The sequence below is a fragment of the Kribbella sp. NBC_01484 genome, assembly GCF_036227145.1.
Taxonomy (GTDB): Bacteria; Actinomycetota; Actinomycetes; order Propionibacteriales; family Kribbellaceae; genus Kribbella.
This window is the reverse complement of sequence record NZ_CP109437.1, coordinates 6,111,959-6,169,629: the sequence shown is the minus strand read 5'-3', so window position 1 is coordinate 6,169,629 and position 57,671 is coordinate 6,111,959. Positions and strand designations below refer to the sequence as shown.

The window sequence follows — 57,671 nt, the reverse complement described above, 5'->3', positions numbered from 1 at the left end:
GAGCAGTACGGCGTAGGCGACGAACACCACCGCGATCACGATCGCCGCACGCTTCGCGCTCATCTCAGTGTCATTTCTTTCCCCGCCCCACCGCCCCGGTCAGGCTAGATCCATGAAGTGCTCGAGGCCGACCGTCAGCCCGGGCGTGCCGACGATCCGCCGGACCCCGAGCAGGACGCCGGCCATGAACGAGACCCGGGCCATCGAGTCGTGCCGGATCGTCAGCGTCTCGCCCTCGTCACCGAACAGGACCTCCTGGTGCGCGACCAGACCGCGCAGCCGGACCCCGTGCACCCGGATCCCGTCCACATCCGCCCCCCGCGCGCCGTCCAGCGCCGTCGTGGTCGCGTCGGGGATCGGCCCGGCCCCGGCGTCCCGGCGGGCGGCGGCGATCAGTTCCGCCGTACGGCGTGCCGTGCCCGACGGAGCGTCCACCTTGTCCGGGTGGTGCAACTCGACGATCTCGACGGACTCGTAGTACCGGGCCGCCTTGGCGGCGAACTGCATCATCAGGACCGCGCCGATCGAGAAGTTCGGCGCGATCAGTACGCCGGTGCCCGGGCTGGCGTCGAGCTGCGAGCGCAGCGTGGCCAGCCGCTCGTCGTCGAACCCGGTGGTCCCGACGACCGCGTGGATGCCGTGCTCGATGCACCAGGCCAGGTTGTCCATCACGACCTCGGGCCGGGTGAAGTCGACCACCACCTGCGCACCGGCCTTGGTCAGCTCCTCGAGCTCGTCGCCCTGGTCGAGCCGGGCGACCAGCTCACAGTCGTCGGCCTCCTCGACCGCGAGGCACGTCTGAGCGCCCATCCTGCCCTTGGCTCCCAGTACACCGACCTTGATCATGCGCACCCTTCCGGTTGGAATCGAGGGCAACAGGATCTCATCCGCTCCCCTCTGGTCCGGTCAGGGTGCCGTCGGTCAGGGTTTCTGCGCGGCTCGCTCGGCGCGCGGGACGTAGACCTGCAGCTTGATCGTGTCCTTCGCGGGCGCGAGCAACGTGTAGTCCGCCTGGAAGTCCAGCCCGCAGGCGCGCAGGGCGGTGACCTCGACGTCGGAGATGGGACGGTTGAGGATGATGATCGGCGGGCGACTCGCTCCCCAGGGCGGTCCGTTCCGGCAGACCTCCCCGATTCCGGCCGCGGTCCTGGACCGTTCCTTCGGCGCGACCCAGGCCTCGCCGACCGGCTTCCCCTGCAGCATCAGGACGATCCCGGCCATCTTGTCGAACGCCAGGATCGGCCGCCCGGTCGGCTGGAGATACGCCCGGAGCTCGGTCGCCAGCTTGGAGTAGTTCCGCTCGGCCAGCGGCTCGACGTAGAGACCCTTCAACGCCGGCAGGGACGCCGCCGCGGTCAGCTGTGTGTGCCCGACCGACCGATAGGGGTACTGGAACAGCCCGGTGTAGGCGATGGACGCGACCGCCACCAGCGACGCAACGGCCACGATCCCGACAGTCGCCCGGGCGACGATCGGCGTCGCCCAGATCCCGGTCACGACCGCGATCATCACCGCGGCCCAGGCGGCGAACGCGTTGAAGCCGATCGTGTAGAGCGGGTTGTTCGTGCCGAACGCCTGCACCATCGGCAGCACGACCAGCAGCCCGAGGACGACCCATCCCCGCGCGTTCTCGCGGCTCAGCACGGACCGGTCCGTCAGCCGGAGCCGGCCGGCGACCACAGCGGCGACGGCCGTCACCAGCGCGACGAGTACGGCGGCCAGGAGCGTCACCGTGTACCGCGACGTGTGCCCGGACCCACCCAAGGCGGCGCCATCGGCGACCACCCGGCGTACCGACAGAGCGAACGCGACGAGCACGAGCACCCCGGCGGCGATGCGCAGCCAACGCCATCGGGCGATCACCGCGACGGCGGCTGCGACCAGCAGGATCCCGTGGTCGCGGAGGGTCCGTCCGAGCAGGTTGAGACCGGTCGACCAGTAGACGTGCAACAGGGCGGCCGGCGAGTACGACGTGTCCGCGATGAACCTGTTCACGGTCATGATCCCCGGCACCGCGACGTTCAGCCGGACCACGAACAACTGCACCACGAGCGCCGCCGCCGCGAGCCCGGCCAGCGCGAGACCGACACCGCGGGCAACGGCCCGCAAGCCCTGGCCGGCCAGAACGATCAGGGCGGCGACCACGATCAGCCCGATCACCACCACCGAGGTCCACTTCGCCAGCACCATCGCACCGATGACAAGACCGGCCACGACCAGCACCCAGAACGGCACCGGGCGCCCTCGATCGACCGCCGTCGCCATCCACAACACGCACGAGACCAGCGTCAGCGCACCGAGCAGGACCACATCGTTGTAGCCGGGCGACTGCGGCAGCCAGCTGTAACACATGCCACCGGCGGCCAGAATGACCGCCATCCCGGCCAGCTCCCACAGCTTCGTCGGCGCCGCGCCCGGCCGCCGGCCTCGCAACCAGCGCATGAAGCTGTACCCGAAGATCAGATGCACGACGACCACGGTCAGCAGCCGGAACAGCCGCAACCGGACGATGTCGTACCCGAGCCACTCGAAGACCGGGCCGTACAGGTACTGCACTCCGGTCAGCGCCAGCGGATTGCTGTTCCACCATCGGTAGGACAACAGGTAGTAGCCCTCGTCGGTGATGTCGAAGCCTTCGTTGGCGGCCCGGCCCGCGGTCAGGATCCACCACCCCGCGAGCCCACCGGCAACCACGATGACCCCGGCCAGCAGCGCGAACTGCCTGCTCCTCGGGGTCATCGGTAGTGCACTCACGGCCGCCACCCTAGGCCATTACTCCACAGATACCCCTTGGGCCGGGGTGTAGGCGGCCTGGGCGTCTTCGGCGAAATGGCAGGAGACGGTCTGCCCGGAGGGGATCTCGCGGAGCTGCGGTTCCTCGCTGCTGCAGCGGGCTTCCGCGCGCAGACAGCGGGTGTGGAACCGGCAGCCGGACGGCGGCATCACCGGCGACGGTGGGTCACCGGCCAGCACGATCCGCTTCCTGCCCTGCCGGGCCAGTCCGGGCTCGGCGGACAGTAGCGCCTGCGTGTACGGATGCGCGGGGACGTCGTACACCTGCTGGTGCTCGCCCAGCTCGGCCACCTTGCCCAGGTACATCACCGCGACCCGGTCCGAGACGTGCCGGACCACGGAGAGGTCGTGCGCGACGAAGATGATGCTGAGACCAAGCTCACGCTGCAGGCGCATCAACAGGTTCACCACCTGCGCCTGCACGGACAGGTCCAGTGCGGACACCGGCTCGTCGCAGAGCAGTACGTCGGGGTTCAGTGCGATCGCCCGGGCGATCCCGATCCGCTGCCGCTGGCCGCCCGAGAACTGGTGCGGGAACTTGGTCTCGTCCTCGGCCCGCAACCCGACCAGTTCGAGCAGTTCACGCACCCGGGACCGGACGTCGACACGCTTCGCCACATCCGGGTGGACCTCCAGCGGCTCGGCCACGATCTCGCCGACGCGCATCCGTGGGTTCAGGCTCGAGTACGGGTCCTGGAACACCACCTGCACGTTGCGCCGCCAGCGCCGCAAATCGCGCGCCCTCAGCTTGCTGACGTCGACCCCGCCGTAGAAGAGCTGTCCGGACGTCGGCTTCTCCAGCGCGGCAAGCAGCCGGACCAGCGTGGACTTCCCGCAGCCCGACTCGCCGACGATGCCGAGCGACTCGCCCCTGCGGAGCGTCAGGTCGACGCCGTCGACCGCACGAACCAGTGTCTTGGTCCCGAAGCTCAACGCCGGACTGATGTCGTAGTGCTTCACCAGATCGGTTGCCACCAGCAACTCGTCGGCCATCACACCGCCTCTCGTTCCGCGATCGACGTACGGCGGATGCACGCGGCATCCCGGCCAGGGGCGACGGTGAGCAGCGGGGGCACCTCACGCGCGCAGTCGTCGATCGCGTGCGGGCACCGGGGCCGGAACGCGCAGCCGGACGGGATCGCCCGCAACGACGGCGGCGTACCGGGGATGGTCGGCAGCTCCTGGCCTTTCAGGTCCGCCGACGGCATCGAGCCCAGAAGCCCTTCCGTATAAGGATGAACGGGATACTCCAGGGCCTCCGCGGTGGACGCTCGCTCGACCACATGCCCGGCGTACATCACCACCACGTTGTCCGCGACGTCCGACACCACGCCGAGGTCGTGGGTGATCAGGACGACGCCCATCTCGCGTTCGGCCTGCAGTTCCGCGATGAGCTCCAGGATCTGTGCCTGGACGGTGACGTCGAGCGCCGTGGTCGGCTCGTCCGCGATCAGTACGTCGGGATCGAGCGCGAGCGCCATCGCGAGCATCACCCGCTGCCGCATGCCGCCGGAGAACTCGTGCGGGTAGTCGCCCACCCGCTTCGCCGCGGCCGGGATCCGGACCTGGTCGAGCATGTCCGCGGCCTGCCTGAGCGCGGCCTTCTTCGACATGCCGCGGTGCACGCGGTAGCACTCGGCGATCTGGGTGCCGACCGACTGCACCGGGTTCAGCGCCGACAGCGAGTCCTGGAACACCATGGTGATCCGGTCGCCGACGATCTTGCGCCGTTCCTTCACGGTCATCCCGATCAGGTCCACGCCGCGGTACTCCGCCGTACCGGAGACGATCCGGCCCGGCGGCATCTCGAGGATCCCGGTCAGCGCCTGGGTCGACACGCTCTTCCCCGACCCGGACTCGCCCAGGATCGCCAGCGTCTCGCCGGCCCGGACCTGCCAGGACACCCCGTCGACCGCACGCACCGGCCCGCGCGGGGTGTCGAACTCGACGCTGAGGTCGTCGACCTTCAGCAGTACTTCGCCATGTTTGGTCATCGGAGCAACTTCGGGTCGAGGGCGTCGCGGATCGAGTCGCCGATGATCATGAACGAGATCGTCATCGTCGAGATGAACAACGCCGGCCAGATGAACAGGTGCGGAGTGTCCCGGTACGACGCCGCGACGCCGAATTGCGAACCCCACGAGATCGACGGCGGTTGCAGCCCGACCCCGAGGAACGTCAGCGCGGCCTCGAGGCCGACCATGCCGCCGATGCCGAGCGTAGTCATCGCCAGCAGCGGCGCCATCGCGTTCGGGAACACGTGTTTGCGGAGGATCCGCACCGGGGGTACGCCGATCGACCGAGCCGCCAGCACGTACTCGCGGTTGCGGACCGAGAACACCGTGGCCCGCATCAGCCGCATCCCGCCCGGCCAGCCGATCAGCAGGATCACGCCGACGATGATCCAGATGCTGCGGTTCGGCACCGAGTTCAGGATCACGATCAGCACCACGATGCCCGGCACCGCGAACAGTACGTCGGCAGTCCGCGAGATCAGCGCGTCGACGAAGCCCGGGAAGTACCCGGCCAGCAACCCGAACGAGCCGGCCAGGATGAAGACCCCGAAACTCGCGCAGATGCTGACCAGGACCGACGGACGTGCGCCGTAGATCACGTTGGCGAAGTAGTCGCAGCCCTGGATGTCGAATCCGAACAAGTGTCCCGGGCTTCGGCCGTGCCGGCTCTTGGTCAGCTCGCAGAACCGCGGATCGATGGGCGTGAAGAGCTTCGGCACCGCGGCCATCAGGAAGAACAACAGCAGGAGCAGGCTGCAGACGACGAACTGCGGCTTGCGCAGCAGCGCGCGCAGCAGTTCCCGGTTCGACAGCGTGCGGCCGTCGCCGAGCTCCTGTGCCTCGGCGCCGACGACCGCCTGGATCTCAGACATTGCGCACCCTCGGGTCCAGGACGCCGTACAGCACGTCGACCAGCAGGTTGATCACGATGAACGAGATGAAGGCGAGGGTCGACAACAGCACCACGACGCCACCCTCCTTCAGCTTGATCGCCTGGAACATGAACTGACCGAGCCCGGGCAGGTTGAAGATGCTCTCCGTGATGATCGCGCCGCCGAACATGCCGGCCAGGTCGATCCCGATGAAGGTCACCACCGGGAGCAGCGCGTTCGGCAGGATGTGTGACCACAGCACCCGCTGCTCCCCCATCCCCTTCGCCCGCGCCGTCTTCACGAAGTCGGCGTTCACCGTCTCCACGATCGACGTCCGCATCAGCCGGGCGAGACCTGCGAATCCGAGCACGCCGATCACCAGCGCGGGCAACAGGTACGAGCGCGGGAACCCTTCCAGCACACCCGAGACCGGGAACCACTTCAGCTCGACGCCGAACAGGTACTGCGCGGCGAAGTACGCCACCAGTCCGGGCACCGCGAGCAGCAACAACGTTGCCAGCAGCAACGACTTGTCGATCAGCCCGTTGCGCTTGAAGCCGGCGTAGACGCCGAAGAACAGCCCCAGTGTCCACTGGAACGCGTTCGCCAGCAGGGTCAGCTTCAGCGTGACCGGGATCCGCAGCCGGAGCTGATCGGCGATGTCCGCGCCCGCGAACGTCGTACCGAAGTGGCCGGTGAGGATGTCCTTCATGCTCAGCAGGTACTGGATGATGAAGGGATCGTCGAGGTGGAACTGGGCCCGCTTGGCCGCCAGCACGGCCGCCGGGATCGGCTTGTCGCCGGCCAGTTCCCGCAGGGGGTCTCCGGGCATCGCGAAGACGAGCGCGAAGACCCCCAGCGTGACGATCAGCCCGATCGGGACGGCCGCCAGCGCGCGGCGCAGGACGAACCGGATCACTTGAACGTCGCGTAGAGCGCCGACACCCCGACGTACTTCGACACCCGGGGCTCGATCTTGTCCGAGTGCAGGTAGGCGTTCGACTTGGTGTACAGCGGGATCAGCGGCATGTCCTCGAGCGCGATGTCCTCGGCCTGCTGGTAGAGCTTGATCGCCTTGTCCTGGTCCGGCTCGGCGTCGCCCTTGGCCAGCACGGCGTCCAGCGCCGGGTTGTTGTAGCCGGCGAAGTTCGCGTCACCGTTGGACTTGAACATCGGGGTCAGGTAGTCCTCGATCGACGGGTAGTCGTGTCCCCAGCCGCCGAACCGCAGGCCGTCCAGCTTGCGGGAGTCGGCCAGCTCGGTGATCTCCGAACCCTGCTTGCCGGTGTACTTCACCTGCAGGCCGAGGTTCTGCCGGAGCATGTTGCCGATCGCCTCGGCGAAGATCTGCCCGGTCGCGGACGTGGTGCTGTAGCTGATGTTGACCGTGCCGGAGAAGCCGCCCGCCTCCTGCAGCAGCTGCTTGGCCTTGGTGGCGTCGAAGTCGCAGTACTTGCAGGCGTTGTCGCGGTAGCCGGCGATGTCCGGCGCGATCAGGCCCTTGGCCGGGTCGGACAGGCCGACCAGGTCGGCGAACGCCTTGCGGTCGATCGCCTCCGAGAACGCGTGCCGCAGCTTCGGGTTCTTGTAGCGCGCGTCCCAGGCCGGGAAGACCAGGTAGTTCGCGCCGGAGCTGACGCTGGTCACCCACTTGTCCGGCGCATCGGTCTTGAAGCTCTGCACCTTGGTCGACGGCACGTCGGTGAAGTCCACGTTGCCGGCCAGGAACTCGTTGTACGCCGTGTCCGCGTTCGGGATGAACCGGTAGGTGATCGAGTCCGCCTCGGGCGCGTTCGGGCCCTTGTAGCCGTCCCACTTGGCCAGCTTGATGTCGTCACCGGCGTTCCAGTCGGCGGCCAGCTTGTACGGGCCGTTGCCGATCGGCTTGCGCTTGTAGGCGTCCGGGTTCTTCCGCACCTCCTCCGGCAGCGGGGCCAGGCCGAGGTACTGCAGGGTCAGGCCGAACTGCGAGAACGGCACCTTGAGCTTGACCGTGAAGGTCAGGTCGTCGACCTGCTTGAGGCCGCTCAGCGTCTTCACCGCGGTCGGCTTCGGAGTGGCGCCGTCCGGGGTCGGCGGGTTCAGCGCCTCGTACCCCTCGACCTTGGAGAAGAAGCCGTTGTTCTTCCAGGCGTTCGAACCCTCGGCGGTCATGTTCCAGCTGTCCACGTAGTCCTTCGCGGTCAGCGGCTGGCCGTTCTGGAAGGTGTTGCCGGGCTTCAGCTTGACCGTCCAGGTCTGGCTGGTCTTGTCCGGTGTGACCGAGTCGGCCATCACGTTCTCGAGCTTGCCCGAGTTCGGATCGGTGGTCACCAGCGGGGCGAACATCGCCATCGCGACCTGGATACCCGGACTGCCGTTCTCGTTCAGCGGGTTGATGTACTCCAGCGGGTCGGCAGCGATCGCGATGATCTCACTCTTCGCACCACTGGCGGAGCCACCACTGGACTTCCCATCTCCACAAGAGGCGAGCACCAGTGCGAGACCGAGTGCCACCCCCACAACCCCAGTCAGACGTCGCACAGTCAAACCAACTTCCTCGGCGGGAGGGCCGTTAAGCGGGCGGATCAAGCGTCATGGTGGCTGGTCGAAACTGCGCATGTCAACGTTGTCAGGCACAAAACGGCGGCGCGTAACTCAGGCGTTACTTTCCCAAGACCTCAGACGACCAGCCAGCCATCACGGAGGACCGCCCCACCTTAATCACATAACCTCCCTGAGTCATCAGACGTCAGGTCAGATCTCACCCAATAGTCTTTGTGCACACAAATGCGCACTCAGGCCGTTGTCCTCATCACATCGTCGACTGCGGTGAGTGTCCGGTCCCCTGCAGGCTGTGCCGGGACGACCCGCCTGCCGATTCGTGGTGTGTCGCGAACAGCCGTGCGAACCGCCCGTCCGGCTGTGCCATCAGCTCCGGGTACGTCCCGCACTGCACCACCGAACCGTCGTCGATGACGTAGATCCGGTCCATCGCGCGCAACGTCCAGGCCCGGTGCGACACGACGATCGTGATCCGGGTGTCCTTGGTACGGCGTAAGTCGGCGAAGATCTCGCGCTCCGCCTCGGCGTCGATGGCCGAGGTCTCACGTGGTGACGCGACACAACTCCTGGCAGATTACCGCGTCAGCTGGGCGGGATGTTCTGGTTCAGGTGGAACAGGTTGCCCGGGTCGTACTTCCGCTTCAGCTCCGTCAACCGCTCGTATGTCGAGGCGCCGTACGCGGTGCGGATGCGGTCGGTGCCCTCGTCGGTGAGGAAGTTGACGTACACCCCGGACTGGTGCGGCTCGATCGCCCGCCACGAGTCCCGCACCCACTCCCGTTGCTCCTCGAACCCGTCCGGACCGAGCGTCGCCCCGACGAAGTTGAACGTGTGCCCGCTCGATCGCCCGCCGAACGCCGTACTGTCCTCAGGCACTCGGGAGATCGCGCCGCCGAGGTGGAAGATCGGGTACGCCGTGTACGGCGAATCGATCGCCAAACCGCGCTCGGCCGCGATGTCGATCACGTCGTCGGTCAACTCGCCGACGTCGCACGCGCGCATGTAGTACCACCGGCCATGCGGGAAGCTCGGATCGAACATCGACTGCAGGGAGAGGTACGGCGTCGCCGTGCACGTGTCCAGCAACGGCGGTGCGAACGCCTTGAGCGGCGCTACCGCCTGCTCGCCTTCCTCGACCGGTCCGGCGTAGCCGACGACGACCGCCACCACCGGTCGGCCGTGCAGCTCGGCCGGAATCGTCGGCACGGCTGGGAGCCAACGATGGATCACCGCGGTGGTCAGCTCGTCCGGGACGTCGGTGATCCAGTCCCGGTAGAAGCGCATCCACTCCGGCGACTGCTCCATCGGCCACGCCACCAGGCCGCCGTACACGATCGGCCCGACCGGGTGCAGCCGGAATTCGAACTCGGTCACGATGCCGAAGTTTCCACCACCACCGCGGATACCCCAGAACAGATCGGCGTTCACGTCCTCGCTCGCGATCACCAGCTCACCCTCGGCGGTGACCACGTCGACCGAGATCAGGTTGTCGATGCTCAGTCCGTACTTGCGCATCAGCCAGCCGATCCCGCCGCCCAGGGTGAGGCCGGCCAGACCGGTGTGCGTGACGATGCCCGACGGCGTCGCCAGGCCGAACGCCTGCGTCTCCCGATCGAGCTCACCCAGCAGCACACCCGCCTGCGCGCGGGCGGTACGTCGTACCGGATCGACCCGGATGCCCTTCAGCGCAGCGAGATCGATCAGGATCCCGCCGTCGCAGGTCGAGTGCCCGGGAAGCTGTGACCGCCGCCGCGGACCGCGACCGGCAGACCGGTACGGCGGGCGAACGCCAGCGCGCTCCGGATATCGGCGACTCCGGTGCAGCGAGCGATCACCGCGGGCCGCCGGTCGATCGACCCGTTCCAGACCGCACGTTGTTCGTCGTACGACGGGTCGCCCGGATGGATCAGCTCCCCGCGGAAGTCATCGCCGAGCGCCTGAATCTCCGGAGTCATCGTGCTCATGACCTACTCCCCCCTCCCCCAGGCCCCCTTTCACCGGCCAGTTTGCTCCTGCCGGTGAGGACTGTCGAGGTGATCGGGACCCGGAGGTATTTCGGTCAGGATCTGACAGCCGACGGGGAACAGAAGCCCCCGCGAGATCACCCCGGGCATTTCATGACGTCTAGCCCTCGCGGTTCGGGAGTAGCTGGGTGATCAGGGCGTCGGCTGTCCAGTGCTCCCATCGGCTGGGACTCCAGCCGCGGCGCTTCGTCAGGTAGTGGTACATCTCCGGGCTCTGCAGGGCGAGCGCGATGTCGATGGCCATCGCCGGGTCGACGCCCTCGCGGAGCGGGCCTTTGGCCGCAAGGGCGGTGATGAGCCGTTCCATCACCGTCGCCCGCTGGGCGTTGTTGGTCTCCCAGAGCTCGGCGATCTCGGGGTCGGCCGAGGCGGCGCTGGAGACGACATGCAGCACGGGTGCGACGCGCTCGTAGATCTCCCGGGCGAGGCGGGTCTGCGCGCGAAGCTGATGCTCCGGATCGGGGTCGTCGATCGCGGCCAGCACTCCGGGCCGCTCGAGAGTCGGAACGGGTTCCTCGTCGCCGGCCACGGCGACGTCGAGGATCTCGCTGAGCAGGGCGCGCTTGGTGCCGAAGGTGAAGTACAGCGTCTGTACCGCCATGCCGGCCGCGGCGGCGACGGCCTGCATCGAGGTCGCGGCATACCCCCGCTCGGTGAACAGGCCCAGCGCCGCACCCCGCATCCGGTGCCGATTGGCGCGCGCCTTGTCCACTCGCCGGATGGCCTGACCGGGGTTCATGCCCACAGCCTAGCAGTTGACTAGAGTTCGCCACTAGTGATCCACTAGAGCAACACTCTAGTGAATTCCACCACGAGGCATCCGTGAACGGAGACCTGCACCGATGACCGAGACACTTCCGCACTCCGGCGCCACACGTCGCCAACTCCGCACCACCGCCCGGCTGACCGCGCTGATCGGCGGGCCGGTGTTCTGGCTCGGCACGCTGCTGCATCCCGCCCGGGACGGCTGGAGCATCGCGGCCGCCGGCGAGCGCTACGGACTCACCCACGACATCCAGGCGGCCGGCCTGCTCTTGCAGGTCGTCTGCCTGGCCAGCGTCATTGCCCTGGGCAACCAGATCACCCGCCGGCGGGACCTCAGTGCCTGGTACGGCGCCCTGGTCGGCACGCTGCTGTGGTTCGCGCTGATCATCTTCGACGGCTCGCACAATCCGGTCCGAGCGGAGTACCACCCGAGCGTGGTCCACCAGGCGTCCGACCTCGATACGCCGGCCGCGCTGATCGTCTTCCCGGCACTACTGGTGTTCCCGCTCGGCTACGTGTGGCTCGCCCGCACCCTCGGCCGACACGGCTTGCGGCTGGCCGGGCTGCTGCTCGCCGTAGGCGCCGTCGCGTACACGCTCGGCGGCTTGTTCATCTTCACCTCCGGACCAGGCTTCGGCCTGATCCAGATCTTCGAAGTAGCCGGCGCGACCTTGTACGCCATCGGCTACATCCTCCTCGGTCGCGCCGCCACCGACCTCCACCAGGTCCGCTGACGATGGCCTCCTCCCCCGACGAGAGCGCGGCGGCGATCATCCAGGCCTTGGTGTCACCGGCAGGGCGAGCCGATCCCTTCCCGTTGTACGCCGCAGCGCACCGGAACGGCGCGGTTCAGGCCATCACCGACACCGTCTTCCTCGTGGTCGGCTACGCGGCGGTCAACCAAGTGCTTCGAAACCCTGGATTCGCCTTGCCGAGCGATCCTACGGATGCGGGCGACGCGGCAGCGCTGCGCTTGATGAACCGGTCGATTCTGCGGACCAACCCTCCGGACCACGGTCGCATGCGCTCGTTGATCTCCCAGGTCTTCACGCCACGCCGAGTCGCCGCGCTGCAGCCGACGGTCGTGGCCGCCGTGGACACCCTGCTCGAAGCGCTGGCCGAGTCCGGAGCCGACGGCCGGACGGTCGACTTCATGGACCGATTCGCTTTCCAGCTGCCGGTCACTGTGATCTGCGAACTGCTCGGGATCCCGATGGCCGACCGCCACCAGTTCCGCCCGCTGGCGTCCGCGTTGACCGCGGCGCTGGAACTCACGGGCGATGTGGACGGTCCGGCCGACGAAGCCGCCCGCGAACTCGGAAAGTACTTCACTCACCTGATCGGCGAACGCCGGACGAGGCCGGGCGACGACCTCGTCAGCGCCCTGGTGGCTGCCCGCGACGCGGACGACGGCCGCCTGTCCGACGAGGAGTTGCTCGCCAACCTGATCCTGCTGCTGGTCGCCGGCTTCGAGACGACAACCGATCTCCTCGGCAACGGGCTGACGATCCTGCTCGACCGTCCGGACCTCGCCGTGGCGGTGCGCTCCGGCCAGACCACGACAGCGGCCTTCATCGAAGAGGCCTTGCGCTACGAGTCTCCGGTGCAGGTGACGACCCGGGTGGCAAGCGCCGACGGCCTCGTTGTCGAGGACGTCGGCATCCCAGCCGGCAGCGACCTGATTCTGTTGCTCGGGGCAGCCAACCGCGACCCGGCCCGGTATCCGCGCCCCGACCGGTTCGATCCCACCCGCGCCGACAACAAGCCACTCAGCTTCGGCGCCGGCCAACACATCTGCATCGGCAACAACCTCGCCCGGCTCGAAGCATCCGTGGCCTTCCCCCGCCTCCTCGACCGCTTTCCCGGCCTCTCTGCTGATCCCGGCCGGCAGCCCGTACGCCGCGACAGGCTCGTGCTGCGCGGCTATCAGACGCTGCCGATCCGGGTCAGAGCGTGAAAGCGGTGCTGTCTTCGTCGTACGGGCCCATCAAGGTCAGGGCCGGGGTGCCGGCGTACAGCTCGGCGGCCAACTGGCTGACGTCGTCGAGGGTGACGGCATCGATGCGGTGGAGGATGTCGTCGACGGTGGGGAGCTCGCCGTACACGAGTTCCGCCTTGGCGATGCGGGTCATCTTCGCGCCGGCGTCCTCCAGGCCCATCACGACCGAGCCACGCATCTGGCCCTTCCCGCGGAGCAGCTCGTCCGGGGTGATGTTGCCGTTGGCAATCACCTCGAGTTCGGCGCGGACCACGTCGAGGACCTCGCCGGCCTTCTTCGGCAGGCAGCCGGCGTACACGCCGACCATGCCGGAGTCGGCGTACGCCGAGCCGAACGTGAAGACCGAGTACGCCAGGCCGCGCTTCTCCCGGACCTCCTGGAACAGTCGGGACGACATCCCGCCGCCGACGATCCCGTGCAGTACGCCGGCGACGTACCGGCGCTCGTCGTTCCGCATCAGGCCCGGCATCCCGAGCACCAGGTGCGCCTGCTCGACATCACGATGGTGAACGCGCACTCCGCCGTACGTCGGAACTGGCTCGGCGGCACCTAGTCGGACCGGGGCGGGCTCGGCCTCCGTGGTCACCCAGTGCCGCTCGAACGCCTTGCGGACCAGGCGGACGACGTCCGCGTGGTCGACGTTCCCGGCGACCGAGACGACGATGTCGGAGGGCTTGTACCGGCGCCGGTACCAGCCCACGACCTGCTCGCGGGTCAGCCCGGCCACGGACTCGGGCGAACCGGTGATGGAGCGACCCAGCGGGGACATGCCCCAGAGCTGCTCTGCGAAGAGGTCGTGGATGTGGTCCGACGTCTCGTCGGCGTGCATCGCGATCTCCTCGTCGATGACGTCGCGCTCACTCTCCACGTCCGCAGCCGTCAGCGTGGCGGAGGTGATCATGTCGCAGATGACGTCGACCGCGAGCGGCAGGTCGGAGTCGAGCACCCGCGCGTAGTAGCAGGTGTACTCCTTGCCGGTGAACGCGTTCATCTCGCCGCCGACCGCGTCGATCGCGGCGGAGATCTCGAGCGCGTCGCGGCGCTCGGTGCCCTTGAACAACAGGTGTTCGAGGAAGTGCGTCGCGCCGGCGAGGTGGTCCGGTTCGTCCCGGGACCCCACGCCGACCCAGACGCCGAAGGTGACCGAGCGGAAGCCCGGCACGGACTGGGAGACAACCCGAAGCCCGGAGGGCAGGACGGTCCGTTTCACCGGACCGCCCGCCTCCGGGCTCAGCAGGGTGCTGGTGATGGCTCGCGTCACTCGGCGGAGTCAGCCACCTTCTCGTCGGCCTTCTTGTCGCCCTCACCCTCGATGACCGGGATCAGCGACAGCTTGCCGCGGTCGTCGATCTCGGCGATCTCGACCTGCAGCTTCTGGCCGACCGACAGGACGTCCTCGACCGCCTCGACCCGCTTGCCGCCGGCCAGCGGACGCAGCTTGCTGATGTGCAGCAGACCGTCCTTGCCCGGCAGCAGGCTGATGAACGCACCGAAGTTGGTCGTCTTCACGACCGTGCCCAGGTAGCGCTCGCCCTTCTCCGGCATGGTCGGGTTCGCGATCGCGTTGATCGCGGCCCTGGCCGCCTCGGCGCTCGGACCGTCGGTCGCGCCGATGTAGACGGTGCCGTCGTCCTCGATCGAGATGTCGGCGCCGGTGTCCTCGGTGATCTGGTTGATCATCTTGCCCTTCGGGCCGATGACCTCGCCGATCTTGTCGACCGGGACCTTCACCGAGATGACCCGCGGCGCGAACTCGCTCATCTCACCCGGCGCGTCGATGGCCTTGGCCATCACGTCCAGGATCGTCAGCCGCGCGTCCTTGGCCTGCGTCAGCGCACCGGCCAGCACGCTGGCCGGGATGCCGTCCAGCTTGGTGTCCAGCTGCAGGGCGGTGACGAAGTCCTTGGTGCCGGCGACCTTGAAGTCCATGTCGCCGAACGCGTCCTCGGCGCCGAGGATGTCGGTCAGCGCGACGAACTCCTCCTTGCCGTCGACCTCACCGGAGATCAGACCCATCGCGATACCGGCGACCGGGGCCTTCAGCGGCACACCGGCGGACAGCAGCGACAGCGTCGAGGCACAGACCGAACCCATCGAGGTCGACCCGTTCGAACCGAGCGCCTCGGACACCTGACGCAGCGCGTACGGGAAGTCCTCGCGCGACGGCAGCACGGGCACCAGGGCCCGCTCGGCCAGCGCGCCGTGACCGATCTCGCGACGCTTCGGCGAACCCACCCGGCCGGTCTCACCGGTCGAGTACGGCGGGAAGTTGTAGTTGTGCATGTAGCGCTTGCGGGTCTCCGGGGACAGCGTGTCCAGCTGCTGCTCCATCCGCAGCATGTTCAGCGTGGTGACACCCAGGATCTGGGTCTCGCCGCGCTCGAACAGCGCCGAACCGTGCACCCGCGGCAGCACCCGCACCTGGGCCTTGAGCGGCCGGATGTCGGTCAGCCCGCGGCCGTCGATGCGGATCTTGTCCTTCAGCACCCGCTGCCGGACCAGCTTCTTGGTCAGCGACCGGAACGCCGCGGACAGCTCCTTCTCGCGGCCCTCGAAGTCGGCGGCCAGCTTGTCCACCGTGGCGGCCTTGACCGCGTCGGTGGCGTCCTCACGCTCGTGCTTGCCGGCGATGGTCAGCGCCTGCGCCAGCTCCTCGCTCGCAGCGGCCTCGACCGCGGCGAACGCGTCGTCCTGGTAGTCCGGGAAGACGGGGAACTCGCCGGTCGGCTTCGCGGCCCGCGCGGCCAGGTCGGCCTGCGCCTCGACCAGCGTCTTGATGAACGCCTTGGAGGCCTCGAGGCCCTGGGCCACGATCTCCTCGGTCGGCGCCTGGACACCGGACGCGACCTTCTCGAAGGTGGTCGGGGTCGACTCGGCCTCGACCATCATGATCGCGACGTCACCGGTCTCGGTCACCCGGCCGGCCACCACCATGTCGAAGACCGCGTCCTCGAGCTCGGTGTGGGTCGGGAACGCCACCCACTGGCCCTCGATCAGCGCGACGCGGACGCCGCCGATCGGGCCGGAGAACGGCAGGCCGGCCAGCTGGGTCGACATCGACGCGGCGTTGATCGCGAGAACGTCGTACAGCTTGTCCGGGTTCAGCGCGAGGACCGTGATGACGACCTGGATCTCGTTGCGCAGGCCGGACACGAACGACGGCCGCAGCGGGCGGTCGATCAGCCGGCAGGTCAGGATGGCCTCCTCGGACGGGCGGCCCTCCCGGCGGAAGAACGAGCCGGGGATCCGGCCCGCGGCGTACATCCGCTCCTCGACGTCCACCGTCAACGGGAAGAAGTCGAACTGGTCCTTGGGCTTCTTGCTGGCCGTGGTGGCCGACAGCACCATCGTGTCGCCGTCGAGGTAGGCGGCGGCGGAGCCGGCGGCCTGCTGGGCCAGACGGCCCGTCTCGAAGCGGATGGTACGGGTGCCGAAGCTGCCGTTGTCGATGACGGCTTCAGCGAAATCTGCGCCCTCCATGGGCACGCTTGTGGATCCCGACACGGGATACCCCTCTCTAGCAGTGTGACGACTGCGAGGCGCGAGCTTCCGGGGTGCCGGTCTTCGATCGAGGCCCGCGGAAACTGTGTTGAATTTCCGAAAGCCACTACCGAGGACCGGTCGTCCTCCCGCCACGCGCTTCGCGTCGCCTCGTTCGTCTTGCGTGCTTCTGTATTCAGTTATGACCCGCGCCCGCGATTCAGCACTGGCGCGGATACGCCAGGAGCGGCCACCCGAGCTCGGGGGCCGCTCCTCGCGACGTCATCGGCGAAGGCCGAGCCGCTCGATCAGGGACCGGTAGCGGTTGATGTCCTTCTTCGCCAGGTAGTTCAGCAGCCGGCGGCGCTGACCGACGAGCAGCAGCAGGCCACGACGGCTGTGGTGGTCGTGCTTGTGCTCCTTCAGGTGCTCGGTGAGCTCCGCGATGCGGTGCGTGAGGAGCGCGACCTGGACCTCGGGGGAACCGGTGTCGCCCTCGGTCAGGGCGTACTCGCCGATGATCTTCTTCTTCGCCTCAGGATTGGCTGACGACACGTGCGATCCTCTCGATGTCCGTTGCGCGGCGCACCGGGGCTTGGGTCACCCGGGCACTCTCGATCCGCGGCCGTTCAGACGGCAGCGCCCAGAGTATCAGTCCGTGGACGCGTCACCCTAATTCTGGGTAAGGATCCGGCGCGCTCCGTCGACATCGGCTTTCATCTGGACCAGCAGCTCGTCGATGGTCTCGAACCGGATCTGACTGCCCCGCAACCGGGCCACGAAATCCACCGCGATCCGGGCGCCGTACAGCTCCAGGTCGTCGCGATCGAGCACGTACGACTCCACCCGCCGGTCCACGCCGTCGAAGGTGGGGTTGCTGCCGACACTGATCGCGGCGGGCAGCGGTTCGTCGTACGACGAAGCACCCGGAGCCGGCTCGAGCACGGTCAGCCAGCCCGCGTACACACCGTCGAGCGGGATCGCGGCCGTCGCGTCGGCGGGGATGTTCGCGGTCGGGTAGCCGAGCTCCCGGCCGCGCTTGTCGCCCTCGACGACCACTCCGGTGACCCGCAACGGCCGCCCGAGCGCCTCCGCGGCGGCTTCGACGTCGCCCTCGGCGACGCGCTCCCGGATGTACGTCGACGACCACGGCTGCGCGTCGCCCGACAGGCTCAGACCCTCAACCTGGAAACCGTCCTTGGCGCCGGCCGCGACGAGCGTGTCCACGTGCCCGGCGGCCTTGTGGCCGAACCGGAAGTTCTCCCCGACCACGACGGCCTTGGCGTGCAGAGTGCCGACCAGGACCCGCTCGATGAACTCCTCCGGCGACCAGCCCGACACGTCCTTCGTGAACGGGAGGATCAGCACCGCGTCGGCGCCGTACCCGGTCAGCAGCCCGGCCCGCTCCTCGGGGCGGCTGAGCATCGCCGGCGCCCGGTCGGGCCGCAGCACCACCATCGGGTGCGGGTCGAAGGTCAGCGCGACCACCGGCAGGCCACCCAGCTCGGCCGCCCGCGCCCTGGCGTGCGCGAGTACCTCCTGATGCCCCCGATGTACGCCGTCGAAGTTGCCGATCGTGACGACCGTCGGCCCGAGATCCGGGCTCACCTGGTCCAATCCGTGCCAGACACGCATGAGAGCAGGATTCCATGTCACCACCGGATTCCGTGCAGCAGGGCCACGATCACCCCTTGTGATCGAGCGGTGACTCAACTTAGAGTGGGCCCGCACCGCCGAAGTCTGGGGAGGGTCCCGTGAAGCTACGCCGCCTGGTCGCCGCCTGCGCGTCCCTGGTTCTCCTCGGCACGCTGCCGGTTGCTCAGGCGGACCCGACGCCCGCGTTCCGGAACTACGTGGCGCTCGGCGATTCGTACACCTCCGCGCCGCTCGTCCCCTTGCCGGACCTGTTGTCGCTCGGGTGCGTGCGCTCGTACAGCAACTACCCGAAGATGCTGGCGGCCGCACTGCGGGTTCGCCACTTCACCGACGTGAGCTGCGGTGGCGCCGACACCACGAACATGACGCAGCCGCAGAGCACACCGCTCGGGACGGCCGCGCCGCAGTTCGACGCGCTGACTCCGGACACAGGCCTGGTCACGCTCGGGAACGGCGGCAACGACTTCGGGGTGTTCGGCGACATCGTCGGCACGTGTCCCGGGCTGCGCGCCTCCGACCCGACCGGCGCACCGTGCAAGGCACACTTCACGGTCGACGGAGTGGACACGCTGAAGGCTCGCCTCGCCCAGACGCAGGTCCGGATCACGGCCGTTGTCCAGGGCATCAAACAAAGGTCGCCGAAGGCAACGATCCTGCTGGTCGGCTAGTGCTGGCCCGCCAGGCCGCTGCCTCCCCTCAGGCCCTCGAGGCCTCCCTGAACCGCCTGCGGACCAGCGCGCAACGCTGACCCTTTCCAATCCGTACGGCGGACCCCGGGCCGAGCCACCTCACGCGTGGCCCGGCCCGGTGGTGTTCACAGCCGCTGCGTGAGCTCGGTGAGCGCTTGGCCCAAGGGGAGGTTGACGCGCTGAACGGCGTACGGGTCGCCGCGGGTCAGGCCTTGATTGATGATGAGGACCGGCGTGCCGGATTTGGCCGCGTGCCGGACGAAACGAAAGCCGGACATGACGGTGAGGGACGAACCGAGGACGAGTACGGCGTTCGCGTCGTCGATCAGCCGGTAGCAGCGCTCGACCCGGGACCTCGGCACGTTCTCGCCGAAGAACACCACGTCGGGCTTGAGTACGCCGCCACAGACCGTGCACGGGACGACGGTGAAGGTCCGGACGATGGAGTCCTGCAGGTCCACGTCACCGTCCGGGTTGATCCGGGTCGCCTCCCCTTCGAAGTCCGGGTTCGCGGCGCGCAGGCGACGGTCGAGGGCTTCGCGGGCCGACGTCGTACCGCAGTTCAGGCAGATGACGCGGTCGAGGTTGCCGTGCAGCTCGATCACGTCGCGGGCACCGGCCGCCTGGTGCAGGCCGTCCACGTTCTGGGTGATCACGCCGCTGAGGTAGCCGCGAGCCTGCAGGGCCGCGACCGCCCGATGCCCGTCGTTCGGCTCCGCGCGGGCGATCGTGCGCCAGCCGAGGTGGCTGCGCGCCCAGTACCGTTGCCGACCTGATTCGCTCGCCGCGAAGTCGCCGTACGTCATCGGCGTATGCGTCCGCAGACTGCCCGTCTCACCGCGGTAGTCCGGAATCCCCGACTCGGTCGAGATCCCCGCCCCACTCAGTACGACGACTCCCCCGCCGTTCACGACATCCGCAAGAGCTCCGACATCCGTCGTACCAGGCTGCAACGCCAGAACCTCGGGACCGGGAGCCCAACTGAGTGTCGGACGGGAACGCACGCTCCCAGCGTACCGAGCCGGACACGCCCTAAGGCTGGAAGCGGTAGCCCATGCCGGGTTCGGTGATGAGATGGACGGGGCGGGAGGCGTCGAGCTCGAGCTTGCGGCGGAGCTGGGCCATGTAGACGCGGAGATAGTTGGTCTCGGACTCGTAGCCGGGTCCCCAGACATCCCGCAGCAACTGTTTCTGGCTGATGAGCTTGCCGGGGTTGCGGACCAGGATCTCCAGCAGGCTCCACTCGGTTGGGGTCAGGCGGACGTCGCCCTCGGCTGTGATCACGCGTTTGGCGGCGAGGTCGATGGTGAATGCCTCCGTCCGGACGACCACCTGGCTCCCGGCGTCCACTGCCGTGCGCCGGAGCGCGGCCCGGATCCGGGCGAGCAACTCATCCATGCCGAAGGGTTTCGTGACGTAGTCGTCGGCGCCGGCGTCCAGGGCGGCGACCTTGTCCGCCTGGGTGTCGCGAGCGGACAGCACGATGATCGGGGCCGAGCACCAGCCGCGCAGACCGCCGACCACCTCGACCCCGTTGAGGTCCGGCAGGCCGAGGTCGAGGATGACCAGATCGGGTGGACGCCGGGCCGCCGCGGCGAGCGCGGTCGTCCCGTCGGCCGCGGTCTCGACGTCGTACTGGCGGGCCCGCAGGTTGATCGCCAGCGCTCGCAGCAGTTGCCGGTCGTCGTCGACGATCAGGACGCTGATCAAGGCGCCACCGGCAGAGTCACAGTCATCGTCAATCCTCCGCCAGGGGTCTCGGACGGCAGCACGGTTCCCGCCATCGCCTCGCTGAAGCCACGGGCGATCGCGAGCCCCAGGCCGGCACCGCCGTCGGACCGATTGTCGCCGAGCCGCTGGAACGGCGTGAAGATACGCTCGCGGTCCTCCTCCGGTACACCTGGCCCGGTGTCGACCACGTGCACCCGTACGGCGTTCTCGTCGTACGACGACTCGACCCGGACCGGGACCCCGGCCGGTGCGAACCGCCGGGCATTGTCGACCAGGTTGGCGATCACCCGCTCGAGCAGCCCCGCGTCGGCAAGCACGAGCGGCAGGTCGTACGGGACGTCGACGGTGACGATGTCCGCCGGTACGCCGACCAGCGCCTTGGCGACGACCTCCTCCAGCACGACGGGCCGCAGGTCGACCGACAGGGCGCCCGCCTGCAACCGGCTCATCGCCAGCAGGTTCGTGATCAGGTCGTCGAGCCGGTCGGCCGACTCCTCGATGGTCTCCAGCAGTTCGCTCTGCTCGTCCGGACTCCAGGTCACGTCGCGCTGCCGGAGGCTGGAGACCGCGGCCTTGATGCCGGCCAGCGGTGTCCTCAGGTCGTGTCCGACTGCGGCCAGCAAGGCGGCCCGCAACCGATCGACCTCCGCGAGTTGCCGAGCCTGGGCAGCCTCGCCGGCCAACTGCTGGTCCTCCCAGGCCCGTGCGGCCGCACCTGCCAGCCGGGTCAGCAGTTTCCGGTCCTCGGCGAACAGCTCGGGGCCTTCGGCAACCAACCGTAGTCCGTCCCGGGCGGGGGCCGAGATCACGGGACTGCCGCGCAGGGGCGCGCCGGCCACCGCGACCACGTGTTCGATCTCGCCGCGGCGCTCGAGCAGTGCGACCGACACCATTCCGAAGGTCTCCCGGACCTCTTCGAGCACCGCGGTGAGCGAGTCGCCGGTCACGGGTTCGGCCGCGACGCGGGACAGGACGTCGGCCTCGCTCCGGCTGCGGGCGGCCGCGATCCGGTGCCGCATGGCCACATCGACCGTCACGCTGACCGTCACCGCGACCAGGACGAACACGAACAGGGCGATGATGCTGTCCCGCTGTTCGACCGCGAGGGTGTGATACGGCGTGGTGAAGAAGAAGTTGGCGAGCAGCACGGCAGCCAGGGCCGCCGCGACCCCGGGGACCAGGCCGCCGGTCACCGCGATCAGAACGACGACTAGGAGATACAGCAGGAGGATGCTCTCGAGCGCGAGGCTGTCGCGTACCGGGACGAGCGCGACCGTCAAGGCCGGCAGGCCGGCGAGAACGAGGACCAAGCCGGTCCAGAGCCGCCGCCACCGACCGTGCCCGGACCTCCGGGCAGGCGCGACGCCGGCAGCCCCTCGTCCGGGCGGCCTCGTGTTGTCCACGGCACCACTCTGACACGGTGCCGCGGTCCGGTGGCGGACCGCGTCAGCCGGTCGGTCAGACGGGCTCCTCGACCCTGGGTGTCGTGGTCACGGCGACCGCGGTCATGTCCGCGGGCGGCACCCGGCGTGCCTCGAGGACCTCCGCGGAACCGAGCTGCCAGGGCACGTTGATGACCATCACGCCAGGCTGGAAGAGCAGGCGTGCTTTCAGGCGCAGTGCGCTCTGGTTGTGCAGGAACGCCTCCCACCAGTGTCCGACGACGTACTCCGGAATGAACACTGCAACCAGGTCTCGTGGACTGTTCCGTCGTACGTCCCGGACGTAGCTCAGCACCGGACCGGTCACATCCCGGTACGGCGAGTGGAGGACCTTCAACGGCACCGGGATGTCCCGCTCGCCCCATTCCTTCAACAGCAGGTCCGCCGCGTCCGGGTCCGTGCTCACCGTGACCGCGGTCAGCGACGTCGGGCGCGTCGCGCGGGCATAGGCAAGCGCGCGCAACGTCGGTGTGTGCAGCTTGGAGACCAGCACGATCGCGAACACCCGCGGCGGCAGGACGACACCGCCCGGCCTCGGCCGCAGTTCGGCGTCCACCCGGTCGTAGTGCTTCCGGATGCCCTTCATCAGCAGGAACAGGGCAGGCATCGCCAGTACCACGATCCAGGCTCCGTGGGTGAACTTGGTGATCAGGACGACGACCAGGACCACGGCGGTGAAGACCGCGCCGAACCCGTTGATCGCCCGGGATCGATGCATCGAGGCCCCGGCCCCGGACGACTCCCGCAGCAGGCGGGTCCAGTGCACGACCATGCCGGTCTGGCTCAGCGTGAACGATACGAACACACCGATGATGTACAGCTGGATCAGCCGGGTCGTGCTGGCGTCGAAGACCCAGATCAGCACACCGGCCAGCGCGGACAGGATGACGATGCCGTTGCTGAACACCAGCCGGTCGCCGCGCCGGGAGAACTGCCGCGGCAGGAACCCGTCGTGTCCGAGCAACGAGGCCAGGATCGGGAACCCGTTGTAGGCGGTGTTCGCGGCCAGGACCAGGATCGCCGCGGTGAACGCCTGAACCGCGAAGAACCCGATCGACTGATACCCGCCGAACACCGAACCGGCGACCTGCGCGATCACCGTGCGCTGCTCGTACCCGTCCGGCGTACCGGTGAGCCGGCCCGGATCGGCAGCGACGTGGACGTCGGACACCATCGCCAGCGCGGTGATGCCGACGAACATCGCGATGGTCACCGCGCCCATGATCGTCAGCGTCGCCGCCGCGTTCCTGCTCTTCGGTGGCTTGAAGTTCGGCACCCCGTTGCTGACCGCCTCGACTCCGGTGAGCGCCGTACATCCGGATGCGAACGCACGCATCGCGAGCAGCACGACGGCCAGCCCGGTCAGGTGGTTCCCGGCCTCGATGCCGTACGGCGCGGATTCGGCCCGCGGTGGGTCGCCGGCGAGGATCCGGACGAACCCGACCGCGATCATCGTCAGCACGACCGCGATGAACCCGTACGTCGGGATCGCGAACGCCGTACCGGACTCCTTGACGCCGCGCAGGTTCGCCAGCGCGAGAATCGCGATCATACCGATCGACACCGCCACCGCGTGCGGCCCGAGCGCCGGAAGCGCGGAGACGATGTTCTGGACCCCGGCCGCGACCGACACGGCGACTGTCAGCACATAGTCGACGAGCAACGCACTGGCCGCGACCAGTGAGGCGCTCTGACCGAGATTCGCCCGGCTCACCGCATACGCGCCGCCACCGCTGGGGTAGGCGTAACAGGTCTGTCGGTACGACGCGACGACCACGGCGAGCAGCGCGAGGACGACGGCGGCGATCCACGGCGTGAGGTGCAGCAGCGTCAACCCGCCCAGGCTGAGCATGAGCAGGATCTCCTCGGTCGCATAGGCGTTCGAGGAGAGCGGGTCGCTGCAGAACACCGGCAGAGCCAGCTTCTTCGGCAGAAAGGTCTCACCCAACCGCTCACTCCGCAGCGGCCGCCCCACCAGGAATCTCTTCGGCAGCTCTAACAACTTCACAACACCAGCCAACCGCCCCGCCGCGCGCCGTCGCCCCGGTCTTGACACCCCCTTGACGGCCGGGCCATCGATCTTGATGCCGCCTTAACGCGCCATGTCAATCGATACGCGGCGGGCCGGCCTTCAGGCGACGCTCGGCCGCTGCGCGGGCGGTGGTCGGATCCATGGATGACCAGTCGGCGTCGATCCCCCCAGACCGCCTCCCACACGAAGAACCCGTCCCACCCGTGCTCCTCAGCCAGAGCGGCCAGCTCAGCAGCCGCCCGTGCATCCGGAAGCCATCACGATCCCGTATCTCATCTCCCGACGGTAGAACCCACCACCGACAACGCGGGCCCACCCCGAGCAACTGTCGGGACCTGGGACAGGAAATGGAGGGCTGGGACCTGATATTTACTGTCTCAGGGCCCGGTTGGGTGTCCCAGGTCCCCAGAGTGGGACTAGCTGACGAAGACCGCGGTGGGTTTGGCGACCGGCCCGTGCGGTTCGTAGAGGGCGAGGAAGGTGCCGGTCGGGTCGAACATCGCGGTCTGCCCGGGCTGGAGTTTGAGGCCGGACAGCGGGCGTCCGGTACGGATGGCGGCGGCCTGGTCGGCGTCGGCGTCGTACCGCGGGAAGGTGCCGGCAGCAACATCCGCGATCGGCAGCCAGGCGAACTCCTGCGCCAGCGACTCGAGCGTGTGCGCCGCCGCCAGGTCGAAGGCGCCGACCCGGGTACGACGCAACGCGGTCAGGTGACCGCCGACGCCGAGCTCGGCGCCGAGATCACGAGCCAGGGCACGAATGTAGGTACCGCTGGAACAGTCGACCGAAACGTCGACATCGATCCCGTCCGGCCCCGGGCGTACGTCGAGAATGTCGTACCGCGAGACCGTCACCGCCCGAGCCTTCAGCGCGACCTCCTCGCCGGCCCGGACGCGTTCGTACGCGCGCCGCCCGTCGACCTTGATCGCCGAGACCTTCGACGGCACCTGCGAGATCTCGCCGCGGAAACCGGCCACCGCCGACTCGATCGCCTCGGCCGTGATCCCGTCGACCGGGGCCGTGGTCAGCACGGAGCCTTCGGCGTCGTCGGTGGTCGTGGTCGCGCCGAGCCGGATCGTCGCGTCGTACGACTTGTCGGCGAGCTGAAGGTGACCGAGCAGCCGGGTCGCCCGGTTGAGGCCGACGACCAGCACACCCGTCGCCATCGGGTCGAGCGTGCCGGCGTGCCCGACCTTGCGGGTGCCGGCGAGCCGGCGGACCCGGGCGACGACGGTGTGCGAGGTCAGCCCCGCCGGCTTGTCCACGACGACGATCCCGTCGGACGACGAAGTGAAGTCACTGGACGGGATGCCGTTCGGGGACATGATGTCGATGCCGGTCAACGCAGCACTCAGTCCTGGTCCTCGTCGTCGTCCTTGTGCTTGTACGGGTCCGCGTCGCCGGCCGGCTTGGCACCCGCGGCTGCCTTGGCCACCTCGGCGTCGGCCTCGCGGGCCTTCGCCAGCAGGTCCTCGATCTGCCCAGCGGTCTCAGGAACGGCGTCCAGGAAGAACGCGACACTCGGCGAGTGCCGCAGGCCCAGCGCCTTGCCGACCTCGCTGCGAATCAGGCCACGGGCCGACTCCAGGGCGGCTGCGGTCGACGCCCGCGCCTGCTCGTCGCCGTACACGGTGTAGAAGACGCTGGCCTCGCGCAGGTCACCGGTCAGCCGGGCGTCCGTCACGGTGACGAAGCCCAGCCGGGGGTCCTTGACCCGGCGCTCGAGCAGTTCGGCGACGAGCACCTGGATCCGGTCGGCCAGCTGCTTCGCCCTTGCTTCACCCATCAGGGCTCACTCCCTCATTCATGAGAACGTCCGGAGAGACGAAGACCGTCTCTCCGGACGTTACTCCCAGGTGATCCGGGCGGATCACCCTTGCTGTGTCAGTTGCGCGGCTTCTCGCGAAGCTCGAACGACTCGACGATGTCACCGATCTTGATGTCGTTGTAGCCGTTGACGGTCAGACCACACTCGAAGCCCTCGCGGACCTCGGACGCGTCGTCCTTGAACCTCTTCAGCGACGACAACTCGGTGTTGTCGACCACCACCGCGCCGTCCCGGATCAACCGGACCTTGGCGTTGCGGCGGATCAGCCCACTGGTCACCCAGCAACCGGCGATGTTGCCCACCTTCGAGGAGCGGAAGATCTCGCGGATCTCCGCCTGGCCGAGGGTGACCTCCTCGTAGATCGGCTTGAGCATGCCCTTCAGGGCCGCCTCGATGTCGTCGATCGCCGCGTAGATGACCGAGTAGTACCGGACATCGACGCCCTCGCGCTCGGCCAGGTCACCGGCCTTGCCCGCCGGCCGCACGTTGAAGCCGATGATGACGGCGTTCGACGCGATGGCCAGGTTGACGTCGTTCTCGTTGATCGCACCGACACCGCGGTCGATGACGCGGAGGTTGACCTCGTCGCCGACCTCGATCCGGACCAGGGCGTCTTCCAGCGCCTCGACCGAACCGGACACGTCGCCCTTGAGGATGAGCAGCAGTTCCTGCGTCTCGCCCTTCTCCATCGAGGCCATGAAGTCCTCGAGGGTCCGGCGGGCACGACGCTTGGCGTTGGCTGCCGCCCGGGCGCGAGCTTCGCGCTTCTCGGCGATCTGCCGTGCCATCCGGTCGTCGTCGACGACCAGGAACTTGTCACCCGCACCCGGTACGGCGGTCAGACCGAGCACCAGCACCGGACGCGACGGCGTGGCCTCCTCGACCGGGTCGCCGTGCTCGTCGAGCATGGCCCGGACCCGGCCGTACGCCGGTCCCGCGACCATCGAGTCGCCGACCCGCAGCGTGCCGCGCTGCACCAGCACGGTCGCCACCGGACCACGGCCCTTGTCCAGGTTGGCCTCGATCGCGATGCCCTGGGCCGGCATGTTCGGGTTGGCCCGCAGGTCCAGCGCCGCGTCCGCGGTCAGGACCACGGACTCCAGCAACCCGTCGATGTTGATCCGGGACTTCGCCGAGACGTCGACGAACATGGTGTCGCCGCCGTACTCCTCGGGCACCAGGCCGTACTCGGTCAGCTGACCGCGCACCTTGGCCGGGTCCGCACTCGGGACGTCGATCTTGTTCACCGCGACCACGATCGGGACGTTCGCCGCCCGGGCGTGGTTCAGCGCCTCGATCGTCTGCGGCATCACGCCGTCGTCGGCCGCGACCACCAGGATGACGATGTCGGTGGCCTGCGCACCACGGGCACGCATGGCGGTGAACGCCTCATGACCCGGGGTGTCGACGAAGGTGATGGCCCGCTGCTCGCCGTCCACCTCGGTCGTCACCTGGTACGCACCGATGTGCTGGGTGATGCCACCGGCTTCCTTGGCCACGACGTTGGCTTCGCGGACCGCGTCCAGCAGCTTCGTCTTACCGTGGTCGACGTGACCCATCACGGTCACCACCGGCGGCCGCTTGACCAGGTCGTCCTCGTCGCCCTCGTCGGAGCCGAAGTCGATGTCGAACGACTGCAGCAGCTCGCGGTCCTCGTCTTCGGGGGACACGACCTGGACGTCGTAGTTCAGCTCGGTGCCGAGCAGTTCCAGGACTTCCTCGTTGACCGACTGGGTCGCGGTCACCATCTCGCCGAGGTGGAACAGCACCTGCACCAGCGACGCCGGGTCGACGCCGACCTTCTCGGCGAAGTCCGTCAGCGACGCACCACGGGCGAGGCGCACGACTTCGCCGTCACCGTGCCGGACGCGAACGCCGCCGACTGCCGGCGCCTGCATGTTGTCGAACTCCTGGCGCTTCGCCCGCTTCGACTTGCGGCCACGGCGCGCCGGACCGCCCGGACGCCCGAAGGCACCCTGCGTCCCGCCACGACCACGGTTGCCCGCACCCGGACGACCACCGCCGCCACCGGGCGGGCCGCTCGGGCCGCCGCCGCCGGGACGGAAGCCACCGCCGCCGCCACCGCCGCCACCGCGCGGACCGGCACCCGGTCCACCGGAACCGCCACCGGGACGGCCACGGCCACCAGCGCCGCCGCCTCCACCGCCGCCGCCCGGACCGGACGGACGACCGGTGAACGTTCCGGCCGAGGACTTCGGCATCATCGCCGGGTTGGGGCGCGGCGCACCGGGCACACCACTCGGACGCGGCCGGTCGTTGCTGCGACCACGGTCGTCACCACGGGACTGCGGCGGACGCGGCGCCATCCCGGCCGGGCTCGCACCCTGACCGGAACGCTCACCTTGACCACCCTGGCCGGGGCGCGCTCCACCGCGCTGCATGCCCTGGGTCGAGCTGAACGGGTTGTTGCCCGGACGCGGCGCACCCGGACGGGGCCCACCGCCCTGGCCACCCGGACGCGGCGCACCGGGGCGCGGGGCGCCGGGACGGGGCGCATTGCCCTGGCCACCAGGCCGCGGCGCACCCGGACGCGGACCGGATCCCGGCCCACCCGGACGCGGACCCGGCCGGGTCGACTGCTCGGCGGCCGGACGCTGCTGTGCCGGAGCGGCCGGCTGAGCGGCTGCCGGGCTGGGCGCCGGCGCTGCCGGCGTGGCCTTGGCGGCCGGTGCCTCGAACGACGGCGCCGCCGGGGTCTCGGCCTTGGCCGCCGGAGCGACCTCGGCGGGAGCGGTCTCCTGCCGCGGCGCGGGCTTCGGGCCCGGACGCGGCCCCGGCTTCACGCCTGGGGTCGGAACCGACTTCACCGGAGCCGGAGCAGACTCCACCTTCTCGGCCACCTCCGCCTTGGGGTTTGCTGCGACCGGCGCCGGGGTCGCCTCAGCGGCCGGCGCGGGGCGCTCGGCCGGGGCCGGCTGGGTTTTCTTTGCCGGCTCGGCAGGCGCGACCGGTGCGGTCGCCTGCGGCGCGGCAGACGTGCTCGCGGCGGCCTTCTTGGCCGCGCGCTTCTTCGGCGGGTTCTTCTCGAAATCCTCCGCCAACCGCCGGACGACAGGTGCCTCGATCGTCGAGGATGCCGACCGGACGAACTCGCCCATGTCGTTCAGTCTGGTCAGAACGACCTTGCTGGTAACTCCGAGCTCCTTCGCGAGCTCGTAGACCCGGACCTTTGCCACTACTCTCCCTCTGGTCCGAGCCTGGGCGCGGACCGTTAATTGACGTACGTGCTCATCGCTTTGCACTCATCGGTAGACACTCATCGAGTGGTCATGAGTCGATGACCCGCCTTCAGTTCGTCGCGACGGTCGTCGCGGGCGGCCGGGTGGCCGCACTTTCGGTACTGCTTTCGGTACTGCGCTGTGCGACATGTTCCCGCACGAGCGCCAGATCAAGCGGACCGGGGACCTTGAAGGCCCGCGGAACCGCTTTACGCCGCTCGGCGAGGTCGAGGCACGCGGCCACCGGGTGCAGATGCGCCCCGCGGCCAGGCGCCCGACGATCGGGATCCGGGAGAACACGTCCTCCGGACACCGTCATCCGCAGCAGGTCAGCCGGACTGGACCGCTTCCGGCACCCGATACAGGTGCGCTCCCGGGACTTGCCAGGGCGCGCGTCTGCAGTCACTTGGTACGTGATCCTCAGGGTGTGGTTGCGACTCAGTCGACCGACCGAGAGATCAGTCTACCTTCTCGTCCTCACGAGTCACATCCGTATCCGGCCGGATGTCGATCCGCCACCCGGTCAGCCGGGCGGCCAGGCGGGCGTTCTGCCCTTCCTTGCCGATCGCGAGCGAGAGCTGGTAGTCGGGGACGACGACCCGCGCGGCACGTGCCGCGGCGTCGACCACCTCGACAGATGTAACCTGCGCCGGGGACAGCGCATTCCCGACGAAGGTGGCCGGATCGTCGCTGTGGTCGATGATGTCGATCTTCTCGCCGTGCAACTCGTGCATGATGTTGCGCACCCGCTGGCCCATCGGCCCGATGCACGCGCCCTTCCCGTTCACCGACGGGTTCAGCGTCCGGACGGCGATCTTGGTCCGGTGACCGGCCTCCCGCGCGATCGCGGTGATCTCGACCGTGCCGTCCGCGATCTCCGGGACCTCGAGCGCGAACAGCTTCTTGACCAGGTTCGGGTGGGTCCGGCTGACCGTGATCTGCGGACCCTTGAAGCCCTTCCGGACGCCCACGACGTACACCCGCAACCGGGAGCCGTGCTCGTACTTCTCCCCCGGCACCTGCTCCGGCGCCGGCAGCACCGCCTCGATCTTGCCGAGGTCGACCATCACCGAGCGCGGGTCGCGCCCCTGCTGGACGACTCCGGAGACGATGTCGCCCTCCTTGCCGGAGAACTCGCCGTACCGGACCTCGTCCTCGGCGTCGCGCAGCCGCTGCAGGATGATCTGCTTGGCCGTGGTGGCCGCGATCCGGCCGAAGTCGGCCGGGGTGTCGTCGTACTCGCGGGCCACGGTGCCGTCCTCGGCGAGCTCGCGGGCGAACACGGTGACGTGCCCGGTCTTGCGGTCCAGCTCGACGCGAGCGTGCTGCTGAGCGCCCTCGGTCCGGTGGTACGCGACCAGGAGGGCCGCCTCGATCGCCTCGACAACGACCTCGAGGGCGATGTCCTTCTCCCGCTCCAGTGACCGCAGCACGGCCATGTCGATGTCCATGTCAGTTCTCCTCCACCGTGCCGTCGGCAGGTGTTTCTGATTCGTCGTTGCCGGCGGGCCGGTTGAATTCGATCTGGATCTTGGCCTTCTCGACGTCGGCGTACGCCACCGTCTGCCGCTTGCCGTCCACGTCCAGCTCGGCCGCCTCCTCGGAGGCGGACTTGATCCGGCCGGTCAGCTTGCCGCCCGCGGTCAGCGTGACCGCGACCAGCCGGCTGACGTTGCGCCGCCAGTGCCGGGGCAGGGTGAGCGGCCGGTCGACGCCGGGGCTGGAGACCTCCAGCGTGTAGGCGCCGTCGCCCATGATGTCGTCGGCGTCCAGTGCCTTGGAGATCGCCCGGGTCACGTCGGCGACGTCGTCCAGGCTGATGCCGCCGTCGCGGTCGACGAGCACGCGCAGCAACCGGCGGCGGCCGGCCGGAGAGATCTCCGCGGCCTCCAGGTCGCAGCCGAACTGATCGACGACCGGCCGCAGGAAGTTCTCGAGGCTCGTGGTGTCCGTGTGGTCAGTCCTTCGGCTCACAGGTTGACCTGCCTCTCTCTCCAGTTGTGCACCCGTTCCACCCCCGGCGGTCCGGCCGAGGGCAGTAGCCCACCATATCCGGCCGGTCGCAGTGCTCAGGTCACCGGCTCGTCCCAGACCGGTCACCGGCGCGTCACCAGGTATCGTTCCGCCGTGCCGATCGAACCCCGCCGCGTGTCCCGCCGCAGCCTCCTGGTGAGTGCGGCCCTGGTGCCCGGAGCCGTCACGCTGGCCGGCTGCAAGGACGATCCGGCCGGGAGTACGCCGGGCGCCGTCAACCCCTCGTCGTCCGATGGGCGCGCCCAGGAGACGCCGACCGCCGACCCCGCGGTCGTCGCCGCACTCAGCACGGCGGCGACCCAGGTCACTCTATTATCCCTCGCGTTCGCGGTGACGAGCCGGAAGTTCCCGGCGCTGCGGACCCAGCTCGCGGCCGGCGCGAAGTACCACGCCAGTCACCTGGCCAAGCTCAAGGAGACCGCCGGGGTCACGGCCGCCGCCGGCAAGACACCGGCCGTCGCGGGGACGTCGTCGGCCGCGCTCACCGCCCTGGCCAAGCAGGAGAAGGCGGCGGCGATCGCCCACGCCGCCGCGGCAGCCAAGGTGTCCGGCGCCCCGGCCCGCCTGCTGGCGATGATCGCCGCCGCCGAGACCCAACTGGCGACAACCCTGACCCCGAACAAGAAGGCCAACGCCTCGTGACCCAGCTCGAAGCTCTGCAGGCCGCGCTCGCCGGGGAACATGCGGCCATGTACGGCGTGGGCGTGGCCGGCGGGAAGCTGAGTGGCGCCCGCTTCAAGGCCGCGACCGACTGCTATGAGCAGCACCGCGACAACCGCGACCACCTGAGCGCCCTGGTCGTCGCCGCCGGTGAGACTCCGGTCGCCGCGGAACCGGCGTACGACCTGCCCCAGGCGGTCACGAACGCGGCCACCGCCGCCGCCCTCGTCCTGCTGATCGAGCGGCGAGTGGCAGCCGTGTACGGCGACCTGGTCGAGGCGGCCGAGCAGCCGGCCGTCCGGGCCTTCGCCATCGAGAGCCTGCTCGCCGCCGCGAGCGCCCAGGTTGCCTGGGGCAGCGCTCCGGTGGCCTTCCCCGGCGCGGTGTGAGATGGCCAGATCCTGTCCGTGTGGGCTCGACGCCGCCTATGACGACTGCTGTGGCCGCCTGCACCAAGGCCGTACGTCGGCCAACACAGCCGAGCAACTGATGCGCTCGCGCTACTCGGCCTTCGTCGTCGGCGATGTGCCGTACCTGCTGCGCAGCTGGCACTCCTCGACGCGCCCGGTCGACCTCCAGCTGGATCCGGACCTCGTCTGGACCGGTCTCGAGATCCTGAACACCACCGATGGAAGCCCGTTTCACACCGAAGGAACTGTCGAGTTCCGCGCGCACTACGCACTCGACGGCCGCCCGGGCCACCAGCAGGAGAACAGCCACTTCACCCGCGAGAACGGCACTTGGGTGTACGTCGACGCTCTCTCCGGCGGCGCCACAGGCCGATGATGCCGGTGTTGTAGGTGTTCTAGGCGCCTAGGACGTGCTGGATGCCTGCTACCGCGGCACCGCGCGCCCAGTCGGTGAAGGTCAGCGGGGTGGTGAGGACGTCGAGCGTGCAGCGCTGGGTCTCCAACGGCCCCGGGCGAAGCCGATCCGCGATCGTCTCCTGCAGAGCCGGCGAGTCGGTGAAGGCGGCGACGTCCTCGCCACCCAGCACGATGCAGGTCGTCTGGAGCGCCCCGGCGAACGACGCCACGACGTGTCCGAGTGCCCGGGCGGCGTCGTCGAGCCGACGGGTGGCGGCCGGGTCGCCGCCGGATCGGGCCCGGACGAGGTCGTGCAGGGTGACCGGGTGGCCGACGGCCGCCGACGCGTTGCGCTCGAGATCCTCCCGGTTGAGATAAGCCGCCGCGCACCCCCGGTGGCCGAGGCTGCAGGTGGGCCCGCCGCTATCGACGGGCGAGTGGGCCAGTAGGTGACCGTTGTCGATCAGTTCCTCGACGGCGACGCCGTCCCGGACGACGCCCACGCCGAGACCGGCGCCGACGGTGACGATGCCGAAGGTCGAGTGGGTGCGGCCGGCCCCGAACCACAGTTGGTCGCGAGCCAGCGCGGTGACGTCGTTGGTGACGATGACCGGCAGACCGATCCGGTCTCGCAGCGGTCCGCCGAGATCCACATCGCGCCAGCCCAGGAAGGTCCCCTCCCGGACGACCGAACGGTCCGCGATCACCCCGCCGACGGACACCCCGATGCCGTCCACGGTCGGCACCTTCGGAGCGAGCCTGTTCGCCAGCTGCGCGATGAGCTTGACGGTGGCCGCAACCGGCACGACACCGCTCTCCTCGGGCCCGGGCAAGGCCGCCCTCGTCGTGGCTTTGACCTCGCCGAACAGGTCGCAGACGACGCCGTACGCGGTGTCGCCGGTGAGCTTGACGCCGACGACGTGCCGGGCACTGGGCACCGCGGTCAGGATCTGGCGCGGTCGGCCGATCGCTGCCGCGGGCTCGAGGTCCTCGGTGGCCATGCCGCCGAGGATGAGGGCGCGGGCCAACCGGGACATCGAAGCGTACGAGAGATTGAGCCGGTCGCCGAGATCGCCGCGGGTCGCCGGGCCGTGGACCAGCAACTGGCGGGTAACGGCGAGCTCCCCCGCGGTCAGGCCCCGCTCACCGGCCGATCGTTCCGACGTGCCAGTCACCATCTGCCTAGTTTACAAAGATGCGACGTGACCCTTGTCACACTGACCATCCTGGCTTATTTTCAATCTGACTGTAAATAGCCCAGGCCCCCGGCTATCAGTCCCCAGGCGAAGGAGAGCTGATGGCCACCACAACCACGATCCGGCCGGCGAAGGCCGGTCGCGCCAGGAACGGTCCGCGCGACGACACCCGTCTGGCGCTGCTGTTCATCCTTCCCGCACTGATCGGCTTCGGAGTCTTCCTGGTCTGGCCGACCCTGCGCGGGATCTACCTCAGCTTCACGAAGTTCAACCTGCTCACGCCGCCGGAGTTCAACGGTCTGGACAACTACGTCCGGATGATCCACGACCCGGTGTTCTGGAACGCGTTGAAGGTGACGCTCTACTACGTGATCCTGAACATCGGCTTCCAGACGGTTATCGCCCTGGTGATCGCAGTCATGATGCAGCGCCTGACCCAGCGGACCTGGCTGCGCGGCATCGTGCTCACGCCGTTCCTCGTCTCGAACGTGGTGGCCGCGATGGTCTTCCTCTGGATCCTCGACTACCAGCTCGGCATCGCGAACAACATCATCGCGGCGATCGGCCTGGACCGGATCCCGTTCCTGTCCGACAGCGCCTGGGTCATCCCGACGATCGCCTTCATCAATGTCTGGCGGCATGTCGGCTACACCGCGCTGCTGATCTTCGCCGGTCTGCAGATGATCCCCGAGACCGTCTACGAGGCGGGCCGCATCGACGGCGCGAGCGAAGTCCGGATGTTCCGCAGCATCACAGTGCCGCTGCTGCGCCCGATCCTCTCACTGGTCCTGATCATCACGGTGGTCGGCTCGTTCCAGGTCTTCGACACAGTGGCGATCGCGACGCACGGTGGACCGGTCGATTCCTCCCGGGTGCTGCAGTACTACATCTACGACGTCGCGTTCGGGCGCTTCCAGTTCGGCTACGCGTCGGCCATGTCGGTGGCGCTGCTCGTCGTCCTGGTGATCGTGACGTTCGTCCAGTACCGGCTCACCCGCGCCGAGTCCTCCGACCTGGCCTGAGGAGCGACCATGACCACCGACACCACCCCGAAGGTCGCCGCCGCGCCGCCCACAGTTGTCAGGGAACGCGCGGCCACCCCGAGCGAGCCACACCGGTTCAGCGCCGGTCGCGCACTCGCCTGGACGTTCATGATCCTGGTGATCCTCGTCAGCCTGTTCCCGTTCTACTGGATGCTGCGTACGGCGCTGTCCAGTAACAACGCCCTCTACTCGGGTTCCGGCAGCCTGCTACCGGTGCAGACCTCGGCCGGCGGCTTCGAGCGGGTCTTCGGCCTGCAGACCGGGCAGGAGGCCATCGATGCCGGTGGCGCCGGGCAGGCGCTCAACTTCTGGCGCTACCTGTTCAACTCCGTCGTCGTCGCCACGCTCATCACTGCCGGGCAGGTGTTCTTCTCCGCGATGGCGGCGTACGCGTTCGCGCGGCTGCAATGGAAGCACCGTGAGAAGTTCTTCGCGTTCTTCCTGGGCGGCCTGATGATTCCGGCGATCTTCACGCTGCTGCCGAACTTCGTGCTGCTCAAGCAACTCGGTCTGGTGGACACCCTGATCGGGATCGCCCTGCCGACCATGTTCATGACGCCGTTCGCGGTGTTCTTCCTGCGCCAGTTCTTCCTCGGGATCTCCCGCGAGGTGGAGGAGGCCGCGCTGATGGACGGCGCTTCCAAGGTCAGGGTGTTCTTCCGGCTCATCCTGCCGATGTCGGTGGCCCCGATCACGACGCTGGCGATCCTGACCTACATGGCGGCGTGGAACGAGTACTTCTGGGCGCTGATGGTCAGCTACACCGACAGGTCGCGCGTCCTCACCGTCGCGCTCGGCGTCTTCAAGTCCCAGACGCCGCAGACCGGCCCCGACTGGTCCGGCCTGATGGCCGCCACCCTCGTCGCCGCCCTGCCGATGCTCGTGCTCTTCATGCTCTTCGCGAAGCGCATCGTCAACTCCATCGGCTTCAGCGGGATCAAGTGAGGAGCCCGGCATGATCACCTTCCGGCAACGGATCCGCACCGCCGCGGTCGCTCTGCTCACCGCCGCGGCCTTGACCGCCTGCAGTAGTACAACCGGTAGCAGCGCGAACGGCACCATCGAGTACTGGCTGTGGGACTCGGCCCAGCAGCCGGGCTACCAGAAGTGCGCCGACGCGTTCGCCAAGGCCAATCCCGGCCTGAAGATCCACATCTCGCAGTACGGCTGGGACGCCTACTGGTCCAAGCTCACCGCCGGCTTCATCGCCGATACCGCACCCGATGTCTTCACCGACCACCTGTCGAAGTTCGCCCAGTACGTCGATCTGAAGGTCCTCCGCCCCCTCGACGACCTCGGCCCGACCAGTGGGATCAAGGACGGCGACTACCAGCAGGGCCTGGCGGAACTGTGGAAGGGCCAGGACGGCAAGCGGTACGGCGCACCCAAGGACTGGGACACGATCGCGATCTTCTATGACGGCGCCGCACTCAAGGCGGCGGGCGTGGATCCCGCCGAGTTGGAGAACCTCACCTGGAACCCCCAGGACGGCGGCACGTTCGAGAAGCTCGTCGCGCATCTCACCATCGACGAGAAGGGCGTCCGGGGCGACGAGCCGGGGTTCGACAAGTCGCACGTCAAGACGCATGGCCTCGCCTCCGAAGGCTCCGGCGGCGGTGGCTGGGGCCAGACGCAGTGGTCGGCGTTCGCCGGCAGCGCCGGCTGGCAGGCGACCGACAAGAACCCCTGGGGCACCAAGTTCAACCTGGACCAGCCGGCCCTGCAGGACACGCTGAGCTGGTACTTCGGCATGGTGCAGAAGGGCTACATGCCCAGCTACGAGGAGATCGGCGGCGCGAACGCGATCGGCACCGACAAGCAGATCCAGTCCGGTACGGCGGCCATGGGCCTCAGCGGGTCGTGGATGATCTCCAGCTTCACCAAACTCACCGACTCCTCCGGCAAGAAGCTGGACATCGGGCTGGCACCGACCCCGATCGGGCCGAGCGGCAAGCGGGCGTCGATGTTCAACGGCCTGGCCGACTCGGTCACCACGCTGTCGAAGCAGCCCGAGAACGCCGCGAAGTGGGTCGCGTTCCTGTCCGGCGCGGAGTGCCAGAACATCATCGGCCAGTCCGGCGTCGTCTTCCCGGCCCGGCCGGCCGGCACCCAACTGGCGATCGCCTACAACAAGTCCGAGCGCAAACTCGACGTCACCCCGTTCACCCGGCAGGTCGTCGACAAGACGACGTTCCTGTTCCCGGTGACGACGAACGCCGCCGACATCGCGGCGCTGATGGCGCCACGCTTCGACGCCGTCTACATCGGCAGCTCGCCCGTCAGCTCGTTGACGAAGCTCAACACGCAACTCGACGAGCTGTTCAAGGTCGCCCAGTAGCGCAAGGCCGGGTGGACCGCGTGGCTCCACCCGGCCGGCCGGCGCCGATCGACCCGTCCGACGTCCAGCCACGTCACGGGTTGTGACGGGTCGTGACGGGTGAGGATCGTCCGGACCGGGTGAGGTCTCCGGTACGTACGGGCAGTGAGGCTGGTGGGATGAACACTGACCTCGATCGGGGACTGACCAGCCTGTTCGTCGTCGCGCTGGTGGCCGCCCTGACACCTGTGCTCGTCGGGTTGCTCAGCCGGTTGCGGATCCCCCAGGTCGTGGTGCTCATTGTCGGCGGCGTGGTGGTCGGGCCGCAGGTTCTCAATCTGGCCGACCCGGGCAGCATCGTCCTGCTCTCGAACGTCGGTCTGGGGTTCCTGTTCCTGCTGGCGGGCTATGAGCTCGACTTGGCGGTCTTCCGGCAGCGGGCCGGCAAGCTTGCCATCGTCGGGTGGCTGGTCACTGTGGCGCTGGCCGTTGCGGTCGTCGGGGCGCTCGCGGCGCTGGGCGTTGTAGACGCGTTCGTGCCGGTCGCGCTCGGTCTGACGACGACGGCGCTCGGAACGCTGTTACCGATCCTGCGGGACAACAACATGCTGCGCGGGTCGTTCAGCTCCTACGTCCTGGCCGCCGGGGCGGTCGGGGAGTTCCTGCCTGTCGTGGCCATCGCGATCTTTCTCGGGTCGCACGGCCGGTTCATCGGGCTCATCTCACTGGTCGCCGTGGGCGTCCTCGGGCTCCTGCTCAGTCTGGCGCCCAGACTGAGTCGTGGCGGCCGGATCGCGCAGATCCTGTCGGAGGGACAGGACGCGACCTCGCAGACGACGCTGCGGTGGACGGTCGCGATGTTGCTGCTCCTGCTCGTCATCGCCGCCGACTTCGGGCTCGACGTCGTCCTGGGGGCCTTCGTGGCGGGAGTCGTCCTGCATCGGTGGGCGCCCGGGAACGTCGAGGGACTGGACCGCAAGCTCGATGCCGTCGGCTACGGCTTCTTCATTCCCATCTTCTTCGTGTCCTCAGGGATGAGTCTCGACCTGGACTCGATCATCAAGGCACCTGGGCGGCTGTTCCTGTTCTTCCTCCTGCTGCTCGTCGTGCGCGGGCTGCCGACGCTGGCGGTGTACCGAACCGCGCTGCCCCGACAGCGACGGTTCGAACTCGTCTTCGTGGTGTCGACGGCGTTGCCGCTGCTCGTCGCCCTCAGTGCGATCGGACTCGAGACCGGCGAGATGCTGCCCGAGAACGCGGCCGCGCTGGTGGGCGCGGGCGTCTTGTCGGTGCTGGTGTACCCGGCGATCGCCGTCGCCATCGACCGCCGGCTCGCCCGCACCCACGACGAGACCGGCGAACCCCTGCCTTAGCTGTCCGCCGCTCAGGTCGCCGCCGCGTCCGCCGCCCCGCGCGCGGCCGGAATGCCTACCGTGGCGTACCGGCGGTTGGACCTCGCGCCATCCAGCGCGGCGTCGAGCGTGATGGCCGCGTCGATCAGAGCCAGGTGCGTGAAAGCCTGCGGGAAGTTGCCGAGTTGCTGACCGGTCCGGCCGATCTCCTCGGAGAACAGACCCACGTGATTGGCGTAGGTGAGCATCTTCTCGAAGATCAGTCGTGCCTCGTCGAGGCGGCCCGCCCGGGCCAGGGCGTCGACATAATTGAAGGTACACAGCGAGAACGTGCCCTCGTCACCGGCCAGCCCGTCCGGTGAGGCGGCCGGGTCATAGCGGTAGACGAGGCTGTCGACCACCAGCTCGGCCTCCATCGCGTCCAGCGTCGACAACCACATCGGATCGGTGGGCCCGATCGCGCCGACTGTTGCCATGCGCAACATCGACGAGTCCAGCACGGTGTCGCCGTAGTGCTGCACGAACGCCCCGAGCTTCTCGTTCCAACCACGCTGCAGGACCTGGTTGTGGATCGCGTCCCGGGTCGTCACCCACTGGCCCACCGAGCCCGGCAGGCCCCGCTCGGTGGCCAGCCGGATGGCCCGGTCGAAGGCTACCCAGCTCATCACCCGGCCATAGGTGAAGTCCTTCTGCCCGCCGCGGGTCTCCCAGATCCCCTCCCCCGGCAGGTCCCAGTTCTCGCTCAGCCAGTCGACGATGCCCCGCAGGGCGGCCCACGTCTGGAGGTCGACGTCGATCCCGTGCTGGTCGGCGAAGTAGATGCTGTCCAGCGCTTCACCGTAGATGTCCATCTGCCGCTGCTCCGAGGCACCGTTGCCGATCCGTACCGGCCGGGAGCCGCAGTAGCCCTCCAGGTGCTCGAGGGTCTCCTCGGTCAGATCGGACGACCCGTCCACGCGGTACATGATGTTCAGCGGGCCGCCTTTCCCGCCGGCCTTCTCCTGAACGCGGTCACGCAACCAGCCGCAGAAGTCCGCCGCCTCCTCGGTGAATCCGAGGCCGAGCAGCGCGTAGACGGAGAACGACGCATCCCGCACCCAGGTGTAGCGGTAGTCCCAGTTGCGCTCGCCGCCGAGCTGCTCGGGCAACCCGGCCGTCGGAGCCGCGACCAGTGCTCCGGTAGGCGCGTACGTCATCAGCTTGAGCGTGATCGCCGACCGCTGCAGCATCTCCCGCCACCGGCCGGTGTACGTCGACTGCGACAACCAGTCGCGCCAGAACGCGGTCGCGTCGTCGAACATCGCGGTGAACTCCGCGACCCGGATCTCCCGCGGTGGTCCTTCGGCCGCCGACTCCAGCACCAGCCCCCGGGTCTGCCCGGCCGACATCTCGTAGTCGATGTGGATGTCGCCGCCGTCGAGCCGTACCTGCGCCAGCCGCTCGTCACCCGGCTCACGGACCGCGTGCAGCGTCAGGCTCAGGTCCTCCGTCACGAAGACCGCCCCGGGCCCGATCACCTGCGTCTCGTGCTCCTTGCGGCCGTAGTCGAACCGGGGCGCGATGTCGACCTCGAAGGCGATCCGGCCCCGCACGCACCGCATCACCCGCAGGATCCGGTGGTTCGCGGTGGGCTGCTTGCCGGCCGGCGGCATGAAGTCGACGACCTCGCCGACGCCGTCCTCGGTCAGGAAGCGGGTGATGAGGATGGCGGTGTCCGGGAGGTACAGCTGCCGGCTGGTCACGCCTTCGCCGGTCGCCCGCACCCGGAAATAGCCGCCGCGTTCCTGGTCGAGCAGCGCCGCGAAGACGCTCGGCGAATCGAACCGTGGACAGCAGAACCAGTCGATGGACCCGTCCGTGGTCACCAGCGCAGCGGTCTGCAGGTCGCCGATCAACCCGTGGTCGGCGATGAGTGGGTAGTCAGTCATGAGGGGTCGTCTCCGGTTCGGTTGTGATACAGGTCGACGCCACCGGGCACGACCTGCTGCATCGTGAAGGCACGTTCGCGCTCCGATCGGTCCCCGGCGCCGCTGCTGGTTCGCTCGCTCATCGATCGGCCCCCTGGATCATCCGGCCGGGTCATGCCAGCTCGCGCCGGGCGGCAGCAGGGCGTCGGCCTCCTTCGGCCCCCAGCTGCTCTTGGCGTACGGAACGACGGGGACGACGTCACCGAGCACGGGCTCGACCACTCGCCAGGCCGCCTCGACCGTGTCCTGCGCAGCGAAGAGCGACTGCCGGCCGCGGAGCGCCGCCCCGATCAGCCGGTCGTACGGTCGCTGGTCGGATCCCGGCACCTCGGCGAAGGTGAGGTGCTCGGGCTGCGCGGTCCAGCCGGCGCCGGGCTTCTTGCCGCACAGGATGAGCCCGACCTCGCTCTCCGGCCAGATCCGGAACCGCATCTCGTTCGCGGCGCCGGAATCCCCCAGTCCGAAGATGTCCTGCGGTGGGCGGTGGAAGCGGATCATCACCTCGGTCGCGGTGACCGGCAGGCATTTCCCGGCCCGAATCGCGATCGGTACGCCGGCCCAGCGCCAGGTGTCGAGAGCGAGCCGGATCGCGACGTACGTCTCGGTCCGCGACGTGGGATCGACACCGGCGACGTCCAGGTAACCGTCGTACTGCCCGCACACCGTGTCGGCGGCGGTGAGCGGTCGTAGTGACTTGATCACCGCGGACTTCTGCGCTCGCCAGGTCGCGTCGTCGAACTGGCCCGGCGGATCGGCCGTCACGCACGCGAGCACCTGCAGCATGTGGTTCTGGAGAACATCGCGGATCGCCCCGGTGCGGTCGTAGAAACTGCCGCGGTCGGATACGTCGAAGTTCTCCGCCATGGTGATCTGGATGCTCGCCACGTGGTCGCGGTTGAGCAGCGGTTCGACCACCGAGTTGGCGAAACGCGCGAACAGCACGTTCTCCAGCGGGTCCAGGCCGAGCCAGTGGTCCACCCGGTAGATGGCGTCCTCGGGGAAGACCTTGTTCATGGTCGCGTTGAGCTCCTGGGCGCTGGCGAGGTCGGTGCCGAACGGCTTCTCGACCATCACCCGGGCCCCGTCGGTCTTGCCCGCACCCGCGATGCCCTCGGCGATCCGGCCGAACAGCGGCGGCGGCACCTCGAGGTAGAACAGGGCTCGTTTCCCGGCGCCGATCTCGTCGGCCATCGCGGCGTACGTCGCGGCGTCGTCGAGGTCGCCGTCGATGTAGCGCAGGAGGCGGAGCATGCCGGCTGCCGCTGGGGTGTCGGCGTCGATCCCGTTGGCCCGTAACGACGCTGTCGCGTACGCGCGGAACTGGTCGAGTCCCCAGCCGCTCTTGGCCACCCCGATGATCGGTACGTCGAGCACGCCCCGATCGACCAGCCCGACCAGGGCGGGGAAGGTCTCGAGCTTCGCGAGATCACCGGTCGCGCCGAAGATGACCAGTGCGTCCATGTCGGCGGTTGGCATGGTGGTTCTCCTAGTCACTCCGGGTGCGCTGGGCTCAGCCGAGCCGGTCGAGGATGTGGTCGCCGACCCGCAGCGCGTTCGCGATCGCGGTCAGCGAAGGGTTCACGGCACCGATGCTCGGGAAGAAGCTGGTATCGACGACGTAGAGGTTGTCGACGTCGTGCGCCTTGCAGTTCACATCGAGGGCCGAGCTCTGTGGGTCGTCGCCGAACCGTACTGTGCCCGCCTGGTGCGCGGTGGCGCCGATGGGCATCCCCATGTGCAGGTAGATGCTGACGGCGAGACGCCGTCGTGGTGCCGCAGTTCGCCGAAGTCCTGCGGCCGCAACCGGAACAGGGCGGCGCCGTAGAACTTGGTGTTGCCGCCCACGTAGTAGTTGGTCTCCGGCGGGAACTCGTGGCCGTGCTCGTCGTACCAGAACTCCGGTGCGCGGTACCGGCCTTGGACGAACACCGCCGTGGAGTCCCAGTTCTCGCGTTCTCGCGGCAGATAGTCCCCGCGTTCGAGGAGCAGGATCCGCTTACCGGACGGTGCCAGCCGATGGGCCAGTGTGCCGCCTCCCGCTCCGGTGCCGATGATGACCACGTCGTAGTGCTGACCGTCCGCCATGTCTCCAGCCTTCGACGGGTACGGGCCGGATGCCTCATCCCGGTTGGATGACTGACCTAGGTGCTCAAGCGGTGACGGAACACGAAGTACGACCAGGCCTGGTAGAGCAGCACCAGCGGGAGGAACACCGCGGCGACCACGCTCATCACCGTCAGCGCATAGTTGCCCGAAGCCGCGTTGTGCACGGTGAGGCTGTTCGCGGGGTCAGTGCTGGACACCAGAACCTGGGGGTAGAGGGCGGCGAACAGTCCCGCCACGGAACAGACCGTCGCCGCCGCCGACAGCAGGAAAGCGAACCCGTCGCGTTCCTGGTGCACGGCCCAGATGGAGACGACCAGTGCTGCCGGGGCGACCACCAGGACCACGACCGGTCCCCAGCCGTGGTCTGCGACGATCAGGATCCAGACAGCGAAGGCCGTGACCACCACGAGTCCGGCCCAGCCGATCCATCGAGCGGCGCGGTGCGCCCGCTTGCGCAGCTCACCGGTTGTCCTGATACCGAGGAACGTCGCCCCGTTCAGGAGGCAGAGCACCACCATCGTCAGCCCTGTCCACAGGCCGAACGGCGTGAAGAGGTCCCAGAACGTGCCGGTGAACTCGCCGTTCGCGTCGATCGGCAGACCGGCCACCAGATCGCCGAGCGCGATCCCGAGCACGAGCGGCGCCAGCAGGCTGCCGGTTGTCAGCGTCCCGCTCCACAGCCGGCGCCAACCGGGCTGGTCGACCTTGCCACGGAACTCGAAGGACACGCCGCGGATGATCAGCGCCACCAGCAGCAGCACGACGGCGAGGTAGCTCGCCGAGAACCAGGTGGCGTACCAGTCGGGGAAGGCGGCAAAGATCGCCGCACCGCCGACCACCAGCCACACCTCGTTGCCGTCCCAGAACGGACCGATGGTGTTGATGGCCACCCGGCGTTCCAGGCTCGTCCGGCCGACCACCCGGTGCAGCATCCCGACCCCGAAATCGAAGCCCTCCAGGACGAAGAAGCCCGTCCACAGGATCGCGATGATCACGAACCACAGCTCGGGTAGTCCCACACCCGCCTCCCGGGTCAGTCGCTAGTAGGTGATCGCCGGTGTCCGGGGATCACCCGAGGGCTCGCCGTCGGCGTGCTCGAGCTCGAGACCGCGCCGTGCGTAGCGCAGCATCAGGAAGAGGTAGACGATCCCGAGCAGCACGTAGACGGCGACCAGCACCCCGACGCTGATCGCCAGCTCGGTCGTGCTGACCGAGGTGGACACGCCGTCCGCGGTCTTCATCAGCCCCTGGACGAGCCACGGCTGGCGCCCGTTCTCGGTCAGCATCCAGCCGGCCGTGTTCATCAGGAACGGCGCCAGCACCGCCCACGTCGCCACGGCGAGGAAGACCCGCGACGCCGTGAGTTTCTTGCGGTACAGCAGCCAGGCGCCCCAGAGGGCGAGCAGCGTGATCAGGCTGCCGAGGTACGCCATCACCCGCATCGACCAGTACTGGATGAACACGTTCGGCACGTAGTTGCCGGCGCCGTACTGCTGGACGTCGGCCGCCTGCAGTTCGTTGAGACCTTCCACCTCGCCGTTCCAGGTGCCGGTGGCGAGCAGGGACAGCAGATGGGGTACTTCGAGCAGCTGGGTCGGGGTCTCGTCGTTCCTGCCGCCGCCGACCTGAAACAGCGAGAAGGAGCAGGGCTGACAGGTCTCCCACTGTGCCTCGGCGGCCGCGATCTTCATCGGCTGGTACTTCGCCTCGATCACACCCAGCTGGCTGCCGACCGCCAGCGCCAGGATCGAGACTGGGACCAGGACGACGATCGCGAGTTTCGCCGAGCGCCGGAAAAGCCCGCCGTGCTCGGTGCGCCGGAGTTGCCACGCGGACACTGCCAGCATCAGCACGGCGCCGGTCACCAGCGAGGCCAGGATCACGTGGATGAAGCCCCAGAGGAACACCGGGTTCGTGAACAGGTCCCCGATCGAGCTGAGCTCGGGCCGCCCGGTCTGGGCGTTGGTCTTGTAGCCGACCGGGTGCTGCATCCACGAGTTCGCGGCCATGATGAACGCGGCCGAGAGCGACGCCCCGACCGCGACCAGCCAGATCGTGGCGAGATGGATCCGCCGGGGCAGCACGTTCCAGCCGAAGAGCCACAACCCCAGGAACGTCGACTCCAGGAAGAACGCCGCCAGCCCTTCCATCGCCAGCGGCGCGCCGAAGACGTCGCCGACGAACCGCGAGTAGGCCGACCAGTTCATGCCGAACTGGAACTCCTGCACCAGCCCGGTGACGACGCCGACGGCGATGTTGATCAGCAGCAGGGTCCCGAAGAACCGGGTCAGCCGTTTGTGCTCCTCCTGGCCGGATCGGTACCACTGGGTGTGCAGTACGGCCACCAGGAAGGCCAGCCCGATCGTCACGGGCACGAACACGAAGTGGTAGATGCTGGTGGTCGCGAACTGGATGCGTGCCAGGTCGGTCGGGTCCATCTCAGGCCTTCGCCCTCGTCGGAAGCGTTCGTCGTCTCCCGCAGGCTCGCCCCGGAGTCACGGTCCGCGCATCATTCCGGCCGGATGAAATGCGCCTGCTCCTCGGCCCACAGCCGCGCGTACGCCCCGCCGGCCGCGACCAGATCCGCGTGCGTGCCCGTCTCCAGCACTCGGCCGGCGTCCAGCACCAAGATCCGGTTGGCCGCCTGCAGGCCGCACAGCCGGTGAGTGATCAGCAACGTGCTGCGTTTGGTGGCCGCGGCCAGCAGGGCGGCTGTCAGCGCGTCCGCCGCCGGGGTGTCGAGGTGCTCGGTCGGCTCGTCGAGAATGAGCACCGGGAAGTCCGCCAGCAGGGCGCGCGCGACGACGAGCCGTTGTCGCTGGCCGCCGGAGAGTCGGGCGCCGTGCTCACCGACCTCGGTCTCCAGGGCTCTGGGCAGGGCGTCGACCCAGTCCAGCAGACCGACCGCTGCCAGGACTGCCCGCAGCTCCGCCTCGGTCGCGTCCGGTCGCGCCAGCCGGAGGTTGTCCCCGATCGTGCGGTCGAAGACGTGTGCGTCCTGTCCGGCCACCCCGACGACCCGCCGGACGGCGTCGGGGTCCAGGTCGGCGACGCGGATCCCGTTCAGGGTGGCCGAACCGGACTCGAGATCGAGGAACCGCAGCAGGACGGCGGCCAGCGTGGACTTCCCGGCCCCACTGGGTCCGACCACCGCGACGATCTCCCCGGGAGCCAGGTCCAGGTCGATCCCGTCGAGCGCAAGCGGTCCGGACCCGTAGCGAGCGCGCACATCGCGCAGCCGAAGCGAGTACGGCGAGGCCGGCATCGGCGCCGGATCACTCGGTTCGCGGACCGGGTCATCGGCCGCCAGAAGCACGTCGACCCGGTGCCGGGAACGCCGTACCCGCTCGTGGATCGCGAAGGCCTGCGGCAGTCCGGTGACCAGCTCGAAGGCGGCCAAGGACATCAGAACGACGACGGTGAGCAGGACACCGCGGAGCCTGCCGTCGTCCACAGCGACGATCCCGGCCACGACCACGCCCCAGACGCACAAGCCCGCGAGCATCGTCGTGAGCCCCGAGCCGATGCCAGCGGTTCGAGCAGCCGCGCCGGCCACCCTGGTCAGCTCGGCATCGGCTCGTCCGGCCCGGCCCAGCTGCGCGTTCGCGGCACCGTAGGCGATGAGATCGGGCGCTCCCTGGACCAGGTCGACCACGGCGGTCGACAGTTCACCGCGGGTCTCCGCCCGGCGCGCCTCGGACCGCCGGACCAGGTGCCGGGCCAGGAGCGGAACGACCGTCGCGCAGAGCAGCGCGGCGGCCACGACCAGGATGCCCGCGACCGGCACCAGGGACCCGACCAGTCCGGCCGTCAACCCGGTTGCGGCGGCGAAGACGACGTACGGCGGGACCACGCGCAGCATCTGGTCCTGTAGCGAGTCGACGTCGTCGACGAAACGAGCCAGCAGGTCGCCGCTCCGGAAGGACGGCAGGCCTGCCGGGGCGAGACGCTCGAGCCTGCGGTAGACCCGCATCCTTACGTCGGCCAGCGCCCGGAACGCCGCATCGTGCCCGACCAGGCGCTCGGCGTACCGCAGCAGCGCGCGACTGATCCCGAAGAACCGCACTCCGACCACGGCGAGTCCCAGGGCGGCCATGTTGGGCTGCTCGGAGGCGCGCGCCACCAGCCAGCCGGCGGTCGCCGACAGGCCGAGGCCGGCGGCGGCGCCACCCGCTCCGAGCAGGGTGGCCACGGCCAGCCGGGTGGTCACTCCGGAAATCATCGGTGTCCCACCGCGGCCGCCCGTTCCAGCTGGATCTCCCGGTCCGCCAAGGCGACCAGAGCCGGCCGGTGTGCGGCGATCAGTGCAGTCCGGCCGGCGGTCAGCCGGTCGACGGCATCGAGGACCGACGCCTCGGTCTCTCCGTCCAAGGTGGCCGTTGGCTCGTCCAGCAGGAGTAACGGTGCATCCATCAAGAACGCCCGGGCCAGAGCGACGCGCTGCCGCTCACCTGCGGACAGACCGGCGCCCCGCTCGCCCAGCGGTGTCGCGAGTCCGTGCGGCAGCCGGCGGACCACCTCGGCAAGCCCCGCGTCGTGAACCGCTAGCAGGAGGTCCTTCTCCGGCGCGTCCGGCCGGCCGAGCCTGATGTTGTCGGCCAGACTCGCGGCCAGCAGGTAGGGCCGTTGCGGGACCCATGCCACGGTCCGGCGCCAGACGTCGAGATCGAGCCCACCGAGGTCTTCCCCGCAGACCGTCACTCGGCCGGAGTCCACGGCGACGAAGCCCAGGAGAACGTTGATCATGGTCGACTTGCCGCAGCCGCTCGGCCCGGTCAAGGCCACCACTTCCCCCGCGCCGACGGACAGACTGACCCGGTCGAGCACAGGTTCGGCCCGGTCCGGATAGCTCACGCAAACCTGATCCACCCGCAGTTCCACCAACGGGCAGTCCGGGACTGCTGCGCCCGGACGGACCTCCGGAAGCGGGCTGTCCAGCACGGTGAACACCTGGTCCGCGGCGGCCACCCCATCCGCACTGGCGTGAAAGCTCGCCCCCAGGGTGCGCAGCGGGAGGTAGGCCTCAGGAGCGAGGATGAGCACGAACAGACCGGTGGACAGGTCCAGGCCGCCGCTGACCAGCCTGATGCCGACCGCGACCGCGACCACTGCCACGGACAACGACGCGAGCAGCTCCAGCACCAGAGACGACAGGAAGGCCACGCGCAACGTGCCCATCGTCTCCGCGCGGAAGTCGTCCGTCGTACGGCGGACCAGGTCTGCCTGAGCGCGCGCCTGCCCGAACACCTTGAGCGTCGTCAGTCCGGCGACGCTGTCGAGAAAGTGGCCGCCCAGACGCTGCAGGGCGACGAGGCGCTTGGCCGCGTGCGTCCGGGCGCCTGCGCCGACGACGGCCATCAGCAGCGGGATCAGGGGAACCGTAACGGCGATGATCGCCGCCGTCACGATGTCCTGGGTCACGGCCGCGGTGATGACAGCAGTAGGAATGACGACCGCCAGCACCAACTGCGGCAGGTAGCGGGTGAAGTAGCCGTCGAGAGCATCGAGACCGCGGGTGCCGAGGGACTCGAGCTCGGCGGTGCGGTGCCGGGTGAGCCACGCCGGACCGAGGGCGACAACGTGCCGCAGCAGGCTCATCCGCAGCTCCGCCTTGGCCTGGGTGCCGGACCGGTGCGCCATCAGCTCGGCCCACCAGGCGAGTACGGCGCGGCCGATGACGACGCCGAGCAGGACGAGCAGCGGCCCGCGCAACTCGTGGACGCTCGCGCGGTCCTGGAACGAGGCGGAGAGCAGCTCGGCCAGCAGCCAGGCTTGCGCGACGACCAGGGCCGCGGTCGCGATCCCGAGCGCGGAAGAGCACAGCAGCAACGCCCGGACGGCCCGCGTCCGCGCGATCAGTCTCCGATCAACCGCGGGCATCGGAGGTCTCACCGGACCGGGTGGCACCAAGGCCCTGCCGGTCGCTCATCCGCGCCAGCGCCCGCTCGACCGGGTCGGCAAACGCCGCGTCGGTCGCCCGGTCCAGCGCGTCGAGTTGAGACTGCACGACCGCCCGGCGTGCGAGCGGGACCCCGTCTCGCAGATCCTCGAGCATGGCCCGCAAACGGCGGCAGATCTGCGGCGAGGCAGCGCCGTACTGGCGGATCTCGGTCACGCCGATGTCGAGGTACTCCGACCAGCTACGGGTCCGGACGACGAGGCGGACCTGCCCGTCGGCGTCGAGCGCGGTTCCCCGGAAGGCTCGATCGGAGGAGCCGATCCCGAGCAGCAGATCGTCGATGTGGTTGAGCACCTGGGTCGCCGTGGTGGGATCGTTGACCGCTGGCGACAGCGCCCGGATGGCGATGTCGACCATGATGCGCAGCGCGAAGGCCGGGTCCTGGTCGATCGTGCGCTCATGGCCCAGCGAGACCATCCCGCGCAATCGCCGCAGATCGGTCTCGCTCGCCGCCCCGTGTACCTCCATCAGCACGCTCCCCGCGGTGACGAAGTCACCGATGGTGTGCGGTATGACGCAGACCTGGCCGCGAGCCGCCGCGAACCGGACGAGGTCCGCGATGTCGACGTCCTGGATGGCGCCCGAGCGGGGCGCCAGGATCCGCGCGTCCGGCTCACCAAGTCCGGCCCCTTGGTCATCGTTCCCGGCGGATGCGACGAGGCCATCCTCCTCGGCCTCGATCGCCAGACCGGCCTCGGCCTCGATCGCCAGACCGGCCTCGGCCTCGATCGCCAGACCGGCCTCGGCCATCGCCGCCGCGACCGCGACCGGCCGCAAGGCATGCACGAAGCGGTCGAAGTACAGCAGCAGGAGGACCAGGTCGATACTGACGGCCAGCCCGACCAGGGAGACGCCCAGATCAGGCACGGAGTCGGCCTCCACATGGCGCAACAACGCGAAGGCAAAGGTGAACGTGGCCGTGAACGCCGCCAGGACGAACTTCTGCAGCCGGTCTCGGTACCACAACCGCATGAAGCGCGGCGACAGCGTGCCGGTCGCCATCTGCACGACGAGTACGCCGATCGTGACCACGAACCCGATCAGCCCGACCATCGCGGCCGCAGCGGCCGACAGCACGCTGTTCGCGGTGGCCGCGGAGTACGACCACGAAGGTGGCAGGTTGATCAGGCCCTCGACCCACAGATCGACCCCGGACAGCGCCACGCCGGCCACCCCGCCGAGCAGCGGCACCACCCAGAGGCTCTGCCGAACGAACTGGCGCGCCCGGAACGCTCCCGCCAAGGACATCACCGGTCGCTTTCCGGTCAGTGATGGAACCCAGCCGGCTCCTCCTCCTGCGGCATCGGAGTTTCCAGCCCGTCGAGCCAGTCGACCGCGATCCGCACGTCCCGCAGGAACAGGTCGGCCATGTCGTGACTGAATCCGTTCCGCACGACCACCCGCAGGACGACCAGATCCTCCCGGTTCGGCGGCATCGAGTACGCCGGCACCAGCCAGCCCCGTTCGCGCAGCTTCCGCGAGACGTCGTACGCCGTGTACTTCGTGATGCCGTCGGCCACCCGGAACGCGAACACCGGCAGGTCCCGTCCGTCCGAGACCAGCTCGAACTCGGGCATCGCCTTGATCGCGTCACTGAGGTGTACGGCGACGTCCTGGCACGTCTGCTGGATCCGCTGGTAACCGTCCCGGCCGAGTCGCACGAACTGGAAGTACTGCAGCAGCACCTGCGCGCCGGGCCGGGAGAAGTTCAGCGCGAACGTCGGCATGTTCCCGCCCAGGTAGTTCACCTTGAAGACGAGCTCCTCGGGCAGGTTCTCGGTGTGCCGCCACAGCACCCAGCCGACGCCCGGATAGACGAGCCCGTACTTGTGACCGGAGGCCTGGATCGACGCCACGCGCGGCAACCGGAAGTCCCACACCAGGTCGGGCTGGATGAAGGGAGCGACGAAGCCACCGGATGCGGCGTCGACATGCACCGGCACGTTCAGTCCGGTCCGCTCCTCCAGTTCGTCCAGCGCGGCGCAGATCTGCGCGACCGGTTCGTAACTGCCTTCCATCGTCGAACCGAGGATGGCGACCACACCGATGGTGTTCTCGTCCACGAACCGCAGGGCCCGATCGGCCGTCAGGTAGAGGTCGTCGCCCTCCAGCGGCACGTACCTCGGCTCGACATCCCAGTACTCGGCGAACTTCTCCCACACGACCTGGACGTTCTGGCCCATCACGAGGTTGGGCCGGTCGAAGGGTTTACCCGCGGCGCGGCGCGCGTGCTGCCAGCGCCGCTTGAGTGCGAGGCCGCCCAGCATGCAGCCCTCGGAACTGCCCGTCGTCGACGTCCCGATCGCGTCGGCCGTGTCCGGCGCGTTCCACAGGTCGGCGAGCATGCGCACGCACCGGGCCTCGATCTCCGCCGTCTGCGGGTACTCGTCCTTGTCGACCATGTTCTTGTCGACCGTCTCGGCGTACAGCCGGTCCGCCTCGTCGTTCATCCACGTGGTCACGAACGTGGCCAGGTTGAACCGGGCGTTGCCGTCCAGCATCACCTCGTCCCGGACGAGCTGGTACGCCGACTGCGGCAGCATCTCGTCATCCGGCATTCGGTCCTTGGGAACCGCCAGGACGGTGTCCCTCGTGAACCGTGGCATGACGGCCATGTCGCCGGTCGCGGTCTTCGTCGAGCTGCTGATCCCGGTCATCGCCGATCACCCCTCGGTCGCGGCGACACGAGTTGCCGCCGCAATCCATCCCACACCCGGGCACCCGGGACGTCGTCACCCGCTCCGCATGAGGCAGACGTCCTCCGTCCGCGCGGCGATCAGAGTGCGCGGACCCAGTTGGCCAGGAGTTCGGCGCCGGCGTCGCCGGACTTCTCGGGGTGGAACTGGGTCGCACTGAGCGGACCGTTCTCGACCGCGGCGACGAACCGGTCTCCGGCGTACGACGTCCAGGTGACGGCCGGTGTCACCGAGTCGCGCGTGTCCCGCAGCTCCCACGCGCGGACACCGTAGGAGTGGACGAAGTAGAACCGCTCCTTCTCGATCCCCTGGAACAACGACGTCGAGGCAGGGACGTCCACCGTGTTCCAGCCCATGTGCGGGACCGGCTCGCCGTTCGCGGGCTGCAACCGTTCGACCACTCCCGGCCACTGGTCGCAGCCCGCTGTCTCGACGCCGTGCTCGATGCCGCGGGCAAACAGGATCTGCATGCCGACGCAGATGCCGAGCACCGGGCGGCCACCGCTCAGCCGCCGGTCGACGATCACGTCACCACGGACCGCCTTGAGGCCGGTCATGCAGGCCTCGAAGGCGCCGACGCCGGGGACCAGCAGACCGTCGGCGTTCAGCGCCTCGTTGTAGTCGGACGTGACCGTGACGTCCGCTCCGACCCGTTGCAGCGCCCGCTCCCCCGACCGAATGTTGCCCGATCCGTAGTCGAGGAGCACGACCTTCTTGCTCACAGAGCGCCCTTGGTCGAGGGGATCCCCGGCTGCCGCGGATCCAGCTCGGCGGCTGCCCGCAGCGCCCGGGCGAAGGCCTTGAACTGGGCCTCGACGATGTGGTGCGGGTCGCGGCCGGAGAGCACCCGGATGTGGATGCAGATCGCGGCGTTGAACGCGAGTGTCTCGAACACGTGCTGGGTCAGTGAGCCGGCGTAGTCGCCGCCGATGATCGCGTACACCTGACCGTCCGGCTCGCCGGTGTGCACGCAGTACGGGCGCCCCGACAGGTCGACCGTGCAGTGCACGAGCGCCTCGTCCAGCGGCACGGTCGCGTCGCCGAACCGGCGGATCCCGCGCTTGTCACCGAGCGCCTCACGCAGCGCCTGGCCGATGCCGATCGCGGTGTCCTCGACGGTGTGATGCGCGTCGATCTCGAGGTCGCCGACCGTGTTCACGTGCAGGTCGAGCAGCGCGTGCTTGGCCAGCGCGTTGAGCATGTGGTCGTAGAACCCGACGCCGGTGGAGATGTCGGCGCGGCCCTCGCCGTCGATGTTCAGCTCGACCAGGACCTTCGACTCGCTGGTCTCCCGATCGATCCGCGCTGTCCGGGTCATGTCAACCTTCCCATGTCTGTCTTCAGGACGCGCTCCAGCGAAGCGCGGAACGCGGCCATCTCCTCGCTGGTGCCGATCGAGACCCGCAGCCAGCCGTCCGGTCCGGTCTCGCGGATCAGTACGCCGTCGTCCAGCAGCGACTGCCAGACCGCGTGCCGATCGGCGAACGTGCCGAACAGCACGAAGTTCGCGTCCGAGTCGACCGCGCGCAGGCCCAGTGACCGCAGCCAGTCGACGGTCTCATCCCGCTCGATCCGCAACTGCTCGACCCGGCCGAGCAGCTCGTCGGAGTGCCGCAGCGCCGCCCGCGCGACCGCCTGCGTCACCGCGGACAGGTGGTACGGCAGCCGGACGATCCGCAGCGCGTCCACCAACTGCTTGCTCGCGGCAAGGTATCCGACCCGGCCGCCGGCCAGCGCGAACGCCTTCGACATCGTCCGCGCCACCGCGAGATTCGGGTACGACGGCAACAGTGTCACCGCACTCGGAGTCCCGGTCCGCCGGAATTCGGCGTACGCCTCGTCGACCACGAGGACGGATCCCATCGCGGCGGTTCGGGCGGCGATCGCCTCGACCACGTCGATCGGCAGCGCCGTACCGGTCGGGTTGTTCGGCGAGGCGAGCAGGACGACGGACGGGTGGTGCCGGGAGATCGCCGCCAGTGCCTTGCTTTGGTCGAGGGTGAAGTCCTCGGCCCGGCGGCCGGTGACCCAGGCAGTGTTCGTGTCCCGCGCGTACTCCGGGTACATCGAGTACGTCGGCGCGAAGGAGAGCGCCGTCCGCCCGGGGCCGCCGAAGGCCTGCAGGATGTGCAGCATGACCTCGTTGGACCCGTTGGCGGCCCACACCTGCTCGGCGGTCAGTCGCGCGCCGGACTCCCGGCCCAGGTAGGCCGCGAGATCCGAGCGGAGGTCGAGGAACTCGCGGTCCGGGTAGCGGTTCACGCCGCGGGCGGCCACGGTGACCGCCGCGGCGATGTCGGCGACGGTCTCCTCGCTCGGCGGATACGGGTTCTCGTTGACGTTGAGCAGGATCGGGACGTCGAGTTGTGGGGCGCCGTACGGCTCGAAGCTCTTCAGCTCGTCGCGGATCGGCAGCCCGTCGAAGCGGCCCATCAGTTCGCCCCGGGGAAGCGCACCGACACCGCGGCGCCGTGGGCGGGCAGGTCCTCGGCGTGGGCCAGCGCGACCACGTGGCCGGCGACCTCCTGGAGCGCCTCGCGCGAGTAGTTGATGACGTGCACCGCCTTCAGGAAGCTGCGGACCGACAGGCCGGACGAGTGGCAGGCGCACCCGGCGGTCGGGAGAACGTGGTTGGAGCCCGCGCAGTAGTCGCCGAGGGAGACCGGCGACCAGCCGCCGACGAAGATCGCACCGGCGTTGGTGATCAGGCCGGCCCGCTCCTCGGCGTCCGCGGTCTGGATCTCCAGGTGCTCGGCAGCGTACGCGTCCACGACGGCCGTGCCCTGCTCCAGGTCGTCGACCAGTACGACGGCCGACTGCTGACCTGTCAACGCTTCGGCGACGCGGTCCTGGTGCTTGGTCTTCGCGACTTGGACCGGTAGTTCAGCTTCCACTGCGGCAGCCAGAGCCTCGGAGGGCGTCACCAGCACGCTGGCGGCCATCGGGTCGTGCTCGGCCTGGCTGATCAGGTCTGCGGCGACGTGCTGGGCGTCGGCGGTGTCGTCGGCGAGGATCGCGATCTCGGTCGGGCCCGCCTCGGAGTCGATGCCGACCTCACCGAGGAGGAAGCGCTTGGCCGCGACCACGTAGATGTTGCCGGGACCGGTGATCAGGTTGACCTTGCGGCAGCCCGTGACACCAGCACCGAAGCCGTACGCGAACCCGGCGATCGCCTGCGCGCCACCCATCGCGTACACCTCCTCGATCCCGAGCAGCGCACACACCGCCAACACAGTCGGGTGCGGCAGACCGCCGTACTCCTTCTGTGGGGGCGATGCCACGGCCAGGGACGGGACGCCCGCCACCTGCGCCGGTACGACGTTCATCACCACGCTGGACGCGAGCGGCGCGCGACCACCCGGGACGTACAGCCCGACGCGCTGGACCGGGACGAAGCGTTGCGTGACCCGGCCGCCGGGCGCGGGCTCGGAGGCGATGTCGGGGGTGAGCTCGTCCTGACTGACCTCGCGGACCCGGCGGATCGACTCCTCGAAGGCCGATCGCACCTCCGGGTCGAGCTCCTCCAGCGCCGTCTTCAGCGCGTCGGCCGGGACCCGGATGTCCTCGACCCGGACATGGTCGAACCTCTCGCCGTACTCCCTGATCGCCTCGAGTCCACGATGGCGGACGTCCAGGCAGATCGGTCGGACGACGTCGAGGGCCTTCTCGACGTCGAACACGGCTCGGGGGACGAGGGCGTTCACTTCGGCTTGGAGGTCGGACACCTCTCCGGCCGCCACTCGGCCCCGCAGGTCGACGCGGCGAATCATGGCCTCAGTCTAGTGGTGGCGACCTGCCGAGTTTGCGCCGTATCCACAAGGTGGCAGTCACGAGGCGTGATCAGGACGCGGCATGGCCTAGGCTCGTTGGTATGGACTCCCGCCTACCGCTGCTCACTGTCGAGACGGTGATCTTCCCCGGGCTGGTGCTCCCCATTCCGGTGACCGACGTCCAGGGCCGCGCGGTGGTCCGCGACCTGGTCGAGAACGGTGGCGAACTGGTCTGCGGCGCCCTCGCCGTCCGGGACGGGTACGAGCTGGGTGAGCGGGTGTTCCGGTCGTTGTACGGGACCGGCTGCGCGGCGACGATCTCGGAGATCAGCCTGGACCCGGACGACGACGGCCCGGTGGAGATCACGCTGACCGGCAACCGGCGGTTCAAGGTGGCCGAACTGGACGGCGGCGGTGACTATCTGGTCGCCGACGTCGAGTGGCTGGACGAGGACCTCGGCGACGATCCGCTGGGTACGGCGACGATCGCCATGGCCCGCTTCCGCCGGTACGCCGAGGCCGTCACCGAGATCAGCCGGCCGGGCCTGCACATCGGTGAGCTGCCCGACGACCCGAGCACGCTGTCGTTCCTGATGTCGGCCGCGATGACGCTGCTCACCCCCGACCGCCAGAAACTCCTCGAAGCCACCGACACCACGTCCCGCCTGGTCCAGCTGGTCGGCCTCCTCGACAGCGAGCTCGCCGCGATCGCGGCCCTCCCCTCGCTGCCCGCGACCGACCTCATCAACTGGTCGACGATGTCCCCGAACTGACGCTCGCCACCATCGCCAGGTCGATGGCCGCGCCGGCAGACGCGCTACCGATGTGAATCCCAGAGCGGTATGGTGTTGGTATGAGCAAGCAGATCACTGTGCGGTTGCCGGACGAGCTGGTCGACTTCATGGACCAGCTCGTGGCCACCGACAAGGCGACGAGCCGGGCGTCCGTGGTCGCCCGGGCGATGGAGCGCGAGCGCCGGCGGGAGCTCGCCGCCCGCGACCTCGCCATCCTGACCGAGCACGGCGACTATCCGGATCTCGAGGGCCTCGCCCCCGCGGCCGCCGGCACTGTGCTCACTGACCTCGACTGATGCGTCCGCTCCACATCGCCCGGCTGGACAAGCCGAGGCCGGTCGTGGTCCTGACCCGCGAGCTGATCCGCCCACGCCTCACCAACGTGACGGTCGCCCCGATCACCAGCACCATCCGCGGTCTGTCCACCGAGGTCCTGGTCGGCCCGGACAACGGCCTCGATCACCCGAGCGCCATCTCCTGCGACAACATCCAGACCATCCCGAAGGCCCAACTCGGCCGCCTGATCGGCTACCTCCATCCCGACCAGGAACCAGCCCTCGCCGAAGCCATTGCCCTGGCCTTCGACCTCGAAACCCTCTGACCCACCCAGCACCGCGCCCGGTCGCCGCCGCGGCCATTTCTTGGGATATCCGCACGTGTTGTGCCTTCTCTGCTCGTACAAGGGGGGAGAAGGCTGCACACGAAGGGATATCGCCTCGTGCTCGATGGGTGGGTGATCGTCGGCCGGGCGGGCTGGTTCGGGCTAGGGGGCGATGTCCGGGGTGGGCCGGGGTGGAGGGTGTGGCGAGGCTGGGCCGGGGTGCAGGATGTGGCGAGGCTAGGCCGGGCGGTTCCGGCAGACTTGTTCTGCGCGGATCGGTTCACGTCTGGTGACCTGGGACAGGTCGTCGCGGGCCGAGACAGGCAATAACGTGTCCCAACCCGCCAGTACGTGTCCCAGGCCCCGACAGTTGGTCAGCGGCCGGCCCAACCCCATCCCAGCTGACCACCACCCCCGCCGGCTGCACGACAGCCCGGCGCCACGCGCCTCCGCCGACCCGGTCCGACGCCCTGGTCCGACGCGGACTGGGGGTCCGGGATCGGCCACTTTGTGCACCAGATCCGTACGGCGCCGGCCTCGGCGTACGGATCTGGTGCACAAAGACGATCCTCGCCGTCGAACGGCTCGAACGGGCGCCGCACCGAGTGGTGCTGTCGAGTTGCAGCTCGGCGCTCGGCGGACCAAGTGGTGCCGACGAGTTGCTCGGTCTGGTCAGTGCGTTGGTCGTCCACAGCTCCGATCCACCCCGGGCCGAGGACGGCGCGGGGTAACGGACTGGATGGCACGGACCCGGCCACGGCACGGAGGTTGGCCGGGTCCCTGGCGCGGATCTGTGTCACTCACCACGCAGACACCGCCCTGGCCGATCACGCTCAGACCTGCGCCGGTGATGACCCGACGGTGAGGTTGGTGAGTGCCTCAGGTCCGCACCAGCAACGATCCCGCCAGACCGACACCGACACCGACACCGACACCGACACCGCAAGGACCGCTCACCCACGGAAACGACACAAGAGCCGCAATTCCTTGTCCCAACCCCCGGTGCTTCCGGCCCCACCCCACCGGTTCCGGTCCCCGCCCGGTGCTGTGTGTCGGCGCGGCGGCCCCACCCCGCCGGCCCCAGCCCGGCGGTTCCGGTCCCCGCCCGGTGCTGTGTGTCGGCGCGGCGGCCCCACCCCGCCGGCCCCAGCCCGGCGGTTCCGGTCCCCGCCCGGTGCTGTGTCGGCGCGGCGGCCCCACCCCGCCGGCCCCAGCCCGGCGGTTCCGGTCCCCGCCCGGTGCTGTGTGTCGGCGCGGCGGC

53 protein-coding genes and 1 pseudogene (1 of these 54 cut by a window edge) are annotated in these 57,671 nt (G+C 69.0%); 13 read left to right on the top strand and 41 right to left on the bottom strand.

Annotated features, from left to right (window positions below; genetic code table 11):
* The 12 genes and pseudogenes from OG555_RS30070 to OG555_RS30015 all read right to left on the bottom strand — a co-directional run.
* Positions 1–63 carry the beginning of a hypothetical protein gene (locus tag OG555_RS30070; protein ID WP_329475917.1) on the bottom strand. The gene continues 384 nt to the left of window position 1, outside the view, so only the first 63 of its 447 coding nucleotides appear in the window; its start codon is at positions 61–63; its stop codon lies beyond the left edge, outside the window.
* 36 nt (positions 64–99) lie between these two features.
* A complete protein-coding gene (gene dapB / locus OG555_RS30065; protein ID WP_328521708.1) occupies positions 100–846 on the bottom strand; it encodes a 4-hydroxy-tetrahydrodipicolinate reductase in 747 nt (248 codons plus the stop codon).
* A 75-nt stretch (positions 847–921) separates the two neighbouring features.
* Positions 922–2,754, bottom strand: coding sequence for a hypothetical protein (locus OG555_RS30060; protein ID WP_329475916.1), 1,833 nt, complete (start codon positions 2,752–2,754; stop codon positions 922–924).
* 18 nt (positions 2,755–2,772) lie between these two features.
* On the bottom strand, positions 2,773–3,786 hold the full coding sequence (locus OG555_RS30055; RefSeq protein ID WP_329475915.1) for an ABC transporter ATP-binding protein: 1,014 nt from the start codon (positions 3,784–3,786) through the stop codon (positions 2,773–2,775).
* On the bottom strand, positions 3,786–4,787 hold the full coding sequence (locus tag OG555_RS30050) for an ABC transporter ATP-binding protein (RefSeq protein WP_329475914.1): 1,002 nt from the start codon (positions 4,785–4,787) through the stop codon (positions 3,786–3,788). Before OG555_RS30050 ends, OG555_RS30055 begins: the two co-directional genes overlap by 1 nt.
* Entirely contained in the window at positions 4,784–5,680 is an 897-nt protein-coding gene (locus OG555_RS30045) for an ABC transporter permease (protein ID WP_329475913.1), read from the bottom strand. Before OG555_RS30045 ends, OG555_RS30050 begins: the two co-directional genes overlap by 4 nt.
* Positions 5,673–6,599, bottom strand: coding sequence for an ABC transporter permease (locus OG555_RS30040; protein WP_329475912.1), 927 nt, complete (start codon positions 6,597–6,599; stop codon positions 5,673–5,675). Before OG555_RS30040 ends, OG555_RS30045 begins: the two co-directional genes overlap by 8 nt.
* Positions 6,596–8,176: a peptide ABC transporter substrate-binding protein gene (locus OG555_RS30035; RefSeq protein ID WP_329475911.1), complete on the bottom strand. Its 1,581-nt coding sequence runs from the start codon at positions 8,174–8,176 to the stop codon at positions 6,596–6,598. The genes OG555_RS30040 and OG555_RS30035 overlap by 4 nt, the downstream gene beginning before the upstream one ends.
* Before the next feature lie 298 nt (positions 8,177–8,474).
* Complete coding sequence (locus OG555_RS30030; RefSeq protein WP_329475910.1) at positions 8,475–8,654, bottom strand: hypothetical protein; 180 nt, start codon at positions 8,652–8,654, stop codon at positions 8,475–8,477.
* A 152-nt stretch (positions 8,655–8,806) separates the two neighbouring features.
* Positions 8,807–9,226 (bottom strand): BBE domain-containing protein, encoded by a 420-nt coding sequence (locus OG555_RS30025; protein WP_329484899.1) that lies wholly within the window; start codon positions 9,224–9,226, stop codon positions 8,807–8,809.
* Between the two features lie 498 nt (positions 9,227–9,724).
* Positions 9,725–10,179 (bottom strand): annotated as a pseudogene (locus tag OG555_RS30020) (FAD-binding oxidoreductase); the annotation flags it as partial.
* 169 nt (positions 10,180–10,348) lie between these two features.
* Positions 10,349–10,987, bottom strand: coding sequence for a TetR/AcrR family transcriptional regulator (locus OG555_RS30015; protein WP_329475909.1), 639 nt, complete (start codon positions 10,985–10,987; stop codon positions 10,349–10,351).
* A gap of 103 nt (positions 10,988–11,090) precedes the next feature.
* Here OG555_RS30015 and OG555_RS30010 point away from each other — a divergent pair, with 103 nt between their 5' ends.
* Positions 11,091–11,747, top strand: a complete 657-nt coding sequence (locus OG555_RS30010; protein WP_329475908.1) for a hypothetical protein — start codon at positions 11,091–11,093, stop codon at positions 11,745–11,747.
* A gap of 2 nt (positions 11,748–11,749) precedes the next feature.
* Positions 11,750–12,970, top strand: a complete 1,221-nt coding sequence (locus tag OG555_RS30005; RefSeq protein WP_329475907.1) for a cytochrome P450 — start codon at positions 11,750–11,752, stop codon at positions 12,968–12,970.
* On the opposite strand, the gene OG555_RS30000 is transcribed toward OG555_RS30005, so the two are convergent.
* From OG555_RS30000 to OG555_RS29985, 4 genes are all read right to left on the bottom strand, one after another.
* Positions 12,960–14,273, bottom strand: coding sequence for a M16 family metallopeptidase (locus OG555_RS30000; RefSeq protein ID WP_329475906.1), 1,314 nt, complete (start codon positions 14,271–14,273; stop codon positions 12,960–12,962). The two genes, OG555_RS30005 and OG555_RS30000, sit on opposite strands and share 11 nt — an antisense overlap.
* Positions 14,270–16,492, bottom strand: coding sequence for a polyribonucleotide nucleotidyltransferase (locus OG555_RS29995; protein ID WP_329475905.1), 2,223 nt, complete (start codon positions 16,490–16,492; stop codon positions 14,270–14,272). The genes OG555_RS30000 and OG555_RS29995 overlap by 4 nt, the downstream gene beginning before the upstream one ends.
* 282 nt (positions 16,493–16,774) lie before the next feature.
* The gene (gene rpsO, locus OG555_RS29990; protein WP_328521718.1) at positions 16,775–17,047 is read right to left on the bottom strand and encodes a 30S ribosomal protein S15; all 273 of its coding nucleotides are present in this window, start codon (positions 17,045–17,047) and stop codon (positions 16,775–16,777) included.
* Positions 17,048–17,164: 117 nt separating this feature from the next.
* Positions 17,165–18,127 (bottom strand): bifunctional riboflavin kinase/FAD synthetase, encoded by a 963-nt coding sequence (locus OG555_RS29985; protein WP_329475904.1) that lies wholly within the window; start codon positions 18,125–18,127, stop codon positions 17,165–17,167.
* A gap of 119 nt (positions 18,128–18,246) precedes the next feature.
* Here OG555_RS29985 and OG555_RS29980 point away from each other — a divergent pair, with 119 nt between their 5' ends.
* Positions 18,247–18,816, top strand: a complete 570-nt coding sequence (locus tag OG555_RS29980) for an SGNH/GDSL hydrolase family protein (RefSeq protein WP_329475903.1) — start codon at positions 18,247–18,249, stop codon at positions 18,814–18,816.
* A gap of 146 nt (positions 18,817–18,962) precedes the next feature.
* Here the strand turns inward: OG555_RS29980 and OG555_RS29975 are convergent, their stop codons facing one another.
* The 10 genes from OG555_RS29975 to rimP form a co-directional block, all read right to left on the bottom strand.
* Positions 18,963–19,841 (bottom strand): NAD-dependent protein deacetylase, encoded by an 879-nt coding sequence (locus OG555_RS29975; RefSeq protein ID WP_329475902.1) that lies wholly within the window; start codon positions 19,839–19,841, stop codon positions 18,963–18,965.
* Positions 19,842–19,869: 28 nt separating this feature from the next.
* Positions 19,870–20,544: a response regulator gene (locus OG555_RS29970; protein ID WP_329484898.1), complete on the bottom strand. Its 675-nt coding sequence runs from the start codon at positions 20,542–20,544 to the stop codon at positions 19,870–19,872.
* Complete coding sequence (locus OG555_RS29965) at positions 20,544–21,971, bottom strand: sensor histidine kinase (RefSeq protein ID WP_329475901.1); 1,428 nt, start codon at positions 21,969–21,971, stop codon at positions 20,544–20,546. Before OG555_RS29965 ends, OG555_RS29970 begins: the two co-directional genes overlap by 1 nt.
* A 55-nt stretch (positions 21,972–22,026) precedes the next feature.
* The gene (locus OG555_RS29960; protein WP_329475900.1) at positions 22,027–24,018 is read right to left on the bottom strand and encodes an APC family permease; all 1,992 of its coding nucleotides are present in this window, start codon (positions 24,016–24,018) and stop codon (positions 22,027–22,029) included.
* Positions 24,019–24,458: 440 nt separating this feature from the next.
* A complete protein-coding gene (truB, locus tag OG555_RS29955) occupies positions 24,459–25,367 on the bottom strand; it encodes a tRNA pseudouridine(55) synthase TruB (protein WP_329484896.1) in 909 nt (302 codons plus the stop codon).
* A 26-nt stretch (positions 25,368–25,393) separates the two neighbouring features.
* Positions 25,394–25,828: a 30S ribosome-binding factor RbfA gene (gene rbfA / locus OG555_RS29950; protein WP_329475899.1), complete on the bottom strand. Its 435-nt coding sequence runs from the start codon at positions 25,826–25,828 to the stop codon at positions 25,394–25,396.
* Between the two features lie 98 nt (positions 25,829–25,926).
* Positions 25,927–29,067, bottom strand: a complete 3,141-nt coding sequence (gene infB / locus OG555_RS29945) for a translation initiation factor IF-2 (protein WP_329475898.1) — start codon at positions 29,065–29,067, stop codon at positions 25,927–25,929.
* A 112-nt stretch (positions 29,068–29,179) separates the two neighbouring features.
* Positions 29,180–29,428: a YlxR family protein gene (locus OG555_RS29940; protein WP_329484895.1), complete on the bottom strand. Its 249-nt coding sequence runs from the start codon at positions 29,426–29,428 to the stop codon at positions 29,180–29,182.
* 139 nt (positions 29,429–29,567) lie between these two features.
* Positions 29,568–30,560, bottom strand: a complete 993-nt coding sequence (gene nusA, locus OG555_RS29935) for a transcription termination factor NusA (RefSeq protein WP_329475897.1) — start codon at positions 30,558–30,560, stop codon at positions 29,568–29,570.
* Between the two features lies 1 nt (position 30,561).
* On the bottom strand, positions 30,562–31,083 hold the full coding sequence (rimP, locus tag OG555_RS29930; protein ID WP_329475896.1) for a ribosome maturation factor RimP: 522 nt from the start codon (positions 31,081–31,083) through the stop codon (positions 30,562–30,564).
* A 153-nt stretch (positions 31,084–31,236) separates the two neighbouring features.
* Here rimP and OG555_RS29925 point away from each other — a divergent pair, with 153 nt between their 5' ends.
* Genes OG555_RS29925 through OG555_RS29915 form a run of 3 tightly spaced genes read left to right on the top strand, consistent with a single transcriptional unit; the run spans position 31,237 to position 32,589 of the window.
* Positions 31,237–31,785: a cell division protein FtsK gene (locus OG555_RS29925; RefSeq protein ID WP_329475895.1), complete on the top strand. Its 549-nt coding sequence runs from the start codon at positions 31,237–31,239 to the stop codon at positions 31,783–31,785.
* Positions 31,782–32,192: a ferritin-like domain-containing protein gene (locus OG555_RS29920; RefSeq protein ID WP_329475894.1), complete on the top strand. Its 411-nt coding sequence runs from the start codon at positions 31,782–31,784 to the stop codon at positions 32,190–32,192. Before OG555_RS29925 ends, OG555_RS29920 begins: the two co-directional genes overlap by 4 nt.
* Before the next feature lies 1 nt (position 32,193).
* A complete protein-coding gene (locus tag OG555_RS29915) occupies positions 32,194–32,589 on the top strand; it encodes a YchJ family protein (RefSeq protein WP_329475893.1) in 396 nt (131 codons plus the stop codon).
* Between the two features lie 19 nt (positions 32,590–32,608).
* On the opposite strand, the gene OG555_RS29910 is transcribed toward OG555_RS29915, so the two are convergent.
* Positions 32,609–33,787 (bottom strand): ROK family transcriptional regulator, encoded by a 1,179-nt coding sequence (locus OG555_RS29910; RefSeq protein WP_329475892.1) that lies wholly within the window; start codon positions 33,785–33,787, stop codon positions 32,609–32,611.
* Between the two features lie 119 nt (positions 33,788–33,906).
* Between OG555_RS29910 and OG555_RS29905 the strand changes: the two genes are divergently transcribed.
* The 4 genes from OG555_RS29905 (at position 33,907) to OG555_RS29890 (ending at position 38,538) form a co-directional block, all read left to right on the top strand.
* The gene (locus tag OG555_RS29905) at positions 33,907–34,827 is read left to right on the top strand and encodes a carbohydrate ABC transporter permease (RefSeq protein WP_329475890.1); all 921 of its coding nucleotides are present in this window, start codon (positions 33,907–33,909) and stop codon (positions 34,825–34,827) included.
* 9 nt (positions 34,828–34,836) lie between these two features.
* Entirely contained in the window at positions 34,837–35,793 is a 957-nt protein-coding gene (locus OG555_RS29900) for a carbohydrate ABC transporter permease (RefSeq protein WP_329475889.1), read from the top strand.
* 10 nt (positions 35,794–35,803) lie between these two features.
* Positions 35,804–37,186: an ABC transporter substrate-binding protein gene (locus tag OG555_RS29895; protein ID WP_329475888.1), complete on the top strand. Its 1,383-nt coding sequence runs from the start codon at positions 35,804–35,806 to the stop codon at positions 37,184–37,186.
* A gap of 158 nt (positions 37,187–37,344) precedes the next feature.
* The gene (locus OG555_RS29890; RefSeq protein ID WP_329475887.1) at positions 37,345–38,538 is read left to right on the top strand and encodes a cation:proton antiporter; all 1,194 of its coding nucleotides are present in this window, start codon (positions 37,345–37,347) and stop codon (positions 38,536–38,538) included.
* An 11-nt stretch (positions 38,539–38,549) separates the two neighbouring features.
* On the opposite strand, the gene OG555_RS29885 is transcribed toward OG555_RS29890, so the two are convergent.
* The 14 genes from OG555_RS29885 to hisD all read right to left on the bottom strand — a co-directional run bounded on the left by OG555_RS29885 (position 38,550) and on the right by hisD (position 55,015).
* Complete coding sequence (locus tag OG555_RS29885; protein WP_329475886.1) at positions 38,550–40,445, bottom strand: glycoside hydrolase family 15 protein; 1,896 nt, start codon at positions 40,443–40,445, stop codon at positions 38,550–38,552.
* Between the two features lie 138 nt (positions 40,446–40,583).
* Complete coding sequence (zwf, locus tag OG555_RS29880) at positions 40,584–41,960, bottom strand: glucose-6-phosphate dehydrogenase (RefSeq protein WP_329475885.1); 1,377 nt, start codon at positions 41,958–41,960, stop codon at positions 40,584–40,586.
* A 34-nt stretch (positions 41,961–41,994) separates the two neighbouring features.
* Entirely contained in the window at positions 41,995–42,213 is a 219-nt protein-coding gene (locus tag OG555_RS29875) for a GMC oxidoreductase (protein WP_329484893.1), read from the bottom strand.
* On the bottom strand, positions 42,135–42,569 hold the full coding sequence (locus OG555_RS29870; protein ID WP_329475884.1) for an NAD(P)-binding protein: 435 nt from the start codon (positions 42,567–42,569) through the stop codon (positions 42,135–42,137). The genes OG555_RS29875 and OG555_RS29870 overlap by 79 nt, the downstream gene beginning before the upstream one ends.
* 56 nt (positions 42,570–42,625) lie before the next feature.
* Entirely contained in the window at positions 42,626–43,609 is a 984-nt protein-coding gene (cydB, locus tag OG555_RS29865) for a cytochrome d ubiquinol oxidase subunit II (RefSeq protein WP_329475883.1), read from the bottom strand.
* A 21-nt stretch (positions 43,610–43,630) separates the two neighbouring features.
* Positions 43,631–45,028 carry a cytochrome ubiquinol oxidase subunit I gene (locus tag OG555_RS29860; RefSeq protein ID WP_329475882.1) on the bottom strand — a complete coding sequence of 466 codons (1,398 nt, stop codon included), beginning with the start codon at positions 45,026–45,028 and terminating at the stop codon, positions 43,631–43,633.
* Between the two features lie 71 nt (positions 45,029–45,099).
* Complete coding sequence (gene cydC, locus OG555_RS29855; RefSeq protein ID WP_329475881.1) at positions 45,100–46,812, bottom strand: thiol reductant ABC exporter subunit CydC; 1,713 nt, start codon at positions 46,810–46,812, stop codon at positions 45,100–45,102.
* The gene (cydD, locus tag OG555_RS29850) at positions 46,809–48,470 is read right to left on the bottom strand and encodes a thiol reductant ABC exporter subunit CydD (RefSeq protein WP_329475880.1); all 1,662 of its coding nucleotides are present in this window, start codon (positions 48,468–48,470) and stop codon (positions 46,809–46,811) included. The genes cydC and cydD overlap by 4 nt, the downstream gene beginning before the upstream one ends.
* Entirely contained in the window at positions 48,457–49,797 is a 1,341-nt protein-coding gene (locus OG555_RS29845; protein WP_329475879.1) for a DUF2254 domain-containing protein, read from the bottom strand. The genes cydD and OG555_RS29845 overlap by 14 nt, the downstream gene beginning before the upstream one ends.
* Positions 49,798–49,814: 17 nt before the next feature.
* Positions 49,815–51,206 carry a glutamate decarboxylase gene (locus tag OG555_RS29840; protein WP_329475878.1) on the bottom strand — a complete coding sequence of 464 codons (1,392 nt, stop codon included), beginning with the start codon at positions 51,204–51,206 and terminating at the stop codon, positions 49,815–49,817.
* Positions 51,207–51,325: 119 nt separating this feature from the next.
* A complete protein-coding gene (hisH, locus tag OG555_RS29835) occupies positions 51,326–51,967 on the bottom strand; it encodes an imidazole glycerol phosphate synthase subunit HisH (protein WP_329475877.1) in 642 nt (213 codons plus the stop codon).
* A complete protein-coding gene (gene hisB, locus OG555_RS29830; protein WP_329475876.1) occupies positions 51,964–52,563 on the bottom strand; it encodes an imidazoleglycerol-phosphate dehydratase HisB in 600 nt (199 codons plus the stop codon). Before hisB ends, hisH begins: the two co-directional genes overlap by 4 nt.
* On the bottom strand, positions 52,560–53,678 hold the full coding sequence (locus OG555_RS29825) for a histidinol-phosphate transaminase (RefSeq protein ID WP_329475875.1): 1,119 nt from the start codon (positions 53,676–53,678) through the stop codon (positions 52,560–52,562). Before OG555_RS29825 ends, hisB begins: the two co-directional genes overlap by 4 nt.
* Positions 53,678–55,015, bottom strand: coding sequence for a histidinol dehydrogenase (hisD, locus tag OG555_RS29820; RefSeq protein WP_329475874.1), 1,338 nt, complete (start codon positions 55,013–55,015; stop codon positions 53,678–53,680). Before hisD ends, OG555_RS29825 begins: the two co-directional genes overlap by 1 nt.
* A gap of 101 nt (positions 55,016–55,116) precedes the next feature.
* Here hisD and OG555_RS29815 point away from each other — a divergent pair, with 101 nt between their 5' ends.
* The 3 genes from OG555_RS29815 (at position 55,117) to OG555_RS29805 (ending at position 56,410) form a co-directional block, all read left to right on the top strand.
* Positions 55,117–55,788, top strand: coding sequence for an LON peptidase substrate-binding domain-containing protein (locus OG555_RS29815; protein ID WP_329475873.1), 672 nt, complete (start codon positions 55,117–55,119; stop codon positions 55,786–55,788).
* Positions 55,789–55,868: 80 nt separating this feature from the next.
* Complete coding sequence (locus OG555_RS29810) at positions 55,869–56,105, top strand: ribbon-helix-helix domain-containing protein (RefSeq protein ID WP_329475872.1); 237 nt, start codon at positions 55,869–55,871, stop codon at positions 56,103–56,105.
* Positions 56,105–56,410 carry a type II toxin-antitoxin system PemK/MazF family toxin gene (locus tag OG555_RS29805; RefSeq protein WP_329475871.1) on the top strand — a complete coding sequence of 102 codons (306 nt, stop codon included), beginning with the start codon at positions 56,105–56,107 and terminating at the stop codon, positions 56,408–56,410. The genes OG555_RS29810 and OG555_RS29805 overlap by 1 nt, the downstream gene beginning before the upstream one ends.
* Positions 56,411–57,671 lie beyond the last annotated feature (1,261 nt).

Coding starts and splice junctions, on each gene's coding strand:
- OG555_RS29815 (WP_329475873.1), top strand. CDS start 55,117: ATGGACTCCCGCCTACCGCTGCTCACTGTCGAGACGGTGATCTTCCCC.
- zwf (WP_329475885.1), bottom strand. CDS start 41,960: ATGCCAACCGCCGACATGGACGCACTGGTCATCTTCGGCGCGACCGGT.
- OG555_RS29895 (WP_329475888.1), top strand. CDS start 35,804: ATGATCACCTTCCGGCAACGGATCCGCACCGCCGCGGTCGCTCTGCTC.
- OG555_RS29890 (WP_329475887.1), top strand. CDS start 37,345: ATGAACACTGACCTCGATCGGGGACTGACCAGCCTGTTCGTCGTCGCG.
- OG555_RS30045 (WP_329475913.1), bottom strand. CDS start 5,680: ATGTCTGAGATCCAGGCGGTCGTCGGCGCCGAGGCACAGGAGCTCGGC.
- rbfA (WP_329475899.1), bottom strand. CDS start 25,828: ATGGGTGAAGCAAGGGCGAAGCAGCTGGCCGACCGGATCCAGGTGCTC.
- OG555_RS30030 (WP_329475910.1), bottom strand. CDS start 8,654: ATGGACCGGATCTACGTCATCGACGACGGTTCGGTGGTGCAGTGCGGG.
- dapB (WP_328521708.1), bottom strand. CDS start 846: ATGATCAAGGTCGGTGTACTGGGAGCCAAGGGCAGGATGGGCGCTCAG.
- OG555_RS29885 (WP_329475886.1), bottom strand. CDS start 40,445: ATGACTGACTACCCACTCATCGCCGACCACGGGTTGATCGGCGACCTG.
- OG555_RS30050 (WP_329475914.1), bottom strand. CDS start 4,787: ATGACCAAACATGGCGAAGTACTGCTGAAGGTCGACGACCTCAGCGTC.
- OG555_RS30055 (WP_329475915.1), bottom strand. CDS start 3,786: ATGGCCGACGAGTTGCTGGTGGCAACCGATCTGGTGAAGCACTACGAC.
- OG555_RS29940 (WP_329484895.1), bottom strand. CDS start 29,428: ATGACGGTGTCCGGAGGACGTGTTCTCCCGGATCCCGATCGTCGGGCG.
- OG555_RS30005 (WP_329475907.1), top strand. CDS start 11,750: ATGGCCTCCTCCCCCGACGAGAGCGCGGCGGCGATCATCCAGGCCTTG.
- truB (WP_329484896.1), bottom strand. CDS start 25,367: ATGTCCCCGAACGGCATCCCGTCCAGTGACTTCACTTCGTCGTCCGAC.
- hisD (WP_329475874.1), bottom strand. CDS start 55,015: ATGATTCGCCGCGTCGACCTGCGGGGCCGAGTGGCGGCCGGAGAGGTG.
- OG555_RS30025 (WP_329484899.1), bottom strand. CDS start 9,226: ATGCGCGCGTGCGACGTCGGCGAGTTGACCGACGACGTGATCGACATC.
- OG555_RS29915 (WP_329475893.1), top strand. CDS start 32,194: ATGGCCAGATCCTGTCCGTGTGGGCTCGACGCCGCCTATGACGACTGC.
- OG555_RS29995 (WP_329475905.1), bottom strand. CDS start 16,492: ATGGAGGGCGCAGATTTCGCTGAAGCCGTCATCGACAACGGCAGCTTC.
- OG555_RS29910 (WP_329475892.1), bottom strand. CDS start 33,787: ATGGTGACTGGCACGTCGGAACGATCGGCCGGTGAGCGGGGCCTGACC.
- OG555_RS29860 (WP_329475882.1), bottom strand. CDS start 45,028: ATGGACCCGACCGACCTGGCACGCATCCAGTTCGCGACCACCAGCATC.
- OG555_RS30015 (WP_329475909.1), bottom strand. CDS start 10,987: ATGAACCCCGGTCAGGCCATCCGGCGAGTGGACAAGGCGCGCGCCAAT.
- OG555_RS29985 (WP_329475904.1), bottom strand. CDS start 18,127: ATGCGTGTCTGGCACGGATTGGACCAGGTGAGCCCGGATCTCGGGCCG.
- OG555_RS29810 (WP_329475872.1), top strand. CDS start 55,869: ATGAGCAAGCAGATCACTGTGCGGTTGCCGGACGAGCTGGTCGACTTC.
- OG555_RS29900 (WP_329475889.1), top strand. CDS start 34,837: ATGACCACCGACACCACCCCGAAGGTCGCCGCCGCGCCGCCCACAGTT.
- OG555_RS29905 (WP_329475890.1), top strand. CDS start 33,907: ATGGCCACCACAACCACGATCCGGCCGGCGAAGGCCGGTCGCGCCAGG.
- OG555_RS29825 (WP_329475875.1), bottom strand. CDS start 53,678: ATGGGCCGCTTCGACGGGCTGCCGATCCGCGACGAGCTGAAGAGCTTC.
- hisB (WP_329475876.1), bottom strand. CDS start 52,563: ATGACCCGGACAGCGCGGATCGATCGGGAGACCAGCGAGTCGAAGGTC.
- OG555_RS29870 (WP_329475884.1), bottom strand. CDS start 42,569: ATGGCGGACGGTCAGCACTACGACGTGGTCATCATCGGCACCGGAGCG.
- OG555_RS29805 (WP_329475871.1), top strand. CDS start 56,105: ATGCGTCCGCTCCACATCGCCCGGCTGGACAAGCCGAGGCCGGTCGTG.
- OG555_RS29875 (WP_329484893.1), bottom strand. CDS start 42,213: ATGCCCATCGGCGCCACCGCGCACCAGGCGGGCACAGTACGGTTCGGC.
- cydC (WP_329475881.1), bottom strand. CDS start 46,812: ATGATTTCCGGAGTGACCACCCGGCTGGCCGTGGCCACCCTGCTCGGA.
- cydD (WP_329475880.1), bottom strand. CDS start 48,470: ATGCCCGCGGTTGATCGGAGACTGATCGCGCGGACGCGGGCCGTCCGG.
- OG555_RS30010 (WP_329475908.1), top strand. CDS start 11,091: ATGACCGAGACACTTCCGCACTCCGGCGCCACACGTCGCCAACTCCGC.
- OG555_RS29845 (WP_329475879.1), bottom strand. CDS start 49,797: ATGTCCTTGGCGGGAGCGTTCCGGGCGCGCCAGTTCGTTCGGCAGAGC.
- nusA (WP_329475897.1), bottom strand. CDS start 30,560: ATGGACATCGACATGGCCGTGCTGCGGTCACTGGAGCGGGAGAAGGAC.
- OG555_RS29840 (WP_329475878.1), bottom strand. CDS start 51,206: ATGACCGGGATCAGCAGCTCGACGAAGACCGCGACCGGCGACATGGCC.